The 52287-nt window shown below is 53.2% G+C and carries 50 protein-coding genes, 2 rRNA genes and 1 riboswitch; of the genes, 13 read left to right on the top strand and 39 right to left on the bottom strand.

Annotated elements, in window-relative coordinates; translation table 11 throughout:
* Positions 1-66: 66 nt before the first annotated feature.
* Complete coding sequence (locus tag ACFOUO_RS01970) at positions 67-288, bottom strand: DUF2797 domain-containing protein (RefSeq protein WP_380701630.1); 222 nt, start codon at positions 286-288, stop codon at positions 67-69.
* A 176-nt stretch (positions 289-464) separates the two neighbouring features.
* On the opposite strand from ACFOUO_RS01970, the gene ACFOUO_RS01975 reads away from it, so the two are divergent.
* Positions 465-689, top strand: a complete 225-nt coding sequence (locus tag ACFOUO_RS01975; RefSeq protein ID WP_380701632.1) for a hypothetical protein — start codon at positions 465-467, stop codon at positions 687-689.
* A 70-nt stretch (positions 690-759) separates the two neighbouring features.
* Here the strand turns inward: ACFOUO_RS01975 and ACFOUO_RS01980 are convergent, their stop codons facing one another.
* The 5 genes from ACFOUO_RS01980 to ACFOUO_RS02000 form a co-directional block, all read right to left on the bottom strand.
* Positions 760-1338 (bottom strand): glycerol-3-phosphate acyltransferase, encoded by a 579-nt coding sequence (locus tag ACFOUO_RS01980; RefSeq protein WP_380701634.1) that lies wholly within the window; start codon positions 1336-1338, stop codon positions 760-762.
* A gap of 61 nt (positions 1339-1399) precedes the next feature.
* The gene (locus ACFOUO_RS01985; protein WP_380701636.1) at positions 1400-1972 is read right to left on the bottom strand and encodes a nitroreductase family protein; all 573 of its coding nucleotides are present in this window, start codon (positions 1970-1972) and stop codon (positions 1400-1402) included.
* A 69-nt stretch (positions 1973-2041) separates the two neighbouring features.
* The gene (locus ACFOUO_RS01990) at positions 2042-3088 is read right to left on the bottom strand and encodes a YkvI family membrane protein (RefSeq protein ID WP_380701638.1); all 1047 of its coding nucleotides are present in this window, start codon (positions 3086-3088) and stop codon (positions 2042-2044) included.
* Positions 3089-3295: 207 nt separating this feature from the next.
* The gene (locus ACFOUO_RS01995; protein ID WP_380701640.1) at positions 3296-5800 is read right to left on the bottom strand and encodes a transglycosylase domain-containing protein; all 2505 of its coding nucleotides are present in this window, start codon (positions 5798-5800) and stop codon (positions 3296-3298) included.
* Positions 5801-6010: 210 nt separating this feature from the next.
* Positions 6011-8638, bottom strand: a complete 2628-nt coding sequence (locus ACFOUO_RS02000) for a transglycosylase domain-containing protein (RefSeq protein WP_380701642.1) — start codon at positions 8636-8638, stop codon at positions 6011-6013.
* A gap of 249 nt (positions 8639-8887) precedes the next feature.
* Here ACFOUO_RS02000 and ACFOUO_RS02005 point away from each other — a divergent pair, with 249 nt between their 5' ends.
* The gene (locus ACFOUO_RS02005; RefSeq protein WP_380701644.1) at positions 8888-9046 is read left to right on the top strand and encodes a hypothetical protein; all 159 of its coding nucleotides are present in this window, start codon (positions 8888-8890) and stop codon (positions 9044-9046) included.
* A 110-nt stretch (positions 9047-9156) separates the two neighbouring features.
* On the opposite strand, the gene ACFOUO_RS02010 is transcribed toward ACFOUO_RS02005, so the two are convergent.
* From ACFOUO_RS02010 to ACFOUO_RS02030, 5 genes are all read right to left on the bottom strand, one after another.
* Complete coding sequence (locus ACFOUO_RS02010) at positions 9157-9927, bottom strand: SDR family oxidoreductase (protein ID WP_380701646.1); 771 nt, start codon at positions 9925-9927, stop codon at positions 9157-9159.
* A 113-nt stretch (positions 9928-10040) separates the two neighbouring features.
* Positions 10041-10292, bottom strand: coding sequence for a hypothetical protein (locus ACFOUO_RS02015; protein WP_380701648.1), 252 nt, complete (start codon positions 10290-10292; stop codon positions 10041-10043).
* Positions 10293-10424: 132 nt separating this feature from the next.
* Positions 10425-12071 carry an esterase/lipase family protein gene (locus ACFOUO_RS02020; protein WP_380701650.1) on the bottom strand — a complete coding sequence of 549 codons (1647 nt, stop codon included), beginning with the start codon at positions 12069-12071 and terminating at the stop codon, positions 10425-10427.
* 85 nt (positions 12072-12156) lie between these two features.
* Positions 12157-13077, bottom strand: a complete 921-nt coding sequence (locus ACFOUO_RS02025) for an RluA family pseudouridine synthase (protein WP_380701652.1) — start codon at positions 13075-13077, stop codon at positions 12157-12159.
* Between the two features lie 160 nt (positions 13078-13237).
* Positions 13238-14920 (bottom strand): transglutaminase domain-containing protein, encoded by a 1683-nt coding sequence (locus tag ACFOUO_RS02030; protein WP_380701654.1) that lies wholly within the window; start codon positions 14918-14920, stop codon positions 13238-13240.
* 503 nt (positions 14921-15423) lie between these two features.
* Here ACFOUO_RS02030 and ACFOUO_RS02035 point away from each other — a divergent pair.
* Positions 15424-16812 (top strand): helix-turn-helix domain-containing protein, encoded by a 1389-nt coding sequence (locus ACFOUO_RS02035; RefSeq protein ID WP_380701656.1) that lies wholly within the window; start codon positions 15424-15426, stop codon positions 16810-16812.
* A gap of 79 nt (positions 16813-16891) precedes the next feature.
* On the opposite strand, the gene ligA is transcribed toward ACFOUO_RS02035, so the two are convergent.
* From ligA to ACFOUO_RS02060, 5 genes are all read right to left on the bottom strand, one after another.
* Positions 16892-18901 (bottom strand): NAD-dependent DNA ligase LigA, encoded by a 2010-nt coding sequence (gene ligA, locus ACFOUO_RS02040; RefSeq protein ID WP_380701658.1) that lies wholly within the window; start codon positions 18899-18901, stop codon positions 16892-16894.
* A 24-nt stretch (positions 18902-18925) separates the two neighbouring features.
* Positions 18926-21109: a DNA helicase PcrA gene (gene pcrA / locus ACFOUO_RS02045; RefSeq protein ID WP_380701660.1), complete on the bottom strand. Its 2184-nt coding sequence runs from the start codon at positions 21107-21109 to the stop codon at positions 18926-18928.
* 40 nt (positions 21110-21149) lie between these two features.
* A complete protein-coding gene (locus tag ACFOUO_RS02050; RefSeq protein WP_380701662.1) occupies positions 21150-21875 on the bottom strand; it encodes a heptaprenylglyceryl phosphate synthase in 726 nt (241 codons plus the stop codon).
* A gap of 183 nt (positions 21876-22058) precedes the next feature.
* Positions 22059-22364, bottom strand: coding sequence for a YerC/YecD family TrpR-related protein (locus tag ACFOUO_RS02055; protein WP_380701664.1), 306 nt, complete (start codon positions 22362-22364; stop codon positions 22059-22061).
* A gap of 89 nt (positions 22365-22453) precedes the next feature.
* Positions 22454-23452: a DUF3048 domain-containing protein gene (locus ACFOUO_RS02060; RefSeq protein WP_380701666.1), complete on the bottom strand. Its 999-nt coding sequence runs from the start codon at positions 23450-23452 to the stop codon at positions 22454-22456.
* Positions 23453-23651: 199 nt separating this feature from the next.
* Here ACFOUO_RS02060 and ACFOUO_RS02065 point away from each other — a divergent pair, with 199 nt between their 5' ends.
* From ACFOUO_RS02065 to ACFOUO_RS02105, 9 genes are all read left to right on the top strand, one after another.
* The gene (locus ACFOUO_RS02065; RefSeq protein WP_380701668.1) at positions 23652-23921 is read left to right on the top strand and encodes a hypothetical protein; all 270 of its coding nucleotides are present in this window, start codon (positions 23652-23654) and stop codon (positions 23919-23921) included.
* 121 nt (positions 23922-24042) lie between these two features.
* Positions 24043-24594 (top strand): RNA polymerase sigma factor, encoded by a 552-nt coding sequence (locus tag ACFOUO_RS02070; protein ID WP_380701670.1) that lies wholly within the window; start codon positions 24043-24045, stop codon positions 24592-24594.
* The gene (locus ACFOUO_RS02075) at positions 24591-25046 is read left to right on the top strand and encodes an anti-sigma factor family protein (protein WP_380701672.1); all 456 of its coding nucleotides are present in this window, start codon (positions 24591-24593) and stop codon (positions 25044-25046) included. The genes ACFOUO_RS02070 and ACFOUO_RS02075 overlap by 4 nt, the downstream gene beginning before the upstream one ends.
* A 26-nt stretch (positions 25047-25072) precedes the next feature.
* Positions 25073-25534, top strand: coding sequence for a hypothetical protein (locus ACFOUO_RS02080; protein ID WP_380701674.1), 462 nt, complete (start codon positions 25073-25075; stop codon positions 25532-25534).
* Positions 25531-26577: a DUF4097 family beta strand repeat-containing protein gene (locus tag ACFOUO_RS02085; protein ID WP_380701676.1), complete on the top strand. Its 1047-nt coding sequence runs from the start codon at positions 25531-25533 to the stop codon at positions 26575-26577. The genes ACFOUO_RS02080 and ACFOUO_RS02085 overlap by 4 nt, the downstream gene beginning before the upstream one ends.
* A 139-nt stretch (positions 26578-26716) precedes the next feature.
* Positions 26717-26986, top strand: coding sequence for a YgaP family membrane protein (locus ACFOUO_RS02090; RefSeq protein WP_380701678.1), 270 nt, complete (start codon positions 26717-26719; stop codon positions 26984-26986).
* Between the two features lie 29 nt (positions 26987-27015).
* Positions 27016-27144, top strand: a complete 129-nt coding sequence (locus tag ACFOUO_RS02095) for an EYxxD motif small membrane protein (RefSeq protein ID WP_380701680.1) — start codon at positions 27016-27018, stop codon at positions 27142-27144.
* A gap of 93 nt (positions 27145-27237) precedes the next feature.
* Positions 27238-27870, top strand: coding sequence for a CBS domain-containing protein (locus ACFOUO_RS02100; RefSeq protein ID WP_380701682.1), 633 nt, complete (start codon positions 27238-27240; stop codon positions 27868-27870).
* Positions 27871-28128: 258 nt separating this feature from the next.
* Positions 28129-28341 carry a hypothetical protein gene (locus tag ACFOUO_RS02105; RefSeq protein WP_380701684.1) on the top strand — a complete coding sequence of 71 codons (213 nt, stop codon included), beginning with the start codon at positions 28129-28131 and terminating at the stop codon, positions 28339-28341.
* 68 nt (positions 28342-28409) lie between these two features.
* Here the strand turns inward: ACFOUO_RS02105 and ACFOUO_RS02110 are convergent, their stop codons facing one another.
* From ACFOUO_RS02110 to ACFOUO_RS02140, 7 genes are all read right to left on the bottom strand, one after another.
* A complete protein-coding gene (locus ACFOUO_RS02110; RefSeq protein WP_380701686.1) occupies positions 28410-29489 on the bottom strand; it encodes a CDP-alcohol phosphatidyltransferase family protein in 1080 nt (359 codons plus the stop codon).
* 7 nt (positions 29490-29496) lie between these two features.
* Positions 29497-30243, bottom strand: coding sequence for an ABC transporter ATP-binding protein (locus tag ACFOUO_RS02115; protein WP_380701727.1), 747 nt, complete (start codon positions 30241-30243; stop codon positions 29497-29499).
* Between the two features lie 2 nt (positions 30244-30245).
* On the bottom strand, positions 30246-31049 hold the full coding sequence (locus tag ACFOUO_RS02120; RefSeq protein WP_380701688.1) for an ABC transporter permease: 804 nt from the start codon (positions 31047-31049) through the stop codon (positions 30246-30248).
* Positions 31050-31063: 14 nt separating this feature from the next.
* The gene (locus ACFOUO_RS02125) at positions 31064-32158 is read right to left on the bottom strand and encodes an iron-containing alcohol dehydrogenase family protein (RefSeq protein ID WP_380701690.1); all 1095 of its coding nucleotides are present in this window, start codon (positions 32156-32158) and stop codon (positions 31064-31066) included.
* A 22-nt stretch (positions 32159-32180) separates the two neighbouring features.
* Positions 32181-32894, bottom strand: coding sequence for a phosphocholine cytidylyltransferase family protein (locus tag ACFOUO_RS02130; RefSeq protein WP_380701692.1), 714 nt, complete (start codon positions 32892-32894; stop codon positions 32181-32183).
* 62 nt (positions 32895-32956) lie between these two features.
* Positions 32957-33709 (bottom strand): CDP-alcohol phosphatidyltransferase family protein, encoded by a 753-nt coding sequence (locus ACFOUO_RS02135; RefSeq protein WP_380701694.1) that lies wholly within the window; start codon positions 33707-33709, stop codon positions 32957-32959.
* The gene (locus ACFOUO_RS02140) at positions 33666-34694 is read right to left on the bottom strand and encodes a glycosyltransferase family 2 protein (RefSeq protein ID WP_380701696.1); all 1029 of its coding nucleotides are present in this window, start codon (positions 34692-34694) and stop codon (positions 33666-33668) included. The genes ACFOUO_RS02135 and ACFOUO_RS02140 overlap by 44 nt, the downstream gene beginning before the upstream one ends.
* Before the next feature lie 573 nt (positions 34695-35267).
* On the opposite strand from ACFOUO_RS02140, the gene cax reads away from it, so the two are divergent.
* The gene (gene cax / locus ACFOUO_RS02145) at positions 35268-36347 is read left to right on the top strand and encodes a calcium/proton exchanger (RefSeq protein WP_380701697.1); all 1080 of its coding nucleotides are present in this window, start codon (positions 35268-35270) and stop codon (positions 36345-36347) included.
* 70 nt (positions 36348-36417) lie between these two features.
* Here the strand turns inward: cax and purD are convergent, their stop codons facing one another.
* The 16 genes from purD to ACFOUO_RS02225 all read right to left on the bottom strand — a co-directional run.
* A complete protein-coding gene (purD, locus tag ACFOUO_RS02150; protein ID WP_380701699.1) occupies positions 36418-37692 on the bottom strand; it encodes a phosphoribosylamine--glycine ligase in 1275 nt (424 codons plus the stop codon).
* A 110-nt stretch (positions 37693-37802) separates the two neighbouring features.
* Positions 37803-38078 carry a hypothetical protein gene (locus ACFOUO_RS02155; protein ID WP_380701701.1) on the bottom strand — a complete coding sequence of 92 codons (276 nt, stop codon included), beginning with the start codon at positions 38076-38078 and terminating at the stop codon, positions 37803-37805.
* A gap of 59 nt (positions 38079-38137) precedes the next feature.
* Positions 38138-39676 (bottom strand): bifunctional phosphoribosylaminoimidazolecarboxamide formyltransferase/IMP cyclohydrolase, encoded by a 1539-nt coding sequence (purH, locus tag ACFOUO_RS02160; protein WP_380701703.1) that lies wholly within the window; start codon positions 39674-39676, stop codon positions 38138-38140.
* A gap of 36 nt (positions 39677-39712) precedes the next feature.
* Positions 39713-40300 carry a phosphoribosylglycinamide formyltransferase gene (gene purN / locus ACFOUO_RS02165; RefSeq protein ID WP_380701705.1) on the bottom strand — a complete coding sequence of 196 codons (588 nt, stop codon included), beginning with the start codon at positions 40298-40300 and terminating at the stop codon, positions 39713-39715.
* Entirely contained in the window at positions 40297-41343 is a 1047-nt protein-coding gene (purM, locus tag ACFOUO_RS02170; protein WP_380701707.1) for a phosphoribosylformylglycinamidine cyclo-ligase, read from the bottom strand. The genes purN and purM overlap by 4 nt, the downstream gene beginning before the upstream one ends.
* The gene (gene purF / locus ACFOUO_RS02175; RefSeq protein ID WP_380701709.1) at positions 41340-42764 is read right to left on the bottom strand and encodes an amidophosphoribosyltransferase; all 1425 of its coding nucleotides are present in this window, start codon (positions 42762-42764) and stop codon (positions 41340-41342) included. Before purF ends, purM begins: the two co-directional genes overlap by 4 nt.
* Entirely contained in the window at positions 42734-45010 is a 2277-nt protein-coding gene (gene purL / locus ACFOUO_RS02180) for a phosphoribosylformylglycinamidine synthase subunit PurL (RefSeq protein WP_380701711.1), read from the bottom strand. Before purL ends, purF begins: the two co-directional genes overlap by 31 nt.
* Complete coding sequence (purQ, locus tag ACFOUO_RS02185; protein ID WP_380701713.1) at positions 45000-45683, bottom strand: phosphoribosylformylglycinamidine synthase subunit PurQ; 684 nt, start codon at positions 45681-45683, stop codon at positions 45000-45002. The genes purL and purQ overlap by 11 nt, the downstream gene beginning before the upstream one ends.
* 2 nt (positions 45684-45685) lie before the next feature.
* A complete protein-coding gene (gene purS / locus ACFOUO_RS02190; protein ID WP_380701715.1) occupies positions 45686-45934 on the bottom strand; it encodes a phosphoribosylformylglycinamidine synthase subunit PurS in 249 nt (82 codons plus the stop codon).
* Complete coding sequence (purC, locus tag ACFOUO_RS02195) at positions 45927-46646, bottom strand: phosphoribosylaminoimidazolesuccinocarboxamide synthase (protein WP_380701717.1); 720 nt, start codon at positions 46644-46646, stop codon at positions 45927-45929. The genes purS and purC overlap by 8 nt, the downstream gene beginning before the upstream one ends.
* Before the next feature lie 61 nt (positions 46647-46707).
* Positions 46708-48003, bottom strand: coding sequence for an adenylosuccinate lyase (gene purB, locus ACFOUO_RS02200; RefSeq protein ID WP_380701719.1), 1296 nt, complete (start codon positions 48001-48003; stop codon positions 46708-46710).
* Between the two features lie 91 nt (positions 48004-48094).
* Complete coding sequence (gene purK / locus ACFOUO_RS02205) at positions 48095-49231, bottom strand: 5-(carboxyamino)imidazole ribonucleotide synthase (RefSeq protein ID WP_380701721.1); 1137 nt, start codon at positions 49229-49231, stop codon at positions 48095-48097.
* Between the two features lie 2 nt (positions 49232-49233).
* Positions 49234-49725 carry a 5-(carboxyamino)imidazole ribonucleotide mutase gene (purE, locus tag ACFOUO_RS02210; protein ID WP_380701723.1) on the bottom strand — a complete coding sequence of 164 codons (492 nt, stop codon included), beginning with the start codon at positions 49723-49725 and terminating at the stop codon, positions 49234-49236.
* 101 nt (positions 49726-49826) lie between these two features.
* A riboswitch (purine riboswitch) is annotated at positions 49827-49928 on the bottom strand.
* Between the two features lie 156 nt (positions 49929-50084).
* On the bottom strand, positions 50085-51329 hold the full coding sequence (locus ACFOUO_RS02215) for a dicarboxylate/amino acid:cation symporter (RefSeq protein WP_380701725.1): 1245 nt from the start codon (positions 51327-51329) through the stop codon (positions 50085-50087).
* Between the two features lie 680 nt (positions 51330-52009).
* Positions 52010-52126 (bottom strand): 5S ribosomal RNA (gene rrf, locus ACFOUO_RS02220).
* Between the two features lie 68 nt (positions 52127-52194).
* Positions 52195-52287: ribosomal RNA gene (locus tag ACFOUO_RS02225) — 23S ribosomal RNA — on the bottom strand; the annotation flags it as partial.

Here is a 52287-nt window from a genome sequence, read left to right on the forward strand (position 1 = left end):
GGAGTACACAAAGGAACCAAACCAGGTCAAGGATCAATTTACCTTAGACGTGTTCCCGAAACTGGATTAATACATATAAAAAGCACAAGGGTAACAATAGCCCTGGTTATAGGTTTTCTTAATCTTCCTTCCACAATAGCAACAGGCGATCTCATTCTCAAACCGGATCCACACTTCTTCACCGAGGGCTTGGTTGAGAGCAATGTTCTCTTCCCCTACTCTAGCAAAATACTGAACCGGGTTTTCCCATTGATGTTTCATGGGTTGTAGGTGCCCTGTCCATTCCATAAATGTTTCCCCCTTGCTTCTTCTTCCCCTTTCCGATTGTATCAGAAGGGCTGACAGACGCGTGATGGTTTTCTGGAGGAAACGCACCGGATCACTCGTTTAGGCATTTGTACCTTTTCGTGAAACTAGGCACCTGCATACACTGCTGATGCCTAAATGAAACGGGAGGGATGATATTGGATTACAAAAAGATGTGGGAGCATCATTTAAAATTGGCGTCTACCTATCTCATGTTGGCAAAAAAATATGAGTATATTAGCCCACAAATTCACTTTCAAAATTACATTCAACATTTACAGCACGCCAATGAAATGGAACGCTATTTTATGCTGATGCAACAACGGACCCCTTATAAGAAGCATTCCTCTTACCCTATGGCTACCGAAGAATCAGCACAGTAAGAATAATCCCGAGGCGTTCACTAAGAGTGCCACATATTCGAAATAGGTGGCACTCTTAGACGTATTTCCGTTATTTCCACCGTTTCAATCCCCGCAAACGGAAAGGAGGTTCCGAGCCGCGCCGCCAGCGGGCGAGGGGTTCTCGGTAGCGGAAGAGTACCAATCCTCCTAGGGTGAAGGTGACCAGGATGAGATAGAACTTAGGGAATAAGACAAGAGAGAGCAAGAAGACGGCTATGGTGGCAGTAACCGCGGAAAGGGAGAGGTAACGGGTAATCAGAAGGACAGCCAGGTAGATCCCGAGACCGATCACGAAGAGATAGGGACTCAACACCAACAAAGCTCCGGCGGATACAGCCACTCCTTTGCCCCCTCGGAACCCTGTGAAAATGGGAAAGATTTGACCTACTACCACGGCTACTGCGGCGAAGGCCGCTCCCAGCCATCCTTGGAACAATAGCCCGAGGAGAGCGGCCATCCCCCCTTTTCCCATCTCAAGACCGAGGATCCAGAAGGATTCCGACAGGTGTCGTGGCTGGTATACACCCGTTGAAGGTGGCCAGGGGCGAAATCCCTTTCCCCGCCACAAAGCGACGAGGGGGAGAGCCCCAATCAGGTAAGCCGTCACAATGATCAAGAGGAGAGTCATGGGTGAATCGCTCCCTTGTTCGTTTTGCTCCCGTCACTCGAACCTTCGCCGGAAGGTTATTTCAGCGGTCCCACCATTCCACTTTTTCCTCGATCGGCACCCGAGGGCGTTCTCTGGGCAGGGTAGCAGGATAGCCGACATAGAGGAACCCGAGTAGGGTTTCCCTTTCATCCAGATGGAAGAACGCTTTCATCTTCGCATGGTAGGTAGCTTTGCCCGTTCGCCAGATCGCCCCCAGCCCAAGCGCATGGGCTGTGAGAAGCGCGTTTTGCACACCGGCAGCTACGGCACACACTTCCTCAATCTCCTCCACCATGGGATCTTCGGAGGGTTGAACCACCGCCGCGATAATCACGGGGGCACGCAAAGCTTTTCTTTTCGCCTGTTCCAACTTATCTGCAGTCGTTGTACGCCCCTCTTTGGCCATCGTATCCGCCTTAATCTCCTTCATCACGTCCCCCAGCCGGTTGCGGGCTTCCCCTGTCAGGACGATGTATTTCCAAGGCTGGGTCATATGGTGATTGGGAGCCCAACGGGCCGCCTCCAACACCTTGTCGATCAGGGTTTTGTCCGGAATCGACTCAGAGACCTTGCCGATACTGCGGCGTGTTCGGATTGCCTGATTCAATTTCATACCGATTGCCTCCTTTGAGTACCGCTCTCTTCCATTGTATCGAATCCTGCCTACACGTGGGATCTAGGTTCAATAACGAGGGTAACGGCGAACAGCCAATAACAGCAACACAATGATCCCGCAGTATCCGAATAGGGGATAGATTTTCCCGACGAAAATCGGAAAACCCAACAGGGAGCAGAGATAGCCTAGGATAAAAATCGCGGCCATCAGGGTGTTGATCCGAAAGGGAACGACTTGGATCAGGTTGGCCGCAAGACCGTAGACGTTACCGATTAGGGTTGTAAAGATCTCTCCCCACATCACGGCCAAAAAGAACCATTTCATCCCTTGACCCAGTGTTCCGATCACCAGGGCGATGGGAATCTCCATTCCGAAAATTTCCGGGGTCCTGAGTGCCAAGGCGAAGTTGCTGGCCAGTAGCATCACCCCAAGGCCGATACCACCGAGGAGACCGCCCATGCGAAGGGTTTTCTCGTCCTGAATTTCATTGCCCATCGGCACCAGTACCGCCTGGGACATCGCTAGGTTAAAGGCGACATAGGTGACGGCGGAGGTGATCCAATGGTCGTCTTCGGCGACGGAAACCATTCCGATGAATTCCTCCATCCCGCCGGTCTGAAACCCATTCACCCCCACCAGCACGGTAAACAGAAACATCAAGGGAACCACTAAAGCGTTGACGGAAAGAATTCCTTCCATCCCGCGCAAGATGACCACAAAAGCAATCAGGGAGGTGACAATCACTCCGAGGTGAAAGGAAAGCCCCAACTGTTCCCGAAAGAGTGCCCCCGTCCCGGACATCATCGCTGTTGTCACTCCAAAGAGGACCAACCCGACGAAAATATTCATCCACCGGCCCCACCGGTCACCGAAGAGATAATTGTTGAATTCCTCATAGGAGTTTGCTTTCAAGCGCGCCCCCATCACCATCATCCTGATACCCAGCCAGGAAAACAGAGCGGTCACCATCAGAATGGCCGAGACTCCCCCCATCCCGAATCGGGTAAAAAAATGCATGATTTCCTGGCCGGAAGCAAAGCCCGCTCCCACCACCGTGCCAATATAGGCGAACCCGACACGTGCGGCTGTAAACCATCGCTCATCCACAGCCAAAGCCAACCCTCCTCTGATACTCGTCCCGTAACAGAGTCTATGGGGGAGATGTCCCGGATAGAACCGGGCGGAGATAGGGAGGCATTCGGCTGGACAGGGTTACGGTCTGCCTTCAATAAAAAACGCCTCGCTCGGATCTCCGTGGGTGGGAGAAGGAGAGCGAAGCGATTTTGTTTTGAAAGGGGACGAATCGGAGGGGAAAGAAGGTCATCTCCCCCCCGGCTCTCCCGGTCGGGGTCGTCGTTGGGGCCATTGATCTTCGGGGATGGTGATATCGTCCCCTTGATTCCCCTGTTGTCCTTGACCCCCTTGCTCTCCCTGGCCGCCCTGTTGATCGCCTCCGGGAAGTCCCCCCCCTTGATCCCCTAGCTGATCACCAGGCTGCTGATCTCCCCGCTGATCACCGGGAGCTTCATCCCCTTCTTCATTCCCCGGCGGGGGCGGGGGCTCTTCGATTGGCGGGGAAACTTGGACGGTCAGTGTGTTGGAGGGATCCGCTTCCTTATTGCTTTCCGTATCAATGGCAATCACCCGATACGTATAAGTGGGTCTCACTCCGCCGAAGGGATCGCCGGGAGGCGGAATTTCAATGTTCGTATCCGACCAAGCGCCGTCTTCGGTCTGCCCGATGGCCGTCCAGTTGGACCCGTCTTCGGAACGTTCCACCCGATATTGGAGGCGGTCGGAGTAGTCGTTCCAGCTCAACCGGATGGATCGAGAGCCTGGGTCAAATGCTCCCTTCAAATCGACCGCTTTCAGCACGAAAGGCGGTTTCGGTTCCTCCACACCCGGATTGACAAACCGACTGACCGGCGTTCCCTCCAAGGTCTCAGCCATCACCTTTCGGAAGATTCGGGCCGGGTATTTCCCCCCGGAAAGCTCCACCTGGCCGTTTTCCGTGTTATAGACCGTCGCCGCCATAACATACTCCCGGGTATAACCGACAAACCAGGCTCGCTTGCTCCCCTGAGTGGTCCCGGTCTTGCCGGCAACATCCCTTCCATCGGGGAGTTGAGCATTTTGGCCTGTTCCCTGTTGCACGTTATAACGCATCATTCTCGTGAGATACCAAGCTGTCTTGGGGGTTAACACTTCTTGGTTCTTCTCGATTTCCGTTCGGGGTTCCCACTCCTTATCCTGGGTCGTGATTTTTTCGATCGCATGAGCGTCGGTCATACGACCGTTGTTGTCGAAGGCACTGTAGGCTTGAGCCATTTGTACGGTATCCACCCCTTTGGTGAGGCCTCCAAGCCCCAGGGCCGCAGGAGAGGATTTGTCGTGGGCCTCTAAGTTCAGACCCATCCGTTCCGCATACTGGGCAGCCGTGTCCAAGCCCACTTTTTCCGTTAACAGCCAGGCGGTAGCCACGTTGAGGGACTTAGCCAGCACTTCCTTGAGAGGAACCTCTCCGTAATACCGCCCTTGAAAGTTTTTCGGTTTCCAATTCCCCACCTGGAAACCAGGGGGGTCCTTCACTGGGGTATATTCGTTATATTCCTTCTCTTGCACTGCTGGCGCATAAACCGTAATCGGTTTAATGGCCGATCCCGGCTGCCCCGGATCGGTGGATCGCAGGATATAGCCGCGACCGAGGTATTCCCGACCACCGGCAATGGCGGCGACCCCGCCAGTTTTGGGATCGAGGATGGTCGCCCCTCCATCCAGCTCCTTTCGGTTATGGAAGAGGGAGTCGTTCTTGAATGCTTTCTCCATCGCCCGTTGGGCCTTGGCATCCAGGGTGGTCCGAATCTGATAGCCTCCCGTGGCCAACTCCTCCTCGGGGATTCCGAAACGCTCTTCCGCCTCATTCATGACGTAATGCTTGTATGCTTGATAATGGTCGCTTTTCACGTATTTTTTCAAGTATTTACGGTTGACACCCAGGTCCGCCTTCTGATATTTCTCCTTTTCGGCCTCGCTGATAATTCCTTGTTCGGCCATAACCATCAGAACGACATTGCGCCGCTCTTTAGCTTTGTCCGGGTTTCGATAAGGGTCGTAGCGGGATGGGGCTTTCGGCATACCCGCCAGTAAGGCTGCCTCTTTCGGTTCCAGTTTGTCTTTGGTTAAATCCTTACCAAAGTAGATCTTGGCTGCCATCTGGATCCCCTGAACTTCATTTCCGAAATAAATGTAATTCAAATAAGCTTCTAGGATCTCATTTTTGGAATAATCCCTCTCCAGATTCCAGGCGACGGCGATTTCCTTCAGCTTTCGCGTATAGGTCTTTTTCGTGTTTTCCAGCACCACATTCCGTGCCACTTGCATGGTGATCGTACTGGCACCCTGGGCCTTTCGTCCCTGGATGACATTACGGACCAGCGCACGAGCAATCGCCTTGAAATCAACACCGTGGTGACTGTAAAAACGGCGGTCTTCCACCGCTACGAAGGCCTCTTCAATCAGTTTGCGGGAGACTACATCCTTCATCTTCACGTACTCCCGCTGATTGGAACCCAGCCGGGTAACCGGCTTCCCCTTTTTGTCGTAGATGGTAGAGGCGAACTGAATCTCCTCCATCTTATCTAAAGGCAGGGACTTGGCGGACAGCATGACAACTGAACTGCCTCCCGCCACTAATAGCAAGGTAGTCAAAATCACAAGCAACATCCATTTTTTATTGAAGAACCTTCTCTTCTTTATACCAACACGGTCGGATCGTTTTTCGCCTTCCTGTCCGGGGGAACGATTCCCTTTTCGGTTTTCATCCATATCTTTACCCCCCCAGATACTTCGATCTGTGTACAAATACTTGATTACCCGCCCAATCTATCTATCTTTATCAATATATGTCAATCCGTTGGATTAAGTATAACCTACTGGAATTCTGGTGAAAAGGTCCACAATCTGGAGAGATTGTCCCATAAAAAAAAGACCGGCAATCTGCCGGCCTCCATAAACAAACGCATATCTCGTATATCCTTATCCTCCATCTCCACCAAAGAGGCCACCACCGTCATCCTCGCCCCCCTGTTGGCCGTTGCCTCGTTCGTTACCCGGTGGTTCCTGGGTTCCCTCTTCACCGCCGTCAGGAAGCGGGTTCTGATCCTCTGGTTGCTGATCTTCGGGCTGTTGATCCTGGGGCTGTTGATCCTGGGGCTGTTGATCCTCGGGTTGTTGATCCTCAGGCTGTTGATCCTCGGGCTTCTCCTTCTTCGGTTTGTCGTCCCCCTGTGGATCAATCCGAACCTCCAAGGAGCCGGAAGGATCGGCTTCTGCAGGACTTCCGTCTTCAGGCTGGGTATCGACGGCCACGATGCGGTAGTAGTATTGCTTCGGCTCAGCGCTACCGCCGAAGAATTCTTCAAAACCACCCTTTTTCTTGGGAATTTCAATCTGATTGTCGCTGAAAGCACCGTCCGGAGTTTCCCCGATCGGGCTCCAGTTTGATCCGTCCTCCGACCGTTCCACCCGGTACTTGACACGATTGCTCTCATCGTAGTCGTTCCACTGTAGGTTGACCTTCTTCCCATCAAACCCGCCGGAGAGACCGTCCACGGCCCTCAGTTGGAAGGGCGGGCTCGGCTCCTTGACACCGGGGTTTTTGAAATCTACCACCGGTTTCCCTTCCATAGCGACCTCCATCACTTCTTTGAAGATCTTCGCCGGATAACCGCCCCCGGTCAGTTCTACTTCGCTTCCTTTTTCGTTAAAGACATTAACCGCGCCAACCAGCTGCGGAGTATAACCGACAAACCAGGCTTCCTTCGATTTCTGAGTCGTCCCGGTCTTCCCGGCCAAGGGACGCCCATCGTCCAGTTGGGCGTTGACACCCGTCCCCTTTTCTACGGCATTTTTGAGCATCCGGTTCATGTAGTAAGCAGTCTTTTTATCATAAACCTGCCGTTTTTTCGGCTGCTTTTCAGGTGGGACTACATTGCCATAGGGATCGACGATCTTTTTGATCGTATGGCCCTCCGTCAGCATCCCTTGGCTGTTAGCAAAGGTGCTGTATGCCTGGGCCATCTGTATGGTGTTAACCCCTTTGGTCAGACCGCCGAGACCGAGAGCCGCATAACTTTTCCGATCCTTGGGTGTCAATTCCAGACCAGCCTTCTGGGCGTAATCATAGGCCCGATCCAGTTTTACCACATCTTTTAACAACCGGATGGTAGAAAGGTTCAAGGACTTGGCCACCATTTCCTTCATTTCAATCTCTCCGTAAACTTTGCGGGTCATATTTTGCGGTTCCCACTGACCGATTTGGATCGGTTCATCTTGGACAATAGAGTATTCATTGTATCCCTTATCTTTAACCGCTGGGCCGAAAACGGTGATCGGCTTAATTACGGAGCCGGGCTGCATCGGTTGCTTGGCTCGATTCATGTATCCCGTCAGATACTTTCTCCCGCCGCCGATGGCTACGATCTCCCCGTTCTTTGGGTTCATCAGGGTGAGACCGGCATCCAGGCCTTTCTCCACCTGTCCCGCTGAATTCTGATAGAATTTATCGTTTTTGATCGCCGCTTCGGCTGCTTTTTGCGCCTTTTGGTCCAGGCCAGTATAGATTTTATAACCACTGCTGACTAGTTCTTTCTCATCCCGACCCAGTTGGGGATACCGTTCATTGATCTCCTTCATGACGATTTCTTTATACGCGCTGTAGTCGCCTTTTTTGATATGTTTTTTCACATAATCCGGATTTACACCCAGGGGCTTCTTTTGAGCCCGCTCCTTCTCCTCCTCGCTGATCAGCGGTGGAAGGGTGCTGTCTTCAGCCATTTTCATCAGGACCACGTTGCGTCGCTGCTTCGCTTTTTCCGGTTTACTGAATGGGTCATAGCCGTAGGGCGCCTTGGGCAGACCCGCCAGGAGAGCGATCTCCTCCGGCTTCAGCTTTTCTTTGGTAATATCCTTATCAAAGTAGATCTTCGCCGCCATTTTGACGCCCCGAACGTTGTTCCCTAGATCGATATAGTTGATATAGGTTTCCAATATCTTTTGTTTGCTATAATTTCGCTCCAGATCCATCGCAACGGCGATTTCCTTCAACTTCCGGGTATAGGTTTTCTCCCGATCGCCTAACACAGCATTCCGAGCCACCTGCATCGTTATGGTACTGGCGCCTTCCGCCTTCCCCATGGCGATGACGTTCTTGACCATCGCACGGGCGAGCCCTTGGAAATCCACCCCGTTATGCTCATAGAAGCGCTCGTCTTCCACTTTGGCGAAGGCTTTCGCCAGTTCCGGTGACTTGATATCGGAGATCTTGACGAACTCCCGGTTCGTCCCCCCCAGCTTTACAGCCTCATGCCCTTTGTTGTCCATGAGGGAGGAGGATTCCTCCATCCTTTTTTTAATCTGGTCCATGTCTTCCGCCTTAGCCGTCATAAAGATGGCGGAACACCCACCGACTACCAATAAAAGAGTGGTCATAAGGACGAGAAGAATCCACTTTTTGTTGAAGAAGCGGAATCGCTTGCCGCCGCCTCCGCCGCCAGAAGCACCCCCCCGGCCTCCTTTGCGCGGGCCCAGAGAACGTTTCGCCGACCGTCCCTGCACCCTGGATCGGGGTGGGATCGCTCCCGATTCCATCCGGTAACTGTCCATTTTAAAACCCCCTGCAATCCCATGATTTATCGTTTGTGTCACGTCAGCATGCCCGGTCGGACACCCGCCGGGAAGCATCCGTTCTTTTGTTTTTTAGTGATGAATCGGCTTATTCAGGCAATATAGCACATAGAGGATATTCACTCTATGGTAAACATTTGCAATCGATGGTTTTGGAAGAAAGCCGCAGGCCTAGATTCCCATCTCCTTTGTCACTGGATTATGGTATAGTGGGAGCGAGGTGATCGCATGAACGCAAAAGCCGCTGTCTTCGCTTGCCGCTTCACCGGTGCAGTCGGGATCCTCGCATCCTTTTTGATGTGGAAAATCCATGGTCCCGTGGGATTCACCCTGGGGTTGATCTTTTCATTGTTTTGGTTTGCTTTGGCCTGGTATTATCAACGATAAATCCAAAAGACGAAACCTGTCGAAAGAAGACCCCTTCATTATAACGCAACTTCGATCATATTTGTTGCAAATCTGACCATAATGAAACCAGCTCCCGAGGAGCTGGTTTTTTAATTCTCCACTTGAAACTGTCGGTTATCGAATCCCCCCGTCACCGGGATGACCGCTCCGGTGATAAAATCGGAATCTTCCTGAACCAGGAATTCAATCACCCGGGCGAGATCCCCGCCGGTGCCGGGACGTCCGACAAGGTTCTTCGATTCATGTTTTCCGCGAGCGGCGGCAATCGGCGCTTCTTTATAGGGATGGCGGATATCCCCAGGGGAAACCATATTCACAGTGATCCCGTAGGGAGCCGTTTCTTGCGCCATCGTTCTCGTCAATGAGACGACGCCCGCTTTAGCAGCAGCATAAGCGGAAAAGCCGGGCCAGGCCGGGGCGATTTCCACCTCGGGAAAGCCGAAGGTAATGATTCGCCCCCACCCCTGCTCCTGCATCAGGGGAACGGCCTCCCGAGTGCAATAGAAAACCCCAGAAAGATTGCCGCCCACCATCTCCCGCCATTGGTTATCCTCCATCTCCACTGTGGGGATCCGCTTAAACAAAAAAGGGCCCGCCGCGCAGACCAGGACGTCTAGCCGTCCCCAGCGGCGGCGGATTTCGCCGGAAATCTTCCGGACGGCTTCCGGGCTCGACACATCCCCTTGGACCGCCAGCACTTCCCGTCCCATTCCTCGGATCTCCTGTGCCAACTGTTCCGCCGGTTTCCGGCTGGTACGGTAATTGACCACGATATGACAACCGATTTCCGCCAATCTTTTGGCAACTTGCGCCCCCAGACCGGAGGCTCCTCCGGTTACCCACGCTACCCGACCTTCCATTCCGCTTCCTCCCCGCTTGGTTCATCCCATTCATTGTATCGAAGATGAAAAATGGACGCAAAAAACGAAATTGTTGCCAGGTAAAAAGGGAAGGACTCGGTAAGGTTAAACTGCTAGCCGTCCTCTCTCGGCTCCAAAATCTGTTTGGCCATCAACAAGAGAAAAATCGCCCCAAATAAGATGCCTCCCACCGTCCACCAGGGACTCGGTTCCAAAATGGAGGCGGCCAAGATAATTACCGCCACCCCTCCACAGGCTGTCGCCCGGTAAAAACGCCTTTTTGTCCACCAGGCCATAGCGGCTGAAAACAGCGTGATTACGATCATCACTTTCCATTCCCACAGGGAAAAGACAGACCAGTCCATAGTAGAATCCCTCCATTCTTCTCCAGTATGACCCAAGGCGGCAGGAACCCATACGGTGGGGGAGATGACTGGTTTCCATGGGCAAAAAAATCCGTCCCACTAAGGGACGGAACCATGGATTCGATAGAGCACTCAGTTCTTTTTATCGGGTGCTGGGACATAGAAGGAACGGATCTCTGTTCGCTGGAAACGTTCTCCCCGGTCATTCTTCCCTTCGATATCCAGCGTAAGGTTGTAAACACCGGGGGTCTTTAGGGGGGGAAGCTTTCCGGTGAAAGAGCCTCGTCCGTCTTTTGGAGCCAATTGCATTTGGCCCTGGAAGCCCTTAGCCTTCATGGCAGAGACCCTCTTTGAACCAGGTGGCGAAAGCCGCATTCGAACATGGAATTTCTTCGGATCCAGATCGGTCCCCTTCATATCCAGACGGACGGGTACTTCCTGGCCGAGCGCTGTCGGGGCTTTCACCTTGGTTTGCACCTTCGTCGCACCGGTGAAAGAAACGGCCAATAAGTAAGCGCTGTTATTCTTGCTCTTGAGACGCACTTTCCAGGTACCGGCTTCCGGTCGGTCGATCCGATAGGCCTGAACTGCGGCCCCTTTGAAGATTTCCGTGTCTTGCCCTTTGATAAAATGGGGGCTCTGTTCCGTATATACCTTTCCGGAAGGAGAGCGAAGGGAGATCCCCACTCCAGCGTCACCGGCCATCACGTGGAAAAGGATCTCTTCCTGCCCGGACTCCACCGGCACCTCCTCCACTATTTCGGCCCCAGAACCAATAGGTCCGCCTCTCACCAGCTGTTCACCCCCCGGTGAGCCATTCTCCCCGGAAACAGCAGCTGTCTCCGCCATTGTTTTTTCATCGGTGGAGGCAGCTTTTGCCGTTGTTCCCAGCACGGATTCAATACGGGGAAAAGAGGTACTCCCCTTGCGGAGAGCATCATGGTCGACATCGGCTGTAAAGAGATGCCGTCCATAAGGCAGATACGTACTCCACACATTGACCAGCCCGTCATTGCTCCCGCGGGGGGAAAGATAGGCTCCTCCCAACCACAAAGAAGAGGGAAACGGCCCCCAGTTCGTTCCTGCCGCCGTAAAATAACTATTTTTGCTCACATTGGCGTTGGAATCGGTTACCGAGCGAAAATACTCCATATAACCGGTCTGTAAACATTCCGTCCCGGCATCCCGCCTCCCAAGCAATTCCGCCAGCCAGCCGGCCCACCAGCTATATGCTAAGTCTGCGAGGTGGGAGCCCCGATGGGGGGATCCCAGTGTGATCACCCTTCCCACATACGGCCAAGCACTCGAGTGAACCAGCGCGGCCTGGGAATCAACTCCTCCCTTACTGTGGGCTACGATATTGACACGCTCTCCAAAATGTTGATGGATTTGCTTCAGCATGCTGGCGAGAAGCCGACCATTGGTCCACATATCATCGGCCTGAGACTCTGCATTGAGTTCGACGAAGGCGGTTCGATAGCCTCGGCTATAAACGATCTCATACATGTCATTGGGGCCATGGTACTTGGTATCTCCTCTCCAGCTATCCGAAGTGCCATGTAACCCATGTACAAAAACGATCGGCGGCTTGGAAGGGTCCATATTGGGAGGAGTTTCCCCCAAAGACCACGTACCCGGTTTCCCCGGTTGGGTACGAAACTCCCCCATCCGCTTGGGAGAGGGTGGCGATAAAGATTCCTTTCCCTGAACTGCTCCTGCTGGCCACAGCAACACAGCCGATAACAACACCGCCATCCAACCCGTCCATCCCCGTCTCAAAAACCCCCACCTCTTTTCACTGAGAATGTTGGTAGGGTATTCGCTCTCTAGAATCGATATCCTTTTTTGTTTATTATAAATTTTGTTAATCTTCCAATCGCCCCTCCAAATCATGGAGAAGACCCGCCATATCCGGGGGGAGGGGGGATTCAAAATGGTATTCCCGGCCATCCCGGGGGTGGACGAGGGTAAGGGAGGTGGCATGCAGGGCTTGCCTGTCCAAATCAACCACTCCACCTTTGCCGCCGTACAGATCGTCACCGATGATCGGATGGCCTTCATGGGAGAGATGAACACGGATTTGATGGGTTCGCCCCGTCTCCAAAGAAAGGCGGAGAAGAGAGGCCTCAGGAAAGGTACGTAAGACATGAAAATGCGTAACCGCATGCACTCCTTCCGCTGTCACCCTGCGACGGGCGGGAAATTCCTTGGACCGTCCGATGGGACCGTCCATCATTCCGCTCCTTTGCTCCATCCGTCCTTGTACCAACGCAAGGTATTCCCGCTTGTAACGACGCCGGTCCATCTCTTTCGAGAGAAATCCATGGGCGTGGGCATGTTTGGCAAAGACAATCAGGCCGGACGTATTTTTATCCAGCCGGGTTACAGGGCGGACGAGATGGAACTCCCCTCGCTCCCGCCAGAAATGGGCGAGGGCGTTGGCCAGGGTCCCGTCCTTATATCCCCGGGTCGGGTGAACGACGATCCCCGGCGGTTTGTCGAGAATGATCAGATCGTCGTCTTCATGAACCACGTCGATGGGTATTGGCTGGGGTTCGATCCCTTCGCCTTCATCGGTTGGAACCGGAACCTGCACTTCATCCCCGGCACGTACCCGGGAGGTGAGATAAACCGGCTCACCGTTCACCATCACCCCCTCCCCCTGTCGGATGCGGCGAAACATGCGTCGGGAAAAACGAAACCGGTTTTTCAACACTTGACGCACCATTTTTCCGTCTTCCTCCTCCCGCACCCGATGAACAAACCCCGACTGCCCACTCTCCATACAGCCTTTCCCCTTTCTTGCCCGATCACTGTCCGCTTAGTATACCATCCTTAAACGGTAATAAGGAAAACCGCCTCATCACGACCCCCGCCGGGTGAAGGTGTAAACAAAAAAGCCGCCTACTCCCATTCTTGCAGGTGAAGGCGGTTTTTCGCCGGGATTAATACATCACTCCGGTACGGGTATGGGTTTTAGCGAACTCGCCGGGTTTCGGATCAAAATACTTGGTGGTATAGCGGCGAACGAACCGGTCGTTTCCGTCGATGTAGCCGGAACCCCAAGTCGGGTCCATCGTCAGCCACCTACCGTCCACCTTCACCTCCACCCAGGCGTGGCGGTTACCATCAGCCACCCCCTGGACGAAACGGGTCTCGATATCGATGGAACGAAGGAGAGCGATGGCTAAGAAGGAATAATCCTGACAAACCCCTTCTTTCTCCTTCAGTGTCTTCCGTGCACTGTCATCATACTCAAATTCGTCATTTTTAAACTTCTGTACGTCGTAACGAATATTCTTAGCCACGTATTCATAGACGGCCAGCGCCTTTGCCTGATCTCCTTTTTTACCCTGGGTCAATTCTTCCGCGAGTGCACGAATCGTCTCGTCCTTGGATTGAATTCCCCGTGAAGGAAGCAGATTTCGAAGATCACGGTCCGACGTATTGGTTACGGTGAACCGAGCGACCCCAAAAAAGCGGAAATAATCCCGTTGCTCATCGGTAATCTCTGGAACGTTAACCGTCACTTCGTACTCCCCTTTGCCAAAGCGGAGCCAAAAGGTATCGTCAAACCGATAATTTTTCACCGGAACAAAATAAGTGGCTTCCATGCCGTCTTTTTTCGTCTGAACGATAAGATGTTTTGTCTGGTCAGCATAGGGAGCATCGGGGTTGATCCGCCCCTTGATCCGGTATTTCATATTCGCCGAATCCCCGCCGGCGAGAGGAGACGCCAACTTTACTCCCCGTTCATCATAGTGCTTAAAATACTCGATCGGGTTTCTTTTTCTGTCAGCCGTATTCTCCACCAGGAGGCTACCCGCTTCGTTATAGTAGTCCTTCCGCTTCTTATCAGGAGTGAGCAGGGTCAGTTGATGGACTCCTTTTCCGTAAAAGAGGGGGATTTTCCCCACAAACTTCCCCTGCTCCAGAGGGAAAAGGTGCTCCCATTGCTTGCCGTCTTTCTCCAGACGAACCATCACCCGTCCGTTCTCAATCTTACCGAGAGAGCCCTCCAGGTTAAAAACTCCCTTTGCCTGGGTCAACCCTGAAGTCGGTCGATCGATTTTCAGCCCAGCCGCTTGACCAGCTCGGGTCAGTGCGACATCCCGCTTTTTTTCGGGATTCACATTGATCACTTCAAAGCGGGCCAAGTCATAGAAACGATCCTCCTCATCTTTACCGGGAAGACGAACCGTTACCTGGTATTTCCCCTTGCCGTCGAAGAGTTGCACCCGTTGACTAAAACGACCGTCACGCAGCGGAGCATAATAGGAGAATTCCATCTCCTTACCTCCGTCGCTCTCCTTCTCTACTTCGATCCAAGCGACATCCGAACGAAATCCCCTGTATTTCTTAGCAGATCCCTTAATCTCCAACTGGGAATTCACCGCGAATTCTTGGTAACGCGGAGAGGAAAGCCTCCCGCCCACTTCGTCGGCGTAAGGTTCCAGCTTTAACTCTCTCAAATCCAGTTCTTCGTTTTTCTTCTCGGCCAGGGCATCATATTTGCCCAGCTTTTGCTTTGCTTCGGTCTCGAAATCAGCTAACAGACCGCACCCTGCCAACACAACGAGCGACAGAGCTGTCATCAACGCCCCCCACATACCGATTCTTCTGTTCATGGTCTCCTCCGATCCTCAAGATCCACCCTCATTATATCAGGGGAGGGTCTATGATTTTCAATAAAAAAAGGGGACAACCCCCGTGAATACGTCCAACGGCGGGTGTCCCACTATACAGAAAGACCAAGACCAAAGAACAGCGTTCAAGAGAAGACTCCATCCCGCATTGCACCCAAAATCACCATCCCACTGGGAGCATTCCCCAGCAGGAAGGGAAATTCCTTGAGTACATTCTTATCATACAACAGATCGAGGCTTTTGTGTTTTTAAAAGTTCGACAAAATTCGACAAAAAATCAGCCGATGTTAAGCCTTTTTCAGGCTGTCTTTGCTTAAAGTTTTAAAACATCCTCCGTAACCGGTACCATTTTCCTCGGTCTCTTGACAGAGGAAATGCAGCCGGTAACATAGTAATGATATAGAAGTCCCGTAAGGCTGGTGGAACTCATCATCTTTTTACCACTGCAATGCAGCCCCCGGGACCATCTTACAGGAAAGGGGGACGTGCTCATCGGTCTGGGAACCAACATCCGGCGTCGGCGTAGAGAACTGAGATTAACTCAGTCGGAACTAGCCGAAGGGATTCTATCCGTCCCTTACCTCAGCCTCATCGAAAATGAAAAGGCGAACCCCCGGCCCGACATCCTTCAACCCCTTGCCAGGCGGCTGCGATCCACTGTTCAGAATCTCCTTGGCGTTACGGACCAGGAAACGGTCCGACAAGCAGAGGAGCTTATCAACCAAGTCCACACCTCTCTGATTAGCCGAGGCCCCGAACAGGCACTGGAAGAATTGGAATTGCTGAAAAAGTTAGCAGAAAGCGTCAATGATACCAAAATCCTGATCCAGGTCGACCTTCTGGAAATCAACTGTTATACCCACCGTCTAGATGATAGGAAGTACTGGGTAAAGGTGAAGGAATTTGAAGCACGCTGGGATCAGTTGGAGGAAGATCCCAACCTATTTGTCTGGTACCTGCGCATCAAAGGTAATCATCATTTTTTTCAAGACCAGTACGACCAGGCCCTGCACTACTACAAAGAGGCCGAAAAGCTTCTGCCCAGTGTGACCAATCCCTTGGAGAAAGCTTATATCTACGGTAATCTAGGTAAAGCCCACCTTCAGATGTCCAACCCGTCTCTGTGTATTCTCTACGCAGAAAAGGCGATTGAAATCATGCTCCACCAGGATCGTTGGCAGGAAATGTGCCATATGCTCAACGTGCTGGGTGCATGCTACAGCCAAAAGGGGGATTTCCAAGACGCGATTGACTGCTTTGAGCGTGTGCTCCGCATGGGCGAACAATTCTCCATGTCCCAAGTGCTTATTTCCCACACGTATCACGAGATGGGTTCTTGCTACATGCGGCTTGGAGACTACGAACTGGCCACCTGTTACCTGCACCGTTCCCTAGAAGTGGTGGAATCCGTGGAACTCCACGAGTGGGAAATCGGGTGCGTCCATAAGGTTCTCTGTCAAATCTATATCCGGACCGGTGATTTGGATCAGGCCCAACGTCACGCGACCGAGGCGATCCGTTGTCTCAAAAATCGGGATAAGTTTCTGGCGGAATGCCTGATCTACTTAGGCCAAATCCACTATGCACGCAAGGAAGAAAAGGCTTTCGTCGAACGGTATAAGGAAGCGATCCGTACCTTCCGCCGTTTGCAAACACCGGAACATGTTGCCCGTGCCTCCCACACCCTAGGTCAATATTTTTATGAAAAAGATAACATCAAAGAGGGAATGCGCTATCTTCTGATGGCCGCTGAATACTACAACGCCGTCCTCCCGCCCGTTGATTTCGACATCGAACTCCCTTTTCCCTCCGGGAAGGATACATCCATGGAATCCCCCTATACAGAAGGAGCAAGACTAAAACAGCACCACTAGACCACAAAGGCCGACTCCCGAGGGAGTCGGCCTTCGCCATAGGATATCCTTATAAATCGTGTTTTCCCGCATACGACGGTCATTCCCCCAGCATCGAGAGGAATTCTTCTTCCCCCACTACTTTGACGCCCATTTCCTGGGCTTTTTTTAATTTGGAACCGGCTTTTTCTCCGGCTACCAGGAAGTCGGTGTTACTGCTGACGCTGTTGGTCACTCTACCACCCAGTTCTTCGACTCGGGTACCGGCATCCTTCCTCGACATCGATTCCAAGGTACCGGTAAGAACCACCGTTTTCCCTGTAAAGGGACTGTCTTCTGCCTTCGACGAGGCGACCGGTCCCCGGTACGTCATGTTGACTCCTGATGCTTCAAGGCGTTGGATCGTCGCCTTCACTTCGGGGTTTTCGAAATAGGCAACGATGCTCTCAGCCATTTTAGGGCCGATTTCATCCACAGCCTCCAAGGCCTCCCGCTCCGCCCCCATGATAGCGTGGATATCGCCGAAATGACGGGCGAGCACTTGAGCCCCCTTTGAACCGACAAAGCGGATGCCGAGACCGAAGAGGAGCCGTTCCACGGAATTTTTCTTACTAGCCTCGATGGCCGCCACTAGGTTTTCCACCGATTTCTTCCCCATTCGCTCCAGTGGCAGAAGATCTTCTTCCCTTAGGTCATACAGATCGGCAGGTCCCCGAACCAACTCCTCCTTAAAAAGCTGGGAGACCACTTTTTCTCCGAGTCCTTCAATGTTCATCGCACCTCGAGAGACGAAGTGGATGATGCCTTCCCGGGTTTGGGCCGGGCACTGGGGGTTGATACAGCGCAGGGCCACTTCTCCTTCGAGGCGGACCAGTTCGCTGCCGCACTCCGGGCATTCCGACGGCATCTCATAGGTCCGTTCCTTCCCGGTACGTTGGTCTTCCAGCACACCCACCACTTCAGGAATAATGTCCCCCGCCTTGCGGACGATCACATGGTCTCCCAGTCTGATTCCTTTTTCTCGGATAAAATCCTCATTATGGAGGGAAGCTCGTCGGACCGTTGTCCCAGCTAGAGAGACCGGGTCGAGAACCGCCGTCGGTGTAACAGCACCGGTACGGCCTACGTTGATGACGATATCCCGGAGCACGGTGACCCCCTCTTCAGCAGGAAATTTATAAGCAATCGCCCACCGGGGGCTCTTGGCCGTGCTCCCCAATTCCTCACGGAGAGCCAGATCATCCACTTTGATCACGATCCCATCAATCTCATAGCCAAGATCCAAGCGGTGTTCCCGCCAGTAGTCGACGTAGTCCATCACATCGTCGATTCCCTTAACCGTCACCCGATCCGGATTTACCTTGAGGCCAAGGCGGGTCAGCATTTCGAGGGAAGCTGTATGAGTCGTGGGGACCTCTTTTCCCTTGATTTCTCCAACCCCGTACAAAAAAGCGTCCAGTGCTCGTTCCGCCGCCAGTTTGGGATCCAACTGCCGTAGGGAACCCGCAGCGGCGTTTCTCGGGTTAGCAAAAGGGACTTCTCCTCGTTCTTCCTTCACCCGGTTAATCCGCTCGAATTCCTTCTTCGGGAGAAAGGCTTCCCCTCGCACTTCCAGAGTGACCGGCTCTTTCAGGCGCAACGGCAGGGAGCGGATGGTCTTTAGATTGGAGGTGATATTCTCCCCGACTCGTCCATCCCCCCGTGTTGCCCCCCGCACCATAAACCCTTCCTCATAGCGGATGGAAACGGCCAGGCCGTCGATTTTCAGTTCACAAACATAATCGATGGACTCCCGTTCGGTTGTTTTGCGAATCCGTTGGTCAAACTCTTTCAACTGCTCGAAAGAGAAAGCGTTGCCCAAGGAGAGCATCGGGATCGCGTGTTCTACTTTTTCAAAGAAGGGAAGGGGTTCGCCGCCCACCCGCTGGGAGGGAGAATCCGGCGTCACCAGGTCGGGATGTTCCTCCTCCAGGGCGATCAACCGCTGCATGAGTTGATCATACTCCGTATCACTGATGGCGGGATCATCCATGACATAATAGCGGTAGTTATGCTCCTCCAATTGCCGCCTCAGTTTCTCGATCGTATCTTGTGCTCGTTGACGGTCCACTTCCATTCCTCCTGCCTTGGGCGGTCATCCGCGGGTGATCGGTGCAAATGTGGCGAGCAGCCGCTTCACTCCGACGGGAGCGGGGAAAGCGATCGTCAGCTCGGTGTCCTCCCCGTCACCCTGTACCTTGACCACCGTGCCAGTTCCCCATTTTTTATGGCTCACTTTGTCCCCCATACTCCAGTCCAAGTCCTCGTTAGGAGAGGGACGAACCGACCCCTGACGGAGCACCGGCTTCTTCAAGACCGCCGAAGGCTTTCCGACGGGCTCGATTAGCTCCTCAGGAATCTCTTTTAAGAAGGGGGAAGCGGGATTGGCGTTCTGTTGGCCAAACAGCATCCTCATACGGGCGCGGGAAAGGTAGAGTTTCTCCTCAGCCCGGGTGATGCCCACATAAGCAAGCCGCCGCTCCTCCTCCAGTTCTTCAGGATCGTCCAGGGTACGATTGTGGGGGAAGATCCCCTCTTCCATCCCCACAAGAAACACCTGAGGAAATTCCAGTCCTTTGGCGGAATGGAGGGTCATCATGGTAACGCCCTCCTGCTCCTCCTCCCCTTCGTCTAGAGAATCGACATCGGAAACGAGGGCCAGGTCGGTTAAGAAGGCAACGAGGGTTTTATCTTCGTTTTTCTCCTCGAACTCCCGCGTGACAGAGAGAAATTCCTCGATGTTCTCCAGTCGGCTAGCCGCCTCCACTGTCTCTTCCTTGCGTAGTTCCTCCCGATAACCGGAGCGAGCGAGCACTTCTTCGGTGATCTCCCCGGCAGTAAGGTATTCCATCATCGCCGACAGTTCCCGGATTAGGGAGGCGAACTGGGTGAGAGGTTGGATAAACCGGTTCGTCAACCCGATATTTTCTACCTCGAGAAGAGCTCGGAACATCGACAAACCCTGCCCAGTTGCATAAGCGGCAATTTTGTCCAGAGTCGCTTGACCGACGCCCCGTTTCGGCACGTTGATCACGCGAGCGAGGGAGAGATCATCATCGGGATTGACGACTAGGCGCAAGTAAGCAAGAAGATCCTTGATCTCTTTTCGCTCGTAAAACTTCATCCCTCCTACCATCCGGTAGGGGATATTCGACTTTAGAAAGACTTCTTCCACCACCCGGGATTGGGCATTGGTCCGGTAAAGAACCGCAAAATCTCGGTAGTTTTTCCCGGCTTGCCGCTCTTTGACGATGGTGTCGGCGACAAAGTAGGCCTCGTCGTGCTCGTTTTCCGCTTCGAAAAGTCGCACCGGCTGTCCTTCGTTGTTTTGTGTCCACAGGTTTTTCGCCTTCCGTTCCAGGTTATTGGCGATCACCCCATTGGCCGCATTCAAGATCGTTTTGGTAGAACGATAATTCTGTTCCAGTTTTACCACTGTGGCATCCGCATAATCCCGCTCGAAGTTCAGGATATTGGCGATGTCCGCCCCCCGAAATCGGTAGATCGATTGATCGGAATCACCGACCACGCACAGGTTCCGGTGTTTATCCGCCAACATCTTGACGAGAACGTACTGAACGTGGTTCGTATCCTGGTATTCATCCACGTGGATATACTGGAACTTCCGTTGATGATAGTCCAGCACCTCCGGCACTTGTTGAAAGAGGCGCACCGTTTCCAGCAGGAGATCGTCGAAGTCGAGGGACTGATTAGCCCTAAGCTTGTCCTGATAAGCTATGTAGACGCCAGCCGCCATCTCGTCGTTGAAGTTTTGAGCGTGGGCCTCCATATCCTTTGGCCCCCACAGCCGATTTTTGGCGTGGGAGATCTTGTTCAGGAAGCTGCGGGGAGGAAATTTCTTCGGATCGATGTTCTTTTCCTTCAACACCTGCTTCACCACTGTCAGCTGATCGGAGGTATCCAGGATGGTGAAGTTCCGGTTGAACCCGATCCGGTCGATATCTCTTCGGAGAAGGCGCACGCACATGGAGTGAAAGGTAGAGATCCAGATCTCCTCTGCCTCCGGTCCTACTATGGCATGGATCCGTTCCTTCATCTCCCGCGCCGCCTTGTTGGTGAAAGTGATCGCCAGGATGTTCCAGGGGTGAACCCGCTTTTCCGCCATTAGGTAGGCGACTCGGTTGGTTAGCACTCTTGTCTTGCCGCTGCCGGCACCAGCGACGATCAAAAGCGGCCCTTCCGTCGTTTCCACCGCCCGCCGCTGGTCGGGGTTGAGCCCCTCAAGCATCGTCTCCTTCGTCCAGGTCTGTGCCATCATCCACGCACCTTCCGTTCGTTAAATTCATTGTCTAGCACACTCAAGTCCGGTCTTCTTCTATGCTTAAACCGTCCGCTTCCCGGACGCCTCGCACGGTGGCCAAAGCAGCTTCTACATTTTGATAGACCAGGTTACCGACCACAACCGTGTCGGCAAGGCGGGCCATACTCTGGGCTTCCTCCCTTCGGGAGATGCCGCCTCCATAGAAGAGACGCAGTCCGTCTCGAGCCGTCCCGGCCGCTTCCACCATATCCAAGTTCCCCAGCTTACCGCTATACTCCAGATAAAGAGCGGGGAGACCGTAGAGATGCTCTGCCATATGAGCATAGGCGGCCACATCCCTAGGGTTGAGGGCCGTTCGGCTCTTTGTCAAGCGTCCCACCCGAGAATCGGGGTTGAGAACCACATAACCCAAGGCGGCGGTATCTTCCCATGGGATCCAGTCTCCATATGCTTTCACCGCCTGATGCTGGGCGTCAACGATCCAACGGGTCTCCCCCGCATTAAGAACGACTGGCAGCAAATATCCATCCAGGCCGGGTACCACCGCTTCCTGCACGGAAACCTCCTGTACACACTCCACCGAAAAATCCAGGATACGGTCGATCAGTTCCCGGGTCTTCCGATAGGTGACCCCATCTGTCCCACCCACGATTACAGCGTCTGTCCCAGAGAGGCAGATCCGTTCCAGAGCCGTCTCTGATAAGATCCGGTTGGGATCCAGTTTGAAGACGTGCCGCCATGTTTTCATCCGTTCCCTGACCATGCTCCCGCCTCCCTTCAGCCCGTTTCCAGTACCAGCCCCATTATATCGTACCGGAAAGAGGGGAGAAAGCGATAGGATGGAGGAACAAGGGACGGGAAACATGCCAAAAAGACGGCCAAGGGGATCCAATCCTGCCGTCTTTATTCGTAAAAAGCCGCCGATCTCTCGGCGGTTCGAGAAGAATCATTTTTCCTGTTTTGTCTCCTCTAAGCGGTCAAGGGCCAAGGCATAACCATCGGTTCCGTATTGAAAACAGCGCTTTACGCGGGAGATGGTGGCGGTGCTGGCACCGGTGTCAGCCTCGATCTGATTGTATGTGCAGCCCGCCCGGAGCATCCGAGCCACTTCCAGACGCTGGGCCAGGGACTTAATCTCTCCAACGGTGCACAGATCATCGAAGAATTGGTAACACTCTTCAATGTTTTTCAGCGTCAGAACGGCGGCGAAAAGGTTGTCCACTTCTTTTTGTCTCAACTTGTCCAGCTGCATCGTATCCCCCCTTTATCCTTTCCCTTTACAAATGATTGCTTTCACCCTTTAACGTACAAGATTCGACACGTTCCGTCCAGTTCCTTTTTCTACTGCCAGGTAAGCTTCCCCTCTTCAGGAAGGACATTGACCCAGGTTTTCCCTGGCAGAAGCGGAGCGGGTTTACCATCGACGAGGAACTCGATCCAGCCCTTCTCCCGCTTCCAACGGATGGGGGCCCCTTTCCCTCTCTGAAACAGCATTCCCTTGCCGCCTGCCTCCCAGTCGACATCTCGATGGCCTGCCCGGTCGGTGATCCGGTGGGGAGCGGTGATCACGACCACATTTTCCATCGCGAGAGGTTGGTCCGTTTGTCGATCCGTCTGCTTCTCTCCTTGTGAATAACGAACATATTTCCCGAGAGACTCATCATAGCGGTAACCTGCTTTATAAAGACGGTGATAGGTGATGTTGACCTGGCTCGCCGCCTTCCCATTGCTGCTCGCCCCTTTCCCGTCAAACACATAAGGGCTGGTGATCGCTTTCGACCGCTCGTATCCTCTGGCTTTCACCCCTTCCCAGAGGGCACCCAGGTCGGTGTACAGGTTATGGGGAGGGCGACGGAAGTTTTCTCGCCGGAACCAACGGTCCGCTTCGTGAATGCCGTCCAAGCTGGGGGCCTTGTTGGTCCGGATCTCCTTCATCGCCTCTTTGGAACCCCCGGCATGAGCTACCACCGCTCGGCTCCCCTCAGCCAGATCCAGGTAATAAGGGCGCACACTCCGCACGGGCCCCACTGTACCGCTTCTTTCACTGTGGTAGAAGGCAGAAAAACGGGTGATCTCCCCTTCCGCTAGTACCTCGTACACCATGTCCGCCTTGTCCAGCCCCGTTTGGGGACGTGCCGCAGGATGATTATTCACCATGACCATTAGAACGGGCCTAGCCGGATGATCCAAGGCTTTACCCGTCAAGGGTTCCATCGCTGGCAACTTCCCTGATGTTTTCTCCTCCTTCATCCACTCACTTACGGGATTCTCCTTCATACAGGCTGTCCCCATCATCCCTACCAACACCATGACTAAGATGGCGCAACGCTTTTTTCTCATCCGACACACCCCTATTTTCCCCGGCTCCCGCCGCCTTTTGCATAGGGATTCGACGAAAGGGCGGCAGCTTCCTCGGATGATATTTGTCACTTCCTCTCGATTCTTGCCAAATGAGAAGCGTGATTCGCCGGGACCCGTTTCTTTCCTTCCCTTTGCTTGTTACAATTTATATGGAAACCCAAAATAGAGGAGGCCCGAGATGTCCATCGTGATCGAGTCCCGGGGTTTGGAGAAAAAAGAACCCCCTTTCTACATTTTTCGGTTTGCCATTCTGCGCGACGGTGAGGAATTCATGGAAAGTCTGGCCCGGTATGTTCACCGGGAAGAAGGGGGCAAGGTTCAATTCATGGAACCGGACATGCGCCGGATCCAACAGTTGCCCAACAGTATCGAACAACTAAACGAGCTGGAACGGGTCATTCTCGAAGATGCCCGCCTCACCTTGGGAGAGGAACCACCATCCCAGTGAAAAACACATTCGCTTTCCAACACTTGCCTCATAGGCAAGTGTTTTTTTTCGTGGAAAAATGAAGGGGATAGAGGGGCCTGCTCCGTCTATATAGAAGGAAGGACCTGATGAGGAGGCAGCCATGAAGGAAGAAGAGTACGGTCTCATCCGTAAAATCCAACAGGGGAAGCGGGAATTGTACCGAGATCTGATCGAACGACACCGATCCCGGGTTTACGCTGTTGCATTGAAGATCACGGGCAACCCCGCCGACGCAGAAGATCTGGCCCAGGATGCGTTTATCCGTGCCTACCAGGCCCTTCCCGGGTTCCGTTTTCAGTCCTCGTTTTCCACCTGGCTGTATCGGATCACCGTTAATCTCGGGTTGGACTGGAAACGGCGACGTCGATGCTCGCCTCTTTCACCTGAAGCAGAAGCGCTCCAGACCCTCCCTGCCGCCTCAGGGTTGCCGGAACCTTCTCTTCTGGACAAGGAAGTTCGAGAAAATGTTCGTACCATGGTCTGGAAGTTGCCGGAGAAGTACCGCCTGGTCCTCACCTATTACTATCTGAATGATTACTCCTACGACAAGATCGCCGATGTACTGGGGATTAAGAAAAAGGCCGTTGAAACCCGTCTGTATCGGGCGAGGAAGATGCTTCAATCCAAGGGGAAGCGAGGGATGGAACCATGAGATGCCCAATTTCAGATGAAACACTCCTCGCCTTTCACCTGGGAGAACTTCTACCCCATATGAGGGACGAGGTTCAAGAACACCTGGAGAACTGTCCGGAGTGTAGCTTGCTCGCCAAAGAGCTGGATCAATGGAAAGTTGCATGGGACGATCCCGAGGTGGCTCCTTCCGATGAATGGGTCGACCGAGTGATGGAGGCGCTCCCTGATCTAGAAGCAGCTCCTCCCCCGTCAAGGCGACGGTTCTTTCGGGCTTATTCATCCCTTAAACGCTCCTCAGCAGCTCATTTCCTGACCGCTCTCGCCGCCACCGTCGTGTTTATCGTCAGCGATGCTTTCCAATGGATCCCCCATGCCTGGTTCCGTCTTTCGGGCACCATGGGCTGGGTCGGCCTAAAAGGGGATGACCTCGTCCCCCTCATTCAGTATCAGATAGGTAAATTCTTTTCCTGATTCCACCTTTCAAAGGAGGTTCGTCCATGAAACAATCCAAAGCAGCCACGTTTATTCTCTCTTTCATCCCCGGCCTGGGCCATTTCCATCTAGGCTTGATGAATCGTGGCCTTCAGTTGATGATCGTTTTTTTCGGTGCCGCCTTTCTCTTTAATCTGATCGATTTCTCTTTCCCTTTTGCCCTGCCGATTATCTGGTTCTTTGGTCTCTTTGATGCTCTGCAGCACTATGACCGGATCCGAGATACCGGTGTAGTCGATGACCAGCCTTTCTTCGCCTGGAGTCTGTCAACGACGCGCTCTTCGGGGGGCAAATGGGTAGGATGGGTTCTAATCATCACCGGGGTCTTTCTGCTCGTCGATCACTTCCTGCCTGAATTCATACGAACGGCCTTGTTTGCCATCCTGTTGATCGGGGTAGGAATCCGAATCATTGCAGGAAAGAGCGTGCTTCCCTCGAGCAGAGAAAGAAAGGATGATGGTTCATGAGAAAATGGCGTGTTGGGTCCTTCTCTGCCGGCCTTCTCCTCGTCCTCTTGGGAAGCATTCTTCTGGCCAACAGTCTATGGCATGTCTCCGTCCTGCAATGGATCGTTAACGGTTGGCCTGTCATCTTGATCCTCCTGGGAGTCGAAGTATTGATTTACCAGACCACCCGCCGAGAGGAGAAACTCCGCTATGACATTGTCAGCATCAGCATCATGATCCTGGTCGTTCTCGTCTCTCTCGTCATGATCCCGGTCCATAGTCTCGGACTGGCAGAGGCGATCCGAGGGGCCCAGACTTCCACCTCCATCAATCAATCGATGAAAATACCTGATCATATCAAGGAAGTAAGTATTGATGTGCCCTACTCCAATGTGGATATCCAGGGAACCGAAGAAAACACCCTCCACGTCGACGGTACACTTCCGCTCGCCAAAAAGAAAGACCTTCGCCAGATTCTAACCCTGGAAGTAAGAGGCGATCGGGCTGTCCTAAAGGTCAATAAACCCAACAATCCTTTCCAACTGTTTGGGGAGCGCACCTCCGACCTCACCGTTGAAGTCCCACGATCCCTCGCCCTCTCCCTGAAAGCGGACGTCGGTGACGTCACCCTCTCAGACTTGGACCGTTCTACCGATGTTCGCCTTTCCAGTGGAAATCTTACGGCCCGAAATCTTAAGGAAAAGCTTACTGTGGACCAAGATTACGGAAATGTCAACCTGAAAAAAATCAGAGGAGAAGCAAACGTGGATACCACAAGTGGGGACATCCATATAACAGACAGTACCGGCCCCCTTGCATTGCAAACAGAAAACGGGGACATCGAGATCGCTTCCGATCAAGTAAAAGGAAACTGGAAGGCCTTCTCCTCTCAGGGTGATGTGAAGCTATCCCTGCCAAGATCCGCGGATGCCACTATTGAAGGGAAAACCTCCTACGGCGACCTAGACGGCGATTGGAAAAAGGGGAAAATCGTGCTGGGCTCCGGGGAAAAAACCATCCGCCTGAAGACCTCTACAGGGAATATCCAAGTACAAAAGCGCTAACCCCCAGATGAAATCGATAAAGGGAGAGCGGCTCCTCAACTAGGAGCCGCTCTCCTTTTTTAAGCCCAAGAGGATCTCGCATGAAGATAAGTACACCAGCCCATACTAAGCGCAGGGATTTCGTAAAGGAGGTTGCAGCATGCAAAAAAACGTCGGCACCCTGGATGCCCTGCTGCGGATCACTTTAGGCACCGCTGGGCTCGCCTGGAGCGCATCCAAATTGATGCGCCGACCTGGAAATTCTATTGCTCTGATGATGGCTCTCATATCCGGTATGAAAATTGCCGAGGGAATAACCCGGTTTTGCCCTCTCCTGTTCGCGATCGGTGTCACAACACGGGATACGGATCTGACGAAGATGTCAGATCCCGACCCTGACCCTGATCCTTTATACGGATACCGCCCCTGACCCATTGAGGCGTCTGGAAGGAGCGTACCATGAACGGATTCAAACAGCTGGCCGACGGAATGACGGATGCAGCTTATGTTCTCTTGAGCGGAATCGGCACCCTGGTGGTCCTCGCCCTGGTGATCGATCGGTTTCGAAAGCGCAGGAAGGGAAGCTAACCTGCGTTTTTTATTTGGGCTCTTATTTTCGTTCATATTCCCCGTCCATCCACATATCTATGTTTCATTCCGATAAAGGAGAGGCCGATCCGAATGTTTATCCGCAATTGCTTGACACCCCGGGAGGAACTGGTTACCGTCACACCGGACTGCACCATCACAGAGGTGATCCGGCGTATGAAACTTCACGCTCTGGACTCTGTCCCGGTGGTGGATCAGCATGACCGATTTCTGGGCCTGACCGGATATGGACGAATCTTGAAATCCCTCCTCCGCCAGGAAAATCCATCATCCATCTCCCTCCTTCAACAGGTAGCCGACGCAGTGGAAAAGATGGAGCCCGTTTCTGTAGACGGTGATTTTGAGGAAGTTCTGCCGGTTATCGTCCGGTATCCCTTTGTTCCCATCACCGATGAGGACGGAATCTTCCTCGGAATCGCCAAAATCAGTAATATCGAATCTGCACTCTCTCTCGCCTTCGGTACCGGGCTTCGAGGAACCCGTCTATTAATCGGGGTATTTATGGACCAACCCCGGCTCCTGGAGCGGATATTGGCCTCCCTGAAGTCCTACAACGTCAATATCATCTCCCTCGCCACTTTCGACGCCGGTGATACAGCCGCCCGACGAATCCTGCTTAAGCTCTCCCCTTCATCACACACAAGGGACATTGTGAAAAACCTGAATGAACAAGGATTTCGCGTGCTCAGCGTCAAAGAAGCCTGAAAAAACCCTATTCTAGAGCGGCGAAAGATGGCCCCCCGGTGTAGAGAAACCGGGGGGTATTTTTGCCTCTTGTGCCCTCTTCAAAAAATAGCACTTGAACTCAACAAGAGTTGACGCTTATTTTATAGAGAGGAGCGGCTCTTTTCATTCATCCGGTGGCAAATCGCGAGGGTCGTGGTAAGATAGAGTGTACATAGGAACGTTCGTTCGCTTCGGATAAAACCGACAGGGGGAACGCAGGCAGAGGAGAGTGAAAACATGACCTTGATGGAAGAAGAAAAAGAGACAGTCATCCAGTTTGACGAGACGGGCGGCAATGCCCTCGTCTATACAGCCAGTTGGGATATCGCCCGCAGCCTCAAACGGGCCGGATATGCCCCCGTCAAAAAAATTAAAGGGGCCTGGTGGTTTGAAGTCCCCCTCGGTGCTCTCACCATTCAGGGAACAAAGCAGACGATGAACCTCGGTTAACACCTCTTGACTTAAAAAAGGACAACCTCCCGATTAGTGGAGGTTGTCCTTTTCCCTTTGGCCCACCCTTACTTGGCATGGGCTACCGGGATAGATTGCGCCTCTTCCCCTTCCTCTTCCGGGGGAAGAGTGGCTTCGATGGTTTCCTGAGCCTCTCGAATCCGACTGAATTCCCGCTCATAATCTTTCGTGGAAAGCCAGATCTTGTACAGAATGGCCGCTTCGAAAGCCAGGAGAAGGATCGTGCCGACGATGATCGTCTCTTTAATCAGGCCGAAGATCGGCGCGAGCACAAAGATAAACATCTGGTACTCGATCCCGCTGAACAAATGCATACGAATCCGTTTATTAAGGAAGAAATCCCGCACTCTCAGATAGGTAGAGAATTTGGATTTGAACTCCTGCTGTAAATCGATTTTCTTTTTCTTGCTTAGAATCTCCGGTGTGTCCCCCTCCTCCTGTGAGGGAGTTGCTGGGGCGGGTTCCGCTTTTTGGCCTCGATCTGTTTCCACGCGATCGAGGGACTCCTCTTCCTCCGGTTGAGCGTCCTCTTCTTCTTCCGGCTTCTGCTCAGGTTCCGGACGCTCGATGATGATACCGGCAGCAGCAGCTGTCTTTTTCAGTTTTCGACGCGCTTTACGTAGCTTACCCCGCATTTCTCTGCGCAGTTTGTACAGTTGCAAAGCGTTGATATGGCGAGCACAATAGGCGGCTAAGAAGAGAAAAGCGAGGTAGAGGTACGTAACATCATCATGAATACGGTATTGGCTGTAGGTAAGGGCCGCTCCACACAGGATCACCCGAATATGGTCCAAGCTGATATCGAGAAGCATGCCGAAGGTAGAACCCGTTCCCTTCAAGCGTGCAATTTTTCCGTCCATGCAGTCGATGATGAAGCTGATATGGTAGAGAAGCGCCCCCACCACCAGGGCCGTGTAGTTACCCAGAAAAAAGCAGTAGACCGCCGTCATACCCAAGATAAAAGAAAAGATCGAGAGTTGGTTAGGAGTGATATTGGTATAGTTAGCTGTCGGTACAATCAGGCGGGAGGCCACCGGATCTACAAGCAACACGGTCCACCAGGCGTCTTTTTTCTTATAGGCTTCTTTCACATCAGCCAGAGAGAACCTTTGTCTTTCTTCCTTCATGGGGAACTCACGCTCCTTTCTTTTTTTTCTTCGGTTTCTCCGACTCGTATTTATCGAGAATCTCGTCGATGTCCCCCGTATCGGTGACCTGGCCTTTTTCTAGAAGCAGGGCCCGGTCACAGATTTTGCGCAGGGGTTTCAGGCTGTGAGAAACCACCACCAGCGTTTTTCCATCGGTTCGAAGCTCTTCCATTTTCGCGTAGCACTTTTTCTTAAAATCCTTGTCCCCCACCGCCAACACCTCGTCGATCAGAATAATATCCGCATCGACATGGATAGCGATGGAAAAGCCAAGGCGTGACTTCATTCCCGAAGAGTAAAACTTAACCGGCGTATTGATGAACTCCTCCAGTTCGGAAAACTCGACGATGGAGTCGTACACCTCGTTGATCCGTTCCTTGGAGAGGCCAAAAATAGCACAATTCAACCGGATGTTCTCCGCTCCGGTCAGATCTCGGGAAAGACCCGCCCCGAGTTCGATCAGGGGGGCTACTTTGCCGTTGATCTGTACTTCCCCGGAATCAGGAGCAATAATCCCTGACAAAACCTTGAACAACGTCGATTTCCCCGCTCCATTCTTTCCAATGATGGCGTAGGATTCACCCTTCTTCACTGAGAAGGAAACGTTATTCAGGGCAACGAACTCCTGGTACCTTTTCTCCCGTTTGGCCATGGAGATGAAGAACCCTTTCAGGGTCTTATCATAGGCTTTTCGGAAATGTTTGGTTAGGTTGTTGACGACAATGGCGTCCATTGTCAAATCACTTCCCCTACGCGGCGGTTAAGCCGCTTAAAGATTAGCCATGAGGCTAAGAAAAGGACGACGGTAAGGATAATGACATAGTACAAATACTGAACAGGCGCGGCCTGCTCAGGATAAAAGATCCCATGATACAGGGAGATAATCACCGCCATCGGGTTAAGGAAATAAAAATGGGAAAAATATTCAACCGCCGGGCTATCATTTTGGGTTACAAAAGTAAGTGGATAGATAATGGGACAGAGGTACATCCATGCTCGTAGAAGAAGACTCATGATAAACTCCACATCCCGGTAGTAAACGTTCAACACCGACACAAGAAAGGTACATGCTAGGGTAAACACGGATTGCAGAAGGATAATCCCAGGTAACAGCGCCAATTGATCCCATTGTATGGTCACCTTTGGTGAAAATAGAGCCACCACAAACACCAACAAGAATGCTGGAACAAAGTTGACCAAGTTGGACAAGATCATAGTCACCGGGAAGATCTCTCTCGGAAAGTATACCTTCTTGATCAGAGAGGAGTTGCTGGATAATGCCTTGGTCCCCTTTTTCATCGAGTTGTTAAAGAAGGTCCACGGAATGAGGCCAGCCAACACATACAGGGAATAGTGCGGAACCTCATCCCCGACACGGTTAATAATAACCCCAAAAACCAGATAGTAAATCATCATTAATCCTAAAGGTTCCAACAACGTCCAAAAGAACCCGAAGAGTGAGTTCCGGTAACGAATGCGGACTTCCTTGTGGACCAGGAAATATAGCAATTCCTTGTACTTCAGTATATCTGCAAACATAGGGCCTTTACTCCTTATCCGACGGATGAACCGATGAGGCGGTAGCGGTTCTTGGCACGGTCGGGATACACCTCGTCAAGGATGCGGTCGATTTGCTCATCTGTGAGGTCGTATTCATTGAAGATGGTGTACCGATCCCGCATCGAGGGGGCTTTCACAATCGCCCGGTGCATCTCTTCCCGGGTATAACCGAGGTCCGCATAATGGGTGGGAAGACCCAGTTTCTCATAATAGGGGGCCAGCTTCTCCACTTTCTCCTGTTCTCCCTGCAAATACTGGGCGAAAAGGACACCGATCGCGACCTGTTCTCCGTGGAGAGCTTTAGCCCCGCAGTGGTAGTCCAGGGCGTGACTGATCAAATGCTCCGAGCCGCTGCAGGGCCGACTGGACCCAGCGATGGACATAGCGATCCCACTCATAATCAGTGCCTCCGAAGCCACTTTCATTAACTGGGACTGCTCCAGTTCCGGCTGGTTGAGGATATTCATAAAGGATTCGGCAGCGTTGTTGGCCATCAGGCTGGCAAAGGTGTTCATCTCTTCCTTACCCGCTTTGTGAGCCAACTGCCAATCAAAGAGGGCCGTTTTGTTGGAAAGCAAGTCCCCGATCCCCGCCGACATGAGCCGGGGCGGACAAGAAGCCAGAACATCCAAGTCGATGACAACCGCCTGGGGCATTTTCACCCCGATACTGGTCGATTTGTTCAGCATCTTGACCACCGCTACCGGTGAGCAGATGGCATCAGAAGAGATTGCCGTCGGAAACAGGACGACTGGCACATTGCTCCGGGTACCCACTACCTTGGACATATCCAGTGCCTTGCCGCCGCCAACGCCGAAGATCAGATCCGGAGTATCCTCCAACACCTGCCGTTCCAGCTCGTTAATGGTATCCAGCTTATTATCCCGACAGGTGAGGACTTCGACGCGGGACGCCCGGTCACCGATCACTTCCTGGATTCGATCCGTAACCCCCCGGGTCTTACCGCTACCGCTGATCAGAAGCACACGAGCACCATTCAGCCAGTCGTAGACCTGGGTTTGATGCAAGTCGCGTATAGCACCGTGCTCGATGACCAGTTGTAACGGAATATGCACTTTCTTCGCCATTCCCAATCTCCTCCCCGGTCTGTCAGGACAGAACCGATGCAGCCAGTTTTTTAGCGGTCTCTAGATCGTTGAAATCATCGATTTCCACCCAGGGCAAACCTTTGGTGTCAGTACCCACGATTTTTACGTCGCCGGCACAGGCTTCGTATACATTTTCGTACCAAGCGTTGGTTTCACCGGCATCGATCATCTCACGGGCCACACGGTATAGAATGTCCAGATCCTCTTTAGCCAGCTTGGAGATCCCGATATATTCCCCATCCGCTTCCTCCAGGCCCATTTTTTTGTTGACCTCGGACAGGCGACCGTTCACCAGCTTTACCCGCATCGATTCCTCGGTCAACACTTTTTGTGTATCAACCAAAACCGAGGTGCGGCATCCGTCTTCCAAAATGAGGGGAATCATGCGCTCGTCAAAGAAGTCATCGGAGTTGATCAACAAGATATCTTCCCCGATTTCTTTCGTTAACAGAAACGAGTAAATGTTATTCATCGATTCAAATTCGGGATTGTAAATAAATTGAATGCCGGAGCCTTCAAAATGCTCCTGGATACGCTCCATCTTATATCCACCAAGGATATGAATATCCTCTTCTTTGAAACCGGCTTTCAAAACGCTTTCCACTTGGTATTGAACCAAGGGCTTCTCCCCCACGCGGATCATCGCTTTCGGCTTATCTTCCGTCTCCGGGCGCAGGCGGCTTCCAACCCCCGCCGCCAGAATCACGACTTTCATTGCGGACACTCCCTTGTAACCTTTGTCATATGCGCTTTACACAATTTTAATCCGTATGTCATCTAACTTAACTTGGATGTGGTAAGATACAACCGTAACAAGGTTTTTAAAGCTGTAACGGTCAGAAACCCGATGATAAACGGACCTGTGGCGGGAAACCCTGACAATAGTTCCAGCACGACTGTGATCGGCAGGAGTGCAAAGAATCCGGGCATCCCAGTGAAAAAAGCGATCCATTCCATCTTGGCGGAAGATGTCCGCATATCGCTGACCGGATCATTCTCATCACTCTTCAGATGGATATAGTTATAAGCCAGAGGTACCAAAAGAGCCAATGTGGCAATCAGGGCAGCCAGGTAGAGGACCGTAACCCCGGCCAGCCCCCAGCCGGCCATACGGTACAACCCCAGCGCAAACCCGACCAACATTGGAATACTGATCGCTCGAATCAGCGTGTCCAAGAAAACCCCGAGATTGCTGGTTACCTTGGTCAATCGGGCGAGCTCGCCATCCACACAATCACAGAGATAGCCTAAATTGTAAGTAACGACAGCCGCCAGCAACAACATTGGATCCCCAGTCGCCATCAACCATCCGGTTAGAATAAAGAAGAGGAGGCCGAACCAACTAATCCCGTTGGGTGTGATACGGGTTCGGCTCAGCACTGCCGTGATATAGATGGAGATCCGGCGCAATACATACCAAGACCAAATTTCTTCATACTGACGGGATTTCTGGCAGATCGACCGGTACTCGAGGATTCGCTCGGAATCAACGGGCAACGTTGGTAATTTTTTTGCCGTAGCGTTCTTCATAAACCCGGTCATTCCTCCAGTAATGCTTACTCAGGAAGCTGGCTGCGGACCCGGTGCCGCGGCTAAAATGAAGCAGGAAAAAGGAAAGCATACAGGGAATAAAATAACGAAGTCCCTTCTCTTTTACAATTCCCCAAGATGAACCGATCAAAAGGGTAAGATACGCACCGATGAGTCCGAGAAACACATTGAGAACAACGGGGCTAAGGAAGGAGACGACACCCAAGACCAGACTGCTCATGACGACGGCAAAGGGAATGAGATGCCGCCAGCGCAGAACCCCAGCGCCTCGTTTGCTGGCTACCATCGTCCATTTCCCGTCTCCGAAAGATTTCTTCAGGAAAGCGGACAGGGTGTTGCGGACATAATACGTGGAACGGATTTTGGTGGAGAGGAAAAAGGAACCGCCGTTTTTACGGACTCGGGCATGCATTTCCAGGTCTTCGTTCCGTTTCAGCTTTTCATCGAAATAGCCGACTTCATTGAAAACCTCCCGCTTGTAAGCCGCGTAAGGAACCGTATCTACATAACCTTCCCAGTCCTTCTTGGCGGTGCGGAACTTCGAGTTGCCGACCCCGAAGGGATGGGAGTAAACATAGGCATTCACCCGGCCCCAGAATCCAGTACCCACCGTCTCGACGATTCCTCCCACACAGGAAGCTTCTGGAACCCTTTGTGCCACCTGGTAGGTGCTCGACAGGAAATTGTCGGGAATCTGGCTGTGCCCGTCAACACGGATCACATATTGGCCTCGAGAATGTTGGATACCGATGTTCCACCCCGTGGCCAATGTCCTCCGCGGGTTGGATAGGTAGCGGATTCGGCCAGGATATCGATTCAGATATTCCTCGATGATCTCCGGCGTCCGGTCAGTGGACTCCCCGTCAACAACGATGATTTCATACTGCTCATGAGGGAAATCCTGATTAAGGATTGAGTTGAGTAAGTTCTCTATATAAGCTTCTTCATTGCGTACAACCAACAAAAAAGAAAAGATCAATGGCTGTTTGATAGGCGATCACTCTCTCTGGCCCGAGACATTCCACGGGCAAATGATCATAAAGACATCATACCATGGGGCGGGCGTTTCGACAATTCTTCTCCTTTCTTTGTTAAACTTTGTCCATACCCGGCCAACACTCGAAACCTTCTGATAAGCCCTGCCTCGTCTATCATACCATGTTGGCGGAAGACTGACATCGGTTTCTTCTCGATGCCAATTTGAACAAAACTTTACCAAAAGACACGTTGACACTCCATCAAAGGGATGGGGCACCTATCCGTTTGATGTATCGATACCCGTTTATCTGGGAGATTAACCCGCTGGGCTTTTTTGTTTTCTCCCTATTACTTGAAGGGGAATTGGGTTCTTATATTCCATTTAAAACCGAATCAGGAATGAGATAGGAATGGAAAAAGAATGGACAAGCTCCCTCGGAAAATCCCTCTTCGGACGGAAACCTACTCCTTTCGTATGATTTTATGCCTCTACTCCAATGATATAAGGAATCGAGGAAATCTGCTGTAACGCTGCCATCGCCAAGGAGGATGACTCTGCATGAAAAACCGTTGGTTTACACCCCTACTCGTCATAACTACCTGCGGAAGCGCAGCTGCTCATTTCTTTTTGACCAACGAGCCGATCCGTTTCGCTGTCGCCAGCTTATCCCTTCTCCTATGGGCCGCCCTGCTGGGAAAAGCGACGGAGGCGGTCGCCCATTATGCCGGTGAACGTTTAGGAGGGTTTCTCAACGCTACATTCGGCAACGCTGCCGAATTGATCATCGCTATTTTTCTGGTGAAAAAGGGCCTGTTTGACATGGTGAAGGCCAGCCTCACGGGATCCATCATTGGCAATCTGTTGCTGGTGCTTGGCTTGAGCCTTTTCTTCGGCGGATTGAAATACAAAACCCAGTCCTTCAATACCATGTTGGCAGGCCACAATGCTTCCCTGATGTTGTTAGCTGTTATCGTCCTCTTCGTGCCCGCTGCCTTCCATGGCGGACTCGACCAACAGGAAGTCCGAACCGTAAGCTTGGTCATCTCGGGTTTGCTGATCCTGGGATATTTGCTCTGGCTCGTATTTTCCATGATCACCCATAAAAAGGAATTGGGTGAAGAGCCTGCGGGGACTAAGGAAGCCGATGCCAACTTCATTCCCCCTACCGTCGATGAACCTGCCTGGTCCCGGGGCGTTTCCATCCTGCTTCTGGTGGTTTCGACTTTTTTCATCGCCCTCCAGAGTGAATGGATGGTAGGCAGCATCGAGTCTGTCGCCCATGCGCTGGGCTGGTCCGAACTCTTCGTCGGTGCTTTCCTGATCGCCATTATCGGCAATGCCGCCGAACACAGTGCCGCCATTTTCCTCGCAATGAAAAACCGGATGGGTGCGGCGGTGGAGATTGCCGTCGGAAGCAGCTTACAAATCTCCCTGTTTGTTGCCCCGACCTTGGTTTTTATCAGCCTGCTGTTTGGCCGCCCAATGGACCTTACCTTCACTCCTTATGAGCTGGCAGCCATCGCCGTCTCTGCCTTCATCGCCTCCTCCATTTCCCGAGATGGTTCGACCAACTGGTTCGAAGGGGTGTTGTTACTTATCGTCTACGCTATCCTGGGAACCGTTTTCTACCTGGTGTAATAATCTCGGCCTCGAAACCCAGCCTTGTTAAACAACAAAGCACCCCCTTCTTCATGAGGGGGTGCTTTGTTTACGCATCCGTGGTTTCAGCCTTGGCTCCAATATCTCTGCGGAAGTGGGCGTCCTCAAAGTGGACCCCATCTACCAACCGGTAGGCGGACTTCCGGGCCTCCTGTAAGCTCGTACCGAGGGCGGTCACCCCGAGCACGCGACCACCGGCAGTGACCACGTTCCCTTTCCGCAGCTCTGTGCCCGCATGGAAGACGACACCCTGCTCCGTATCTGCCGGTAACCCGGTAATTACTGCCCCCTTGGCATAAGGGCCGGGATAACCGCCGGAAGCCATTACGATACAGACAGCCGCCTCATCCTTCCAAGTCAATGCGACCTCGTTGAGGCTTCCCCCGGCCGTTGCCCATAAGATAGGGGCTAAGTCATCTGCCAAGCGCGGCAGGACTACCTGCGTTTCCGGATCACCAAAACGAGCGTTAAATTCAATGACTTTCGGCCCCTCTTCGGTCACCATGAGACCCGCATAAAGAACCCCTCGGTAACGGACACCTTCCACCGCCATCCCCTTAGCCATCGGTTGCAGGATTTCTACTACCGCCCGTTCCACGATGGAGTCGGAAATTTGCGGTACGGGAGAATAAGCTCCCATGCCGCCGGTGTTGGGGCCTTTATCTCCGTCAAATACCGGCTTGTGATCCTGGGCAACCACCATCGGACGGACGGTCTCTCCGTCGACAAAAGCCATCAGAGAGATTTCCTGACCGGCAAGAAATTCCTCAACCACAATCTCCGCCCCGGCTTCTCCAAAGGCACGATCTTCCATGATTCGTTTGACTGCTTCTTCCGCCTCTTCTAAGGTGCGGGCGACCGTTACGCCCTTGCCCGCGGCCAAGCCGTCAGCCTTGATCACAATGGGCGCCCCTTGTTCCCGGACATAAGCCAACGCCTCTCCCGCTTCGCTGAATGCCCGAAAAGCTCCAGTGGGTATCCCGTATTTTATCATCAGTTCTTTGGCATAACGTTTACTTCCCTCTACCCGGGCCGCTTCCCGGTTGGGTCCGAAGATCGTCAACCCTTCCGCTTCGAAAGCATCGACCACGCCCGCGAGGAGTGCCGCTTCCGGCCCCACAACGGTCAGGTCAATCTGTTTCTCCTTCGCGAAGCGGGCCAGCCCTTCTGCATCGTCAACAGCAAGCTCGGGCACACATTCTGCCACCGAAGCGATGCCACCGTTCCCCGGGGCACAGTAAATTTTCTTTACCCGTGGGCTCTGTTTCAGTTTCCAGGCAAGGGCGTGTTCCCTGCCCCCACCACCAATAATCAATATTTGCATCGTCCGCCCTCCAAGTCCGTTATTCCCATTTCTTCAACCGGCTGTACTTGTACACCTATGGGCGTTAGGGGCTTGTCCTAAAAAGGGGGATGCCCCCCTTGTCTTTATCTTCAGTCAAACCAAAGGCTGATTCCAAATAGAGAGATCGTGCACACAATAAAGATGAAAGCCCAATCCTCACGGGGAACTGTACTGCTGCTTGCCTTTCGGTGAACGGACGGGATTGACATCACACCGCTCGCCGCCAGTGCCAACAGAAAATAGATCCCGCCTGCCATCCGAAGGCTGTACTGCCAGGAGGCCGGTTCAAAACCCGTTACCGCTGCCAGCCACATGAGGGCGCCTGTCAAGAAAAGGAGCACAACCGACCATCGGATCACATGCATAGTTAGACCCTCCCTCGGCGTTTTCGTCCTACATATATACGCCGGAGAAGGGCTGGGCGTTAATGTTTAAAATGCCTAACGCCCGTGAATACCATGGCAATTCCGTGGCGATTCGCTTCCTCGATGGAGTCTTGATCACGGATTGAACCGCCCGGCTGGATAATCGCCGTCACTCCTGCGGCGGCAGCCGTCTCCACCGTGTCCCGCATCGGGAAAAAGGCATCGGAGGCGAGAACGGAACCTTTCGCTTGCTCTTTCGCCTGTTCGATCGCGATTTTCGCTGCCCCGACCCGATTCATCTGGCCAGCTCCCACCCCGATGGTTTTCCCGTTGTGAGTGAGAACGATCGCATTGGATTTGACGTGCTTGACCACCCTCCAGGCGAAGAGTAGTTCCTTCCACTCCTCCTCCGTGGGCTTCCGCTCCGTTACAACTTCACATTCTTCTCGGGTAACGGACTTCAAATCCTCCTCCTGGGCAAGAAGGCCTCCCCGAACCGTCTGAAGTTTCGAAGCGGCTTTCTCCTTCTGTGCAGTCTTAACCACTTGAAGGAGGCGCAGGTTTTTCTTCTCCTTCAGAATCGCCAGGGCCTCTTCATCAAAGCCGGGAGCCATAATAATTTCCAAAAAAATCTCCTTCATTTTCAACGCCGTAGCAGCATCGACCTGCTGGTTTACAGCGATGATCCCCCCAAAGATGGAAACCGGATCCGCCTCATAGGCTTTCTGCCAAGCTTCTTCCAAGTCTTTGCCCGTACCGACGCCACAGGGGTTCATATGTTTGATGGCAACCACCGTGGGTTGATCAAATTCGGATACGATTTCCAAAGCCGTGTTGGCATCATTGATGTTGTTGTAGGAAAGTTCCTTGCCATGAAGTTGTTCTGCTGTGGCTACTGATTGGCCCGCAGGAATAGGGTCTTGGTAGAAGGCGGCGGATTGATGGGGATTTTCCCCGTAACGAAGCCCCTGGGCCTTTTCAACAGTGACCGTCAGTTTCTCCGGATACACCTCTCCGGTCTGCTCCGTCAGATAGCTGGCGATTACCGCGTCATAGGCAGCTGTGTGACGGAAGGCTTTGGCCGCGAGGCGACGGCGGATCTCATCGCTGACGCCTCCTGCCGCTTGTTCCGCCACTTCGTCATAATCAGCGGGATCGACCAACACCGTTACGTAACGGTGGTTCTTTGCAGCGGCCCGCACCATAGACGGCCCGCCAATGTCGATGTTCTCGATGGCGTCGGCATAACGGACTCCGGGTTTTGCAATCGTCTGTTGAAAGGGATACAGGTTGACCACCACCAGGTCAAAGAGGGAGATTTTCCGCTCATCCAATTGGCGGCGGTGGCTCTCCTCGTCCCGAACCGCCAGCAAACCGGCGTGGATACGGGGATGAAGGGTTTTAACCCGTCCGTCCAAGATTTCGGGGAAACCGGTCACTTCGGATACACCGATGACCGGAATACCGGCCTCCGCCAGTTTCCGCCGGGTACCTCCGGTAGAAACGATCTCTACCCCGCGACCTGCTAAGCTGCGGGCCAGTTCTACAACACCCGTCTTATCGGAAACACTGATCAATGCGCGACGAATCGGTTGCAACAGGGAGTCCTCCTTTTTTCGGTTCCTCACGTATTTTTATCGCCCACTGGGCCGATCCGGGATCTTCCCGGTCAGCAACTTATAAACGGTGGCCGGATATAGATTGTGCTCCACGAACTGCACTTTTTTCATCAGGCTCTCCAAAGTCTCCTCCGGCTCCACCAGAACCGGCTTCTGATCAATGATCGGCCCGGTGTCCATCCCCTCGTCAACCCAGTGAACCGTTACGCCGGTCCAACGGACTCCGTAGGCGAGAGCTTGTTCGACGGCGTCTTTCCCTTGAAAAGCGGGAAGAAGGGACGGATGAATATTTAGGATTCGCCAGGGATAGGAGCCAAGCAGAGTGGGACCGATCAGACGCATGTAACCCGCCAACAGGATCCACTCGATCTCATGTTCCTGCAAAACAGCCAAGATGGCCTGTTCATAGGCAGCCTTGTTTTCATAGGATTTCGGTTGAAAGACGAAGGCAGGCACCCCGAGACGTTCCGCTCGCTCTAAGGCTCCCGCCTGTGGTTTGTCAGAGATGAGAAGGGAGACCGGACGAGGCCATTGTTTGCGGGAACGTTCCACCAAACTTTCAAAGTTGCTCCCGCTCCCCGAAGCAAAGACGGCGATACTCACGCCTTTTCCCCCCTCTTCCAGCGCAATCCCTCGGCTCCTTCAACCACGCGCCCGATCAGGTAAGCCCGTTCTCCGAGGGACTCGGCCCTTTTTCTAGCCGCTTCCGCTTCATCCGGTGGCAGGCAAAGAACCAACCCGATTCCCATGTTAAAGGTGCGGAAAAGGTCGGACTCAGCCAGCCCCCCCTCTTGGCCAAGAGCAGTGAAAACCGGGGAAACCGGCCAAGAGCCAGCATCGATTTCTGCGGTCAACCCATCCGGGAACATGCGAGGGATGTTTTCCACCACCCCTCCACCGGTGATATGGGCGCCCCCTTTCACCGTAAACCGACTGGCCAAGTCTCGGAAGGTCTTCACATAAATCCGGGTGGGAACGAGCAATTCCTCTCCCCAAGTCCTCCCGCCCCAGGGGACGGTCTCCGTGAGACGACCGGCTTTTTGATTTTCCTCTCCCAGGAGGACCCGTCGCGCCAAAGAATAACCGTTGGAGTGGAGACCGTCAGAGGCCAACCCCAACAAAAAGTCACCAGGCTGGATAGACTTACCGGTAAGAAGCCGATCCCGTTCCACGGCACCGACACTAAAACCGGCTACATCGTATTCCCCGGGCGCGTACATCCCTGGCATTTCGGCGGTCTCCCCTCCGATTAGGGCGCAGCCCGCCTGCTCACATCCGTCAGCGATTCCCTTGACCACTGCCTCCACTTCATCAGGGGAAAGACGACCAGTCGCAATATAGTCCAAAAAGAAAAGGGGTTCTGCCCCCTGTACGATGAGATCGTTGACGCACATGGCGACACAGTCCACACCGATCGTATCGTGTTTCTCCAGCATAAAGGCCAGCTTCAATTTGGTTCCGACACCATCCGTCGCCGCCACCAGCACGGGGTTTTCATATCCTGAGAGGGCGAACAGACCGCCGAAGCCACCGATTTCCCCAAGAACACCGGGACGACGGGTACGAGCGACGTGACCCTTTATCCGTTCCACTGCCTCGTTTCCAGCATCGATATCGACGCCGGCTTTCCGATACGCTTCACTCATCGTTTTCCCTCCACGGCCAGCGACTCTTCTTCGTCGATTTCAGTCGGATATTTTCCATCAAAACAGGCCAGACAATGACCGCAGTTCGCATTTTCCTGGGGACGCCCCACGGCCTGGATTAATCCTTCAGGGCTGAGGAAGGTTAAGCTGTCAGCCCCGATAATTTCCCGGATTTCCTCCGGGCTGTGATTGGAGGCGATCAGTTGCTTCCTGTTCGCTGTGTCGATGCCGTAGAAGCAGGAGTACTTCACCGGCGGGGAACTGATCCGGACGTGAACCTCCGTCGCCCCGGCTTCCCGCAGCATATTGACGATACGACGACTGGTTGTGCCCCGGACAATCGAGTCGTCGATCATGACGACCCGCTTCCCTTCCACCACCTTGCGAACGGCGGAAAGCTTCATCTTCACCCCTTGCTCCCTGAGATGCTGACTGGGCTGGATGAACGTTCGACCTACATACCGGTTTTTGATCAGGCCCAACTCATAGGGAATACCGGCCGCTTCTGCAAATCCAATCGCCGCCGACGTGCTGGAATCAGGTACCCCGGTCACCACATCCGCCTCGACCGGCGCTTCTTCGTACAGTTTCCGCCCCAGACTTTTACGGGCAGTGTGTACGTTGATCCCGTCAATATCACTGTCCGGGCGGGCAAAATAGATATATTCAAAGGAACAGACCGCCCGCGAAGCTGGCGGTGCGAACCGGCTGCTACGCAGCCCATCCCGATCTAGGATAAGGAGTTCTCCAGGTTGAACCCCTCGCAAGTATTCCGCCCCCACTACATCGAAGGCACAGGTTTCCGACGAAAAGACGTAAGCGTCTCCCAACAGTCCCATCGACAAGGGACGGAGTCCGTGAGGATCCTGGGCAACAAGCAGGGCATCGTTGGTTAAGATCAGGAGAGCGTAGGCCCCGGTCAACTGATTCAGAGCCTCCTTGACCGCTTCTTCCAGGGAAGGTGCGTCGGAACGGGCAATCAGATGGGCGATCACTTCCGTATCAGAGGTCGTATGAAATACCGCCCCCTGCTCCTCCAACTCCTCTTTCAGTCGGTTGGCGTTGACCAAGTTTCCATTGGTGGCCAGGGCTAGTTGACCCACGACGGCGTTGTGGAAAACCAGAGGCTGGGCGTTAGTGAGAAGGCTCTCCCCCGTGGTTGAATAACGAACATGACCAATCGCCGTCGAGCCCTTCAACCCCTCCAAAATATCCGGGGTGAACACTTCGTTGACCAACCCCATGCTTCGGTGATAACGGAAACCGGTGCCGTCAGTGACGGCGATCCCGGCGCTTTCCTGGCCCCGGTGCTGCAAGGCGTGCAATCCGTAATAGGTCAACTGTACAGCATCAGGATGCCCCAAAATGCCGAATACACCGCATTCTTCCTTTAATTCGTCGAAGACGGATTCATCGCGCATGGAATCGCCCCTTCCCAGATCGTTTGGAGATCGGTCACTCCTGCGTCGAGAAGTTCGTTTCCATTCACCTGCACTGTCAGACGCCCCCCGGTGACACGGCCTAGCTTGTAGCAGGGAAGCCCCTGTTCCCCGGCGGCTTCGGTGACAGCCTTCGCCTCCTTTTCTGGGACAGAAAGGAGCACCCGGGACTGGCTTTCGCTGAAGAGGAAGGTCACGGGATCCAGATCCGTTTCCACCTGGACGTCCGCTCCCAGGCCACGTCCAAACGCGGATTCGGCCAATGCCACGGCGAGACCCCCAGAGGAAAGGTCATGGGCGGAGGAGACTCGGCCTTCACGGATCAGAGAGAGCACCGCTTCATAGAGGGTTTTTTCCACGGCGAGCTCCAGTTGTGGTGGACGGCCGCTGACGGTACCGGTCACCTGACGCTGTAGTTCACTCCCGCCTAGTTCTGAATGGGTTTCCCCGAGCAAAAAGATGACATCTCCTTCTTGCTTGAAGTCCTGGGTGGTAATGTGTTTGCGACTCTCGACGAGTCCCACCATCCCCACAACGGGCGTGGGATGAATCGGAGCCCCTTTGGTTTCGTTATAAAGACTAACATTACCGCCGACAACAGGAGTCTCCAGCACCCGGCAAGCCTCGCTCATCCCGTCGACTGCTCCCTCCAGCTGCCAGAAGACTTCCGGTTTTTCCGGGCTGCCGAAGTTGAGACAATCGGTGATCGCTAGCGGCTTTGCACCCGAGCAAACCACATTGCGTGCAGCTTCCGCGACAGCGATGGCACCACCCTGTTGTGGATCGAGGTAGACGTAACGGGCGTTACCGTCGGTAGCCATGGCGAGGGCCTTGTCCAATCCGTCCAGCACCACGACAGCGGCATCAGACCCCGGACGGACAGCAGTACTGGTCCGAACGGTATGATCGTACTGTTGGTAGACCCACCGTTTACTGGCCATGGTGGGGGAGGACAATACTTTCTGAAGCGCTTCTGCCACATCGAGACCCGCTAGGTCGGCTTCCGGCTTCATATCGGCAAACCTGCGGTAATAATCCGGCTCCGAGCCCTTGCGGTGGAGCACCGGTGCGTCATCGACGAGGGTGCTGACAGGGATATCGGCCACTTTGTTTCCTTCATGAAAAATCCGATAGCGTCCTCCCTCTGTCACCCGACCGATGACAGCGGATTGCAGCTCCCATTTATCCAGGACTTCCTTCACTTCCCCTTCCCGGCCTTCTGCGACGACGAGGAGCATCCGCTCCTGGGATTCGGAGAGCATGATTTCATAGGGGGTCATCCCTGTCTCCCGCTGGGGAACCGCATCCAGATCCAGGTCCATCCCCGTTTCACCCTTAGCCGCCATCTCGGCACTGGAGCAAGTGAGGCCTGCTGCGCCCATATCCTGGATTCCGAGGAGGATGCCCTTTTCCACTAACTCGAGGCAGGCTTCCAAGAGCAGTTTTTCCATAAACGGGTCCCCGGCCTGGACGGAGGGGCGCTTTTCTTCGGATTCATCGGAGAGTTCCTCCGAAGCGAAAGTAGCGCCATGAATTCCGTCCCGCCCGGTGCTGGAACCAACGTAGATGACCGGGTTGCCGATCCCCTTGGCAACCCCCTTTTGCAGGTCTTCATGGTTGAGGACACCCACGCACATGGCGTTGACCAACGGATTCCCTTCATAGGTGGGATCAAATTCCACCTCCCCACCAACTGTCGGAATCCCGACGACGTTGCCATAATGGGCAATCCCTGCGACCGCCTGCTCAAAGAGATACCGGACACGGGGGCTGGTCAGAGGGCCAAAGCGAAGCGAGTTGAGAAGCGCAACAGGCCGGGCCCCCATGGAAAAGACGTCCCGGATAATTCCGCCCACTCCCGTCGCTGCTCCCTGGAAGGGTTCGACTGCGCTGGGATGATTGTGGCTTTCAATTTTGAAGACTACCGCCTGACCATCACCGATGTCGATCGCACCGGCCCCTTCTCCCGGACCCTGGAGCACCCGCGGTCCATCGACAGGGAACCGTTTCAAAAGCGGCTTGGAGTTCTTATAGCTGCAATGTTCCGACCACATGACACTGTAGATTCCCAGTTCAGTCCAATTGGGCAGGTGACCGAGATGAGCTTGTACCTGTTCATATTCTTCTTCGGTAAGGCCCACTTCCCGGAACAGTTCCCGGTCCCGGATCACCTCCGGGGTCGGCTCTGCCAGCGTTTGCGTAGCGTTCTGGTTTTGGTTAGGCTGCACCGGTTTTCTCCCCCCAATATTTCAGCATCGATGTGAACATTTTCGCTCCATCCTCGGAACCCATCCAGGAATAGACGGCCCGCTCCGGGTGAGGCATCAATCCAAGGACATTGCCCTCCCGGTTGGTAATGCCAGCAATATCTGCTACAGAACCGTTGGGATTGGTTCCCGCATAGCGGAATGCGATTTGACCATTTTGTTCCATCTCGTTCAGGGTAGCCTCGTCACAGTAATAGTTTCCTTCACCGTGGGCGATGGGGAGACGGATCTCCTCCCCCCGGTTGTAATCCAGCGTGAATGGCAGCAAGTCATTTTCCACAAGCAGAGGTTGGATGTCACAACGAAACTTTAAGTGGTCGTTCACCCGCATCGCTCCCGGCAACAAACCCGCCTCCAATAGGATCTGGAATCCGTTGCAAATGCCAAGAACGAGTTTTCCCTTATTGGCGGCATCGACGACCCCTTCCATCACGTGGGAAAACCGGGCGAGAGCACCGGTCCGAAGATAATCCCCGTAGGAAAATCCGCCTGGTAGAATGATCGCATCATAAGAGTCCAGATTTTTTTCAGCATGCCAGACAAGATCCACCGGTTGATTCAAAATCTCCTTCACTGCTTTGGTACAGTCAACGTCACAGTTGGAGCCCGGAAAGACAGGAACAGCGAAACGCATGGTCACGCCCCCTCCAGCTGATAGGTGTAATTCTCGATCACCGGGTTAGCGAGCAGTTTTTGGCACATTGCTTCAACCTGCTCTGCTGCCTCCGTCTCTTTATCTGCATGAATCCAGACTTCCATCGTCTTGCCGATCCGAACATCCGTCACGCCAGCGAAGCCCAAAGAATGGAGCGAGCCCTTGACGGCACTCCCTTGGGGATCGAGCACACTCTGTTTTAAACGGACCACAATCGTCGCTTTATACATGGGTTTCTCCTCCCAAACGGTTCCAGATTTCGCGGTAGGCCCCTTCCACATCACCGAGGTCGCGGCGGAAACGGTCCTTATCCAGTTTCTCTCCTGTCTTACTGTCCCAGAATCGGCAGGTATCAGGGGAAATCTCATCAGCCAGCAGCAGGTTCCCTGCTGGGTCCATCCCAAACTCTACTTTGAAGTCAACGAGGGTGATGCCGCAGGAGGCCATTACATCCGCCAACAAACCATTGATCCGCAAGGCCACCTTTTTCATCTCCGCTGTCTGTTCCGACGAGGCCAACTCCTGAATAGCGATGTGATCCTCATTGATCAGCGGGTCACCCAGATCATCATTTTTATAATAAAATTCCACCACGGGGCGGGAGAACCGCCTCCCTTCTTCAATCCCCAGCCGCTTGGCCAGTGAACCGGCGGCGATATTACGAACCACCACTTCCAGAGGAAGGATCGTCACTTTTTTGACCAGTTGTTCTGTCGCCGACAGTTCTTCAAGGAAATGGTGCGCGATACCGTGTGCTCCCAGGAGGCGGAAAAAACGGGCACTGATCCGATTGTTCAGTTCCCCTTTGTTCCGGATCGTCCCTTTCTTTTGAGCGTTAAATGCCGTAGCGTCGTCCTTGTATGCCACCCACACTTTATCGGCCTCGTTGGTCAGGTAGATTTTTTTCGCTTTTCCTTCGTAAAGAAGTTCTCCCCGCTTCATCCCCGTCTCCCCTTCCATTACCTTCTGGTTTCCTCTGACCGGACCTCCCGGTCAACCGGTGTTAGATCAAGTCCAGCCTACGAAAAATTTCATCTACCCGGCTTAAGTGATAGCGGTAATCAAAGCAGCCTTCAATTTCCTCTTGGCTAAGGATCGCAGGAATCTTGTCGTCGGCTTCCACCAACTCTCGAAACTGAATTCCTTCTTCCCATGCCCGCATGGCCAGCTTCTGTACCCGGTCGTAGGCTTCTTCTCGTTTCAGCCCTTTGTCGATCAGGGAAAGGAGCACCCGTTGAGAGTAGATCAGGCCATAGGTGCGCGTCATGTTCCGTTTCATGTTTTCCGGGAACACCGTAAGGTTTTCTACAATCCCGGCAAACCGGTTCAGCATGTAATTGAGCAGAATCGTGGTATCGGGCAGGATCACCCGTTCCGCCGAGGAATGGGAAATGTCCCGTTCGTGCCACAAGGCGACGTTTTCATGGGCAGTAACCATGTGTCCGCGCACCACTCGAGCCAGCCCGGTAATGTTTTCAGAGCCGATGGGGTTTCGTTTATGGGGCATGGCGGATGAACCTTTCTGCCCCTTAGCAAAAGCCTCTTCCACTTCCCGGGTTTCACTCTTCTGCAGTCCCCGAATTTCGACGGCGAATTTCTCCAGCGAGGAGGCGATCAGTGCGAGAGCAGACAGATACTCCGCGTGCCGGTCCCGTTGCAAGGTCTGGGTAGAGATGGGGGATCGGGAAATTCCCAGCTTTCCGCACACATACTCTTCGACAAATGGATCGATGTTAGCATAGGTACCGACAGCGCCGGAAATCTTGCCAACGGCGACGCTCTCAGCGGCCCGAACAAAACGTTCCCGGTTCCGCTTCATCTCCGAATACCAGAGGGCCATCTTCAGCCCGAAGGTGGTGGGCTCTGCATGTACCCCATGGGTCCGGCCCATCATCACGGTATCCTTATGCTGAACGGCCTTGGCCTTCAGCACCTCCAGAAAACGGTCGATATCCTTTAAGAGGAGCTCATTGGCCTGTTTTAGGAGATAGGAAAGTGCGGTATCCACCACATCCGTGGAGGTCAACCCGTAATGAACCCATTTGGATTCCTCTCCGAGAGTTTCTGCCACCGCCCGGGTAAAGGCGACCACATCATGGCGGGTCTCTGCTTCGATTTCCAAGATCCGATCCACATCGATCCGGGCGTTCTGCCGAATTTTCGCTACATCCTCTTTCGGAATGGCGCCTAATTCGGCCCAGGCTTCACATGCGAGGATCTCTACTTCCAGCCAGGCACGGTAACGATTTTCGTCGGTCCAGATTGCGCCCATTTCCGGTCGGGTATACCGTTGGATCATTCTGTTCAACCCCTCTTTGCAACTTCTTATTTATAATAGGTAGCCCTTTTATTGTAACCTGGGAACGGAATCATGCCGTTATCGGGAAGAGTCAATCCCAAATCGCGAGGTCCTCCAGGATCCGGCGAGCTTCCTCTGTTGACGCCGCCAACGCGGTGACATGGCCCATTTTCCGTCCCCTCCGACTGTCCTCTTTTCCGTACCAATGAACCTTAACCTCTGGAGGCAGATCCGGAAGCTTCTTCATCAGGGCATCGACATGTTGCCCCAGGATATTGACCATCACGGCGGGAGAGAGGAGACGGGGAGAACCGAGGGGCAGACCACAGACCGCCCGCAGGTGTTGTTCAAACTGGGAAACAGTACAAGCGTCATACGTGAAGTGGCCAGAATTGTGAGGGCGGGGGGCCAGTTCGTTGACCAGAATCTGGCCGTCCTCTTTGAGGAACATTTCCACAGCGATTAGGCCTACTACATCCAAGTGTTCTGCGATCTTTCTCGCTAATTCCTCCGCGGTTTCTAGCACTTTCCGGCCTACTGGCGCAGGGGCCAGGGTCATATGGAGAATATGATCACGGTGAATATTTTCTACCGGGGTAAAACAACGTATTTCCCCGTCCTGCCCCCGGGCTGCGATCACCGAGATTTCCTTTGTAAAGGGAACGAACTGTTCGAGAATCCGTGTTTCACCCTCAGCAAAATCATGGATAGCCGCTTCAACGTCTTCTACTTTTCGGAGTATCCACTGACCTTTTCCATCGTACCCTCCGGTGACCGTCTTCAGAACGGAGGGAAAGCCGATGTCATCGAGTGCGCGCCGGAGCTCGTCCTTATTCGCCACCTCCCGGAAGGGAGCTACGGGGATTCCGGCCTTTAAAAGCGCGTTTTTTTCCCGCAATCGGTGACGGGTGACTTCCAGCAAAGCCCCTCCTTGAGGCAAAAAAGACTCCTCCTCCAGGATGCGGACAATCGTGTCATCTACATTTTCAAACTCATAGGTAATCACATCACAAGCCGATGCCATCCGCCGGGCGGCCACTTCGTCGTGATAGGGTGCGGCGATGTGCCGGTCAGCCGCTTCAGCTCCGGGGCAGTCGGCGATCGGGTCTAGGGTGATAAAGCGATAACCCATCTTTTTCCCTTCTAAAGCGATCATCCGGCCCAACTGGCCGCCGCCTAGAATTCCAACAGTGCTGCCTGGCAATAAATGCTTTCGCGTAGCATTCATCGTTATCCCAACTCCCCAGCCCGGTCTAGAACTTTTTGCCGGATCGCTTCACGCCGTCGCAAAAGACGCTCCTGAAGATCCGGGTATTTAATCCCCAAGATCTCTGCCGCGAGGAGGCCGGCGTTAACCGCACCCGCATCCCCGATGGAAACGGTGGCAACCGGAACGCCCCCCGGCATTTGAACGATGGATAAGAGGGAATCCAAACCGTTAAGAGAAGATGACTTGACCGGTACCCCAATAACGGGGAGAACCGTTTTAGCAGCCACCATCCCCGGTAGATGGGCGGCACCTCCGGCGCCCGCCACAATGACCTCGATCCCCCTGCCTGCTGCTTCCTCCGCATAACGGAACATTTCGTCCGGCGTGCGGTGAGCGGAAACCACCCTTTTTTCGAAGGGGACCTCTAGCTCCTCAAGGACCTCACACGCCTTTCTCAACGTGGGCCAGTCCGATGTACTTCCCATGATTACGCCTACCGTTGCTTGTTCCATCGATCCAACCCCCTATCCCAAAAAGATTCTTTTTGTAGGAAAACAAGACAGCCCGAACGGCATGATAAGGAAAAATCTGCCGCTCGGGCTGTCACCAAAACCCAATCGAAAGATTTTCCCATAGTCCGGAAATTTACGGTATCCGGGTAGAGACGCCCAGGCCTTATTCCCGAGCATATATGAGAAAATAAGGATTGCTATTCATCTGTCCACAACCACAGTGTAACAGCCTCTAGGGGTAGAGTCAACGAAAAGACGAACGTTATGTTATGGTATTTGTTGAGTGTTCGCTTTTTGGCGTTATTCCCATATAAAAACGACCGCTCTAGAATAAGTCCAGAGCGGTCGTCACAAACGGGTCAGGAAACGGCAGTTTCTACAGACTCTCCCGTAACCTCTACGTCTGCCCCTTCCGACTTCGCCACGCAGGTAGCCACCATCGCATCACCGGTGATGTTGGTCGCCGTGCGGGCCATGTCTAGGAGTCGATCGACGCCGAGGATAATACCGAGCCCTTCCAGGGGCAGCCCCACCGCCGGAAAGACAATGGTCAACATCACGATCCCCGCAGAGGGAATGGCTGCAGTCCCGATAGAAGCCAAGGTAGCCGTCAGAATAATCAACAACTGTTGTGAGAAACTAAGGTCGATGTTGTACAGCTGAGCGATAAAGATCGCAGCAGTTCCTTGCATGATCGCCGTTCCGTCCATGTTGATCGTCGCTCCAAGCGGCAGGACGAAACTGCTGACGCTCTTCGGCACCTTCAGCCCTTTCTCCACAGAGTTCATGGTGATCGGTAGAGTAGCCGCACTGCTGCTCGTGGTAAAGGCGACTTCCATCGCCGGGAACATGGCTTTGTAGAACTTAAACGGGTTCAGTTTGGCCATAAACTTCAGGAAAGCCCCGTAGGTGAGTGTCATATGAATCAACAGTGCCAACAGAAGCGTGATCATATAGAGGCCCATGGACGCGATCAAATCTAGACCCGCTTCCCCTACGGCTTTAGCCATCAGAGCGAAGGCAGCGTAAGGGACCACTTTCATCAACAGGTGAACCAGCTTCATCATGACTTCATTGGCCTGCTCGACGAATTCCTTCACCCGGTTCACTTTATTGCCCAAGAGGGCAATTCCCGCACCAAAGGCGAGAGCGAAGAAGATAATCTGTAGCATCTGCCCCTCGGCCAATGCTTTAACCGGGTTTTCCGGTACGATGTTAAGCAGGGTATCCTTGATCGGCGGTGCCGCTTCGATGTCCGTTTTGTCCGGCTTCGCCACATCTACCCCTTCACCCGGTGAAATGACGTTCGCCAACAGAAGGGCGATACTGATCGCAATCGCTGTCGTCAGCAGATACAACAGAATCGTCTTTCCACCGATCCGACCCATTTTCTTCGGGTCGGAAATCCCGGCTGCACCCAAGACAATGGAGAAAAAGACAAGCGGGACTACGATCATCTTGATCGCTTTAATAAAGAGGTCTCCCACAGGAGCAAACACGTAATCGTTTAAGGTTGTAAATACGCTGGGGGCACCATAATTAAGAGCTAACCCAACAACCAGACCCAAACCAATTCCTAGAAGAATTTTCGTTGTGAGTTTCATAGAATTCCACCTGCCTTATCTGAAAATGATGAGGGCATCTCTTTTTTAGCATAGAAAATGAAAGCGCTTCGAGATTTGCCCATTGAAAAAAGAACCGGAATAGTACTGAAAAAGGCCGATTAATAATGCGTCTTTATTCCGAACCCTAGTCAATTATAACACACAGTCGACAAGCCTCGACACTTTCAAGGTACGCCAAATCATAACATTTCCCGCCATGAATCCCCTCCTGCCCCCTTGAATCGACGGGTTTTTCACCTGTCTTTTGACAATACTACACGAGCCTTATGTTCTCCTTCTTTTGTCTGATGCCTTTTCAGATCCCGTCTATCGGAACATTTTGACAACTACTGTTTGGTTAAAGGTATGCCCGTAATTCCTTGTCCAAGAACCACCTTACGGTATACAAAAACCCACCCCTCGGGGTGGTCCGTAGTTGATGGTAGCGGGGGCACAAAGCCGGAATTCCGAATCTGGTCAGGTTGTTCCTGCCACAGATATCGGATCTATCGGCTCCGCACTCTCCGGTTCCAATCAGGGCGGTTAGAGGAAACTCATGCGTCCCGCTAAACGGTTGGGGAGCCTCCAGACAATCCGTCAGGTTGTCGGTTCCAGTAGGGTGCTTTGCCGAAAACCGCCCATAAAAAAAAGCATCCGCATAAAGCGGATGCTTTTCTCGTGCCTGGCAACGTCCTACTCTCCCAGGGGCTCGCGCCCCAAGTACCATCGGCGCTGGAGGGCTTAACTGCCGTGTTCGGGATGGGAACGGGTGGGTCCCCTCCGCTGTCATCACCAGACAATTGGATTACAGGGTATGCACCCTGAAAACCGGATACGGAAGAAAAGCGTGTAGGTGGAATGAATCCAGGAGAAGTCCTCGACCGATTCGTATCCGTCAGCTGAACGCATCACTGCGCTTACACCTCGGACCGATCTACCTCGTCATCTTCAAGGGGTC

The organism is Salinithrix halophila, from assembly GCF_042650125.1.
Classification (GTDB): Bacteria; Bacillota; Bacilli; order Thermoactinomycetales; family DSM-45169; genus Salinithrix; species Salinithrix halophila.

What these genes read in the sequence shown, in the direction of transcription:
- ACFOUO_RS02080 (WP_380701674.1), top strand. Translation starts at nt 25,073, where the DNA reads ATGAAACAATCCAAAGCAGCCACGTTTATTCTCTCTTTCATCCCCGGC.
- ACFOUO_RS02115 (WP_380701727.1), bottom strand. Translation starts at nt 30,243, where the DNA reads ATGGACGCCATTGTCGTCAACAACCTAACCAAACATTTCCGAAAAGCC.
- ACFOUO_RS02105 (WP_380701684.1), top strand. Translation starts at nt 28,129, where the DNA reads ATGACCTTGATGGAAGAAGAAAAAGAGACAGTCATCCAGTTTGACGAG.
- purK (WP_380701721.1), bottom strand. Translation starts at nt 49,231, where the DNA reads ATGAATGCTACGCGAAAGCATTTATTGCCAGGCAGCACTGTTGGAATT.
- pcrA (WP_380701660.1), bottom strand. Translation starts at nt 21,109, where the DNA reads ATGATGGCACAGACCTGGACGAAGGAGACGATGCTTGAGGGGCTCAAC.
- purM (WP_380701707.1), bottom strand. Translation starts at nt 41,343, where the DNA reads ATGAGTGAAGCGTATCGGAAAGCCGGCGTCGATATCGATGCTGGAAAC.
- ACFOUO_RS02130 (WP_380701692.1), bottom strand. Translation starts at nt 32,894, where the DNA reads ATGAAAGTCGTGATTCTGGCGGCGGGGGTTGGAAGCCGCCTGCGCCCG.
- ACFOUO_RS01995 (WP_380701640.1), bottom strand. Translation starts at nt 5,800, where the DNA reads ATGGATGAAAACCGAAAAGGGAATCGTTCCCCCGGACAGGAAGGCGAA.
- ACFOUO_RS02010 (WP_380701646.1), bottom strand. Translation starts at nt 9,927, where the DNA reads ATGGAAGGTCGGGTAGCGTGGGTAACCGGAGGAGCCTCCGGTCTGGGG.
- cax (WP_380701697.1), top strand. Translation starts at nt 35,268, where the DNA reads ATGAAAAACCGTTGGTTTACACCCCTACTCGTCATAACTACCTGCGGA.
- purS (WP_380701715.1), bottom strand. Translation starts at nt 45,934, where the DNA reads ATGTATAAAGCGACGATTGTGGTCCGTTTAAAACAGAGTGTGCTCGAT.
- ACFOUO_RS02030 (WP_380701654.1), bottom strand. Translation starts at nt 14,920, where the DNA reads ATGAACAGAAGAATCGGTATGTGGGGGGCGTTGATGACAGCTCTGTCG.
- ACFOUO_RS02025 (WP_380701652.1), bottom strand. Translation starts at nt 13,077, where the DNA reads ATGGAGAGTGGGCAGTCGGGGTTTGTTCATCGGGTGCGGGAGGAGGAA.
- purC (WP_380701717.1), bottom strand. Translation starts at nt 46,646, where the DNA reads ATGAAGCGGGGAGAACTTCTTTACGAAGGAAAAGCGAAAAAAATCTAC.
- ACFOUO_RS01970 (WP_380701630.1), bottom strand. Translation starts at nt 288, where the DNA reads ATGGAATGGACAGGGCACCTACAACCCATGAAACATCAATGGGAAAAC.
- ACFOUO_RS02070 (WP_380701670.1), top strand. Translation starts at nt 24,043, where the DNA reads ATGAAGGAAGAAGAGTACGGTCTCATCCGTAAAATCCAACAGGGGAAG.
- ACFOUO_RS02135 (WP_380701694.1), bottom strand. Translation starts at nt 33,709, where the DNA reads ATGAAGAACGCTACGGCAAAAAAATTACCAACGTTGCCCGTTGATTCC.
- ACFOUO_RS02050 (WP_380701662.1), bottom strand. Translation starts at nt 21,875, where the DNA reads ATGGTCAGGGAACGGATGAAAACATGGCGGCACGTCTTCAAACTGGAT.
- ACFOUO_RS02065 (WP_380701668.1), top strand. Translation starts at nt 23,652, where the DNA reads ATGTCCATCGTGATCGAGTCCCGGGGTTTGGAGAAAAAAGAACCCCCT.
- ACFOUO_RS02120 (WP_380701688.1), bottom strand. Translation starts at nt 31,049, where the DNA reads ATGTTTGCAGATATACTGAAGTACAAGGAATTGCTATATTTCCTGGTC.
- ACFOUO_RS02110 (WP_380701686.1), bottom strand. Translation starts at nt 29,489, where the DNA reads ATGAAGGAAGAAAGACAAAGGTTCTCTCTGGCTGATGTGAAAGAAGCC.
- ACFOUO_RS02155 (WP_380701701.1), bottom strand. Translation starts at nt 38,078, where the DNA reads ATGCATGTGATCCGATGGTCGGTTGTGCTCCTTTTCTTGACAGGCGCC.
- ACFOUO_RS02100 (WP_380701682.1), top strand. Translation starts at nt 27,238, where the DNA reads ATGTTTATCCGCAATTGCTTGACACCCCGGGAGGAACTGGTTACCGTC.
- ACFOUO_RS02095 (WP_380701680.1), top strand. Translation starts at nt 27,016, where the DNA reads ATGAACGGATTCAAACAGCTGGCCGACGGAATGACGGATGCAGCTTAT.
- ACFOUO_RS02125 (WP_380701690.1), bottom strand. Translation starts at nt 32,158, where the DNA reads ATGGCGAAGAAAGTGCATATTCCGTTACAACTGGTCATCGAGCACGGT.
- ACFOUO_RS01980 (WP_380701634.1), bottom strand. Translation starts at nt 1,338, where the DNA reads ATGACTCTCCTCTTGATCATTGTGACGGCTTACCTGATTGGGGCTCTC.
- ACFOUO_RS02055 (WP_380701664.1), bottom strand. Translation starts at nt 22,364, where the DNA reads ATGCAGCTGGACAAGTTGAGACAAAAAGAAGTGGACAACCTTTTCGCC.
- ACFOUO_RS02085 (WP_380701676.1), top strand. Translation starts at nt 25,531, where the DNA reads ATGAGAAAATGGCGTGTTGGGTCCTTCTCTGCCGGCCTTCTCCTCGTC.
- ACFOUO_RS02000 (WP_380701642.1), bottom strand. Translation starts at nt 8,638, where the DNA reads ATGGACAGTTACCGGATGGAATCGGGAGCGATCCCACCCCGATCCAGG.
- ACFOUO_RS02060 (WP_380701666.1), bottom strand. Translation starts at nt 23,452, where the DNA reads ATGAGAAAAAAGCGTTGCGCCATCTTAGTCATGGTGTTGGTAGGGATG.
- purE (WP_380701723.1), bottom strand. Translation starts at nt 49,725, where the DNA reads ATGGAACAAGCAACGGTAGGCGTAATCATGGGAAGTACATCGGACTGG.
- ACFOUO_RS02215 (WP_380701725.1), bottom strand. Translation starts at nt 51,329, where the DNA reads ATGAAACTCACAACGAAAATTCTTCTAGGAATTGGTTTGGGTCTGGTT.
- purD (WP_380701699.1), bottom strand. Translation starts at nt 37,692, where the DNA reads ATGCAAATATTGATTATTGGTGGTGGGGGCAGGGAACACGCCCTTGCC.
- ACFOUO_RS01985 (WP_380701636.1), bottom strand. Translation starts at nt 1,972, where the DNA reads ATGAAATTGAATCAGGCAATCCGAACACGCCGCAGTATCGGCAAGGTC.
- purB (WP_380701719.1), bottom strand. Translation starts at nt 48,003, where the DNA reads ATGATCCAACGGTATACCCGACCGGAAATGGGCGCAATCTGGACCGAC.
- purF (WP_380701709.1), bottom strand. Translation starts at nt 42,764, where the DNA reads ATGCGCGATGAATCCGTCTTCGACGAATTAAAGGAAGAATGCGGTGTA.
- purQ (WP_380701713.1), bottom strand. Translation starts at nt 45,683, where the DNA reads ATGCGTTTCGCTGTTCCTGTCTTTCCGGGCTCCAACTGTGACGTTGAC.
- ACFOUO_RS02005 (WP_380701644.1), top strand. Translation starts at nt 8,888, where the DNA reads ATGAACGCAAAAGCCGCTGTCTTCGCTTGCCGCTTCACCGGTGCAGTC.
- ACFOUO_RS02015 (WP_380701648.1), bottom strand. Translation starts at nt 10,292, where the DNA reads ATGGACTGGTCTGTCTTTTCCCTGTGGGAATGGAAAGTGATGATCGTA.
- ACFOUO_RS02090 (WP_380701678.1), top strand. Translation starts at nt 26,717, where the DNA reads ATGCAAAAAAACGTCGGCACCCTGGATGCCCTGCTGCGGATCACTTTA.
- ACFOUO_RS02075 (WP_380701672.1), top strand. Translation starts at nt 24,591, where the DNA reads ATGAGATGCCCAATTTCAGATGAAACACTCCTCGCCTTTCACCTGGGA.